At 38.9% G+C, this 49195-nt stretch carries 40 protein-coding genes (1 of these 40 running past the window's edge); 26 read left to right on the forward strand and 14 right to left on the reverse strand.

The window, feature by feature from the left end:
• The 3 genes from V7K76_RS18630 to V7K76_RS18640 form a co-directional block, all read left to right on the forward strand.
• On the forward strand, nucleotides 1-617 hold the 3' portion of the coding sequence (locus V7K76_RS18630; protein WP_334779914.1) for a CDP-alcohol phosphatidyltransferase family protein. 10 nt of this gene lie to the left of the window's left edge; only the last 617 of its 627 coding nucleotides appear in the window; its start codon lies beyond the left edge, outside the window; it ends in the stop codon at nucleotides 615-617.
• Nucleotides 618-739: 122 nt separating this feature from the next.
• Nucleotides 740-1837 (forward strand): sensor histidine kinase, encoded by a 1098-nt coding sequence (locus V7K76_RS18635; RefSeq protein WP_334779913.1) that lies wholly within the window; start codon nucleotides 740-742, stop codon nucleotides 1835-1837.
• Nucleotides 1838-2051: 214 nt separating this feature from the next.
• Nucleotides 2052-2726, forward strand: coding sequence for a response regulator transcription factor (locus V7K76_RS18640; protein WP_334779912.1), 675 nt, complete (start codon nucleotides 2052-2054; stop codon nucleotides 2724-2726).
• 291 nt (nucleotides 2727-3017) lie between these two features.
• On the opposite strand, the gene V7K76_RS18645 is transcribed toward V7K76_RS18640, so the two are convergent.
• From V7K76_RS18645 to V7K76_RS18655, 3 genes are all read right to left on the reverse strand, one after another.
• Nucleotides 3018-4334 carry a hybrid sensor histidine kinase/response regulator gene (locus V7K76_RS18645; RefSeq protein WP_334779911.1) on the reverse strand — a complete coding sequence of 439 codons (1317 nt, stop codon included), beginning with the start codon at nucleotides 4332-4334 and terminating at the stop codon, nucleotides 3018-3020.
• Between the two features lie 305 nt (nucleotides 4335-4639).
• Nucleotides 4640-6475, reverse strand: coding sequence for a two-component system response regulator (locus tag V7K76_RS18650; RefSeq protein ID WP_334779910.1), 1836 nt, complete (start codon nucleotides 6473-6475; stop codon nucleotides 4640-4642).
• The gene (locus tag V7K76_RS18655) at nucleotides 6472-10188 is read right to left on the reverse strand and encodes an ATP-binding protein (RefSeq protein ID WP_334779908.1); all 3717 of its coding nucleotides are present in this window, start codon (nucleotides 10186-10188) and stop codon (nucleotides 6472-6474) included. The genes V7K76_RS18650 and V7K76_RS18655 overlap by 4 nt, the downstream gene beginning before the upstream one ends.
• 473 nt (nucleotides 10189-10661) lie before the next feature.
• Between V7K76_RS18655 and V7K76_RS18660 the strand changes: the two genes are divergently transcribed.
• Nucleotides 10662-10874 (forward strand): hypothetical protein, encoded by a 213-nt coding sequence (locus V7K76_RS18660; protein ID WP_334779907.1) that lies wholly within the window; start codon nucleotides 10662-10664, stop codon nucleotides 10872-10874.
• A gap of 348 nt (nucleotides 10875-11222) precedes the next feature.
• Here V7K76_RS18660 and V7K76_RS18665 read toward each other — a convergent pair whose 3' ends face one another.
• The gene (locus V7K76_RS18665; RefSeq protein WP_334779905.1) at nucleotides 11223-12017 is read right to left on the reverse strand and encodes an MOSC domain-containing protein; all 795 of its coding nucleotides are present in this window, start codon (nucleotides 12015-12017) and stop codon (nucleotides 11223-11225) included.
• Nucleotides 12018-12131: 114 nt separating this feature from the next.
• Nucleotides 12132-12773, reverse strand: coding sequence for a signal peptidase I (gene lepB / locus V7K76_RS18670; RefSeq protein ID WP_334779904.1), 642 nt, complete (start codon nucleotides 12771-12773; stop codon nucleotides 12132-12134).
• 402 nt (nucleotides 12774-13175) lie between these two features.
• On the opposite strand from lepB, the gene V7K76_RS18675 reads away from it, so the two are divergent.
• Nucleotides 13176-14495, forward strand: coding sequence for a dihydroorotase (locus V7K76_RS18675; protein ID WP_334779903.1), 1320 nt, complete (start codon nucleotides 13176-13178; stop codon nucleotides 14493-14495).
• Between the two features lie 483 nt (nucleotides 14496-14978).
• Nucleotides 14979-16154, forward strand: a complete 1176-nt coding sequence (locus tag V7K76_RS18680) for a patatin-like phospholipase family protein (protein WP_334779902.1) — start codon at nucleotides 14979-14981, stop codon at nucleotides 16152-16154.
• Nucleotides 16155-17321: 1167 nt separating this feature from the next.
• Here V7K76_RS18680 and tsaE read toward each other — a convergent pair.
• Together tsaE and V7K76_RS18690 are read right to left on the reverse strand one after the other, a co-directional pair.
• Entirely contained in the window at nucleotides 17322-17777 is a 456-nt protein-coding gene (gene tsaE, locus V7K76_RS18685; protein WP_334779901.1) for a tRNA (adenosine(37)-N6)-threonylcarbamoyltransferase complex ATPase subunit type 1 TsaE, read from the reverse strand.
• 14 nt (nucleotides 17778-17791) lie between these two features.
• On the reverse strand, nucleotides 17792-19204 hold the full coding sequence (locus V7K76_RS18690; protein WP_334951950.1) for a gluconeogenesis factor YvcK family protein: 1413 nt from the start codon (nucleotides 19202-19204) through the stop codon (nucleotides 17792-17794).
• Nucleotides 19205-19619: 415 nt separating this feature from the next.
• Between V7K76_RS18690 and ruvC the strand changes: the two genes are divergently transcribed.
• From ruvC to V7K76_RS18705, 3 genes are all read left to right on the forward strand, one after another.
• Nucleotides 19620-20111, forward strand: coding sequence for a crossover junction endodeoxyribonuclease RuvC (gene ruvC / locus V7K76_RS18695; protein ID WP_292852093.1), 492 nt, complete (start codon nucleotides 19620-19622; stop codon nucleotides 20109-20111).
• A 124-nt stretch (nucleotides 20112-20235) separates the two neighbouring features.
• Entirely contained in the window at nucleotides 20236-20460 is a 225-nt protein-coding gene (locus V7K76_RS18700) for a hypothetical protein (protein WP_334779899.1), read from the forward strand.
• Nucleotides 20461-20774: 314 nt separating this feature from the next.
• Nucleotides 20775-21380, forward strand: coding sequence for a hypothetical protein (locus V7K76_RS18705; protein WP_334779898.1), 606 nt, complete (start codon nucleotides 20775-20777; stop codon nucleotides 21378-21380).
• A 136-nt stretch (nucleotides 21381-21516) separates the two neighbouring features.
• Here the strand turns inward: V7K76_RS18705 and V7K76_RS18710 are convergent, their stop codons facing one another.
• On the reverse strand, nucleotides 21517-21783 hold the full coding sequence (locus tag V7K76_RS18710) for a hypothetical protein (RefSeq protein WP_334779897.1): 267 nt from the start codon (nucleotides 21781-21783) through the stop codon (nucleotides 21517-21519).
• A 449-nt stretch (nucleotides 21784-22232) separates the two neighbouring features.
• Here V7K76_RS18710 and gvpA point away from each other — a divergent pair, with 449 nt between their 5' ends.
• Together gvpA and V7K76_RS18720 are read left to right on the forward strand one after the other, a co-directional pair.
• A complete protein-coding gene (gvpA, locus tag V7K76_RS18715) occupies nucleotides 22233-22448 on the forward strand; it encodes a gas vesicle structural protein GvpA (protein WP_015080752.1) in 216 nt (71 codons plus the stop codon).
• A 1133-nt stretch (nucleotides 22449-23581) separates the two neighbouring features.
• Nucleotides 23582-23827, forward strand: coding sequence for a hypothetical protein (locus tag V7K76_RS18720; protein ID WP_334779896.1), 246 nt, complete (start codon nucleotides 23582-23584; stop codon nucleotides 23825-23827).
• 567 nt (nucleotides 23828-24394) lie between these two features.
• Here V7K76_RS18720 and V7K76_RS18725 read toward each other — a convergent pair.
• Entirely contained in the window at nucleotides 24395-25645 is a 1251-nt protein-coding gene (locus V7K76_RS18725; protein ID WP_334779895.1) for an RNA-guided endonuclease InsQ/TnpB family protein, read from the reverse strand.
• A gap of 786 nt (nucleotides 25646-26431) precedes the next feature.
• Between V7K76_RS18725 and V7K76_RS18730 the strand changes: the two genes are divergently transcribed.
• Nucleotides 26432-26569, forward strand: a complete 138-nt coding sequence (locus V7K76_RS18730; protein ID WP_442936205.1) for a hypothetical protein — start codon at nucleotides 26432-26434, stop codon at nucleotides 26567-26569.
• A 45-nt stretch (nucleotides 26570-26614) separates the two neighbouring features.
• On the opposite strand, the gene galE is transcribed toward V7K76_RS18730, so the two are convergent.
• Together galE and V7K76_RS18740 are read right to left on the reverse strand one after the other, a co-directional pair.
• Nucleotides 26615-27625 (reverse strand): UDP-glucose 4-epimerase GalE, encoded by a 1011-nt coding sequence (galE, locus tag V7K76_RS18735; protein WP_334779894.1) that lies wholly within the window; start codon nucleotides 27623-27625, stop codon nucleotides 26615-26617.
• On the reverse strand, nucleotides 27622-29028 hold the full coding sequence (locus V7K76_RS18740) for a sugar transferase (RefSeq protein WP_335029924.1): 1407 nt from the start codon (nucleotides 29026-29028) through the stop codon (nucleotides 27622-27624). The genes galE and V7K76_RS18740 overlap by 4 nt, the downstream gene beginning before the upstream one ends.
• A gap of 1543 nt (nucleotides 29029-30571) precedes the next feature.
• Here V7K76_RS18740 and V7K76_RS18745 point away from each other — a divergent pair.
• The 13 genes from V7K76_RS18745 to V7K76_RS18810 all read left to right on the forward strand — a co-directional run bounded on the left by V7K76_RS18745 (nucleotide 30572) and on the right by V7K76_RS18810 (nucleotide 46471).
• Nucleotides 30572-32767, forward strand: a complete 2196-nt coding sequence (locus V7K76_RS18745) for a GumC family protein (protein WP_335029926.1) — start codon at nucleotides 30572-30574, stop codon at nucleotides 32765-32767.
• A gap of 1018 nt (nucleotides 32768-33785) precedes the next feature.
• The gene (locus V7K76_RS18750) at nucleotides 33786-35111 is read left to right on the forward strand and encodes a flippase (protein ID WP_335029927.1); all 1326 of its coding nucleotides are present in this window, start codon (nucleotides 33786-33788) and stop codon (nucleotides 35109-35111) included.
• A 36-nt stretch (nucleotides 35112-35147) separates the two neighbouring features.
• Nucleotides 35148-35846, forward strand: coding sequence for a class I SAM-dependent methyltransferase (locus V7K76_RS18755; protein ID WP_335029928.1), 699 nt, complete (start codon nucleotides 35148-35150; stop codon nucleotides 35844-35846).
• A 223-nt stretch (nucleotides 35847-36069) separates the two neighbouring features.
• Nucleotides 36070-37401, forward strand: a complete 1332-nt coding sequence (locus V7K76_RS18765; protein WP_335029929.1) for a hypothetical protein — start codon at nucleotides 36070-36072, stop codon at nucleotides 37399-37401.
• A gap of 51 nt (nucleotides 37402-37452) precedes the next feature.
• Complete coding sequence (locus V7K76_RS18770) at nucleotides 37453-38400, forward strand: glycosyltransferase family 2 protein (protein ID WP_335029946.1); 948 nt, start codon at nucleotides 37453-37455, stop codon at nucleotides 38398-38400.
• The gene (locus V7K76_RS18775; RefSeq protein WP_335029931.1) at nucleotides 38397-38984 is read left to right on the forward strand and encodes an acyltransferase; all 588 of its coding nucleotides are present in this window, start codon (nucleotides 38397-38399) and stop codon (nucleotides 38982-38984) included. The genes V7K76_RS18770 and V7K76_RS18775 overlap by 4 nt, the downstream gene beginning before the upstream one ends.
• Before the next feature lie 40 nt (nucleotides 38985-39024).
• The gene (locus V7K76_RS18780) at nucleotides 39025-39852 is read left to right on the forward strand and encodes a methyltransferase domain-containing protein (protein ID WP_335029932.1); all 828 of its coding nucleotides are present in this window, start codon (nucleotides 39025-39027) and stop codon (nucleotides 39850-39852) included.
• Entirely contained in the window at nucleotides 39849-41099 is a 1251-nt protein-coding gene (locus V7K76_RS18785) for a glycosyltransferase family 4 protein (protein ID WP_335029933.1), read from the forward strand. Before V7K76_RS18780 ends, V7K76_RS18785 begins: the two co-directional genes overlap by 4 nt.
• Nucleotides 41084-42256 carry a hypothetical protein gene (locus V7K76_RS18790; protein ID WP_335029935.1) on the forward strand — a complete coding sequence of 391 codons (1173 nt, stop codon included), beginning with the start codon at nucleotides 41084-41086 and terminating at the stop codon, nucleotides 42254-42256. The genes V7K76_RS18785 and V7K76_RS18790 overlap by 16 nt, the downstream gene beginning before the upstream one ends.
• Nucleotides 42253-42975, forward strand: coding sequence for an FkbM family methyltransferase (locus tag V7K76_RS18795; RefSeq protein WP_335029936.1), 723 nt, complete (start codon nucleotides 42253-42255; stop codon nucleotides 42973-42975). Before V7K76_RS18790 ends, V7K76_RS18795 begins: the two co-directional genes overlap by 4 nt.
• A gap of 7 nt (nucleotides 42976-42982) precedes the next feature.
• The gene (locus V7K76_RS18800; protein ID WP_335029937.1) at nucleotides 42983-43825 is read left to right on the forward strand and encodes a glycosyltransferase; all 843 of its coding nucleotides are present in this window, start codon (nucleotides 42983-42985) and stop codon (nucleotides 43823-43825) included.
• Between the two features lie 347 nt (nucleotides 43826-44172).
• The gene (locus V7K76_RS18805) at nucleotides 44173-45141 is read left to right on the forward strand and encodes an NAD-dependent epimerase/dehydratase family protein (protein ID WP_335029938.1); all 969 of its coding nucleotides are present in this window, start codon (nucleotides 44173-44175) and stop codon (nucleotides 45139-45141) included.
• A gap of 103 nt (nucleotides 45142-45244) precedes the next feature.
• On the forward strand, nucleotides 45245-46471 hold the full coding sequence (locus V7K76_RS18810; protein WP_335029939.1) for a glycosyltransferase family 4 protein: 1227 nt from the start codon (nucleotides 45245-45247) through the stop codon (nucleotides 46469-46471).
• On the opposite strand, the gene V7K76_RS18815 is transcribed toward V7K76_RS18810, so the two are convergent.
• Entirely contained in the window at nucleotides 46452-46646 is a 195-nt protein-coding gene (locus V7K76_RS18815; RefSeq protein ID WP_335029940.1) for a hypothetical protein, read from the reverse strand. The genes V7K76_RS18810 and V7K76_RS18815 overlap by 20 nt on opposite strands.
• Before the next feature lie 10 nt (nucleotides 46647-46656).
• Here V7K76_RS18815 and V7K76_RS18820 point away from each other — a divergent pair, with 10 nt between their 5' ends.
• Nucleotides 46657-47406, forward strand: coding sequence for a class I SAM-dependent methyltransferase (locus V7K76_RS18820; protein ID WP_335029942.1), 750 nt, complete (start codon nucleotides 46657-46659; stop codon nucleotides 47404-47406).
• A 77-nt stretch (nucleotides 47407-47483) separates the two neighbouring features.
• On the opposite strand, the gene V7K76_RS18825 is transcribed toward V7K76_RS18820, so the two are convergent.
• Nucleotides 47484-48101 (reverse strand): YdcF family protein, encoded by a 618-nt coding sequence (locus V7K76_RS18825; protein ID WP_335029943.1) that lies wholly within the window; start codon nucleotides 48099-48101, stop codon nucleotides 47484-47486.
• A 343-nt stretch (nucleotides 48102-48444) separates the two neighbouring features.
• Nucleotides 48445-48999: a Uma2 family endonuclease gene (locus tag V7K76_RS18830; protein ID WP_335029945.1), complete on the reverse strand. Its 555-nt coding sequence runs from the start codon at nucleotides 48997-48999 to the stop codon at nucleotides 48445-48447.
• Nucleotides 49000-49195: the final 196 nt, after the last annotated feature.

Raw genomic sequence — 49195 nt, forward strand, 5'->3', positions numbered from 1 at the left:
AGCCTTGGGATGCTCAACTTGCTTACAGGCTAGTTAAACCTTTAAAAGATAGTTGGGTAAACCCTAATCATCTCACCACAGTCAGACTTGTAACTGGGTTAGCGGCTGCCATCGCGATGTCTACAACCGGCTACACCTACGCAGTTAGCAATGTCATCTGGGCTAACATTGGAGCAGCACTGTTTGCCTTATCCAACTTTCTAGATCATACAGACGGTGAATTAGCCCGTTTGAGTGGAAAAAGCAGCAAATGGGGACATCAGTATGACCTTGCTAGTGATGCCATCATCCATATTCTTTTATTTGTGTGTATTGGATATGGTCTTAGGGAAGGAAGATTTGGTTGGTGGGCATTGCTGATGGGGATAGTCTCTGGCGTGTCTGTTGCCTGTATCTTTCATTTGCGAAACCAAATTGAACAGCGTTCAGGTAAAGAGGCTAACCGTCAACCAAATTTCGCCGGGTTTGATATTGAAGATGTGCTATATTTGTTTCCCATCGTTACCTTACTAAATGGACTAGAGCCGTTATTAATAGCAGCGACAATTGGCGCACCAACTTTTGCAGTATGGGTAATTTGGCAATTTCTGACACTCCCGCAGCCTGAATCAAACTAGTACAAAAAGGCAAAAGTTAGAGAGACGCGATAAATCGCCGTCTCTACAAACAATTTATCCATCAATTATTTATTGACAGACTACTATTACCACCAATCGGACTTAAAATTAAAAATTAATCAATGTTAAGTCGATTATTGACTATAAAAAAAGCTATCAATGAACGTGGTGAGACTTATGGCCTAATAGCGATCGCCTTTGCGATTGTTATAGTACTGGAATATTTGACACCCCCTGAGTATGTATTTGGCTATCTCTACACAGGGACGATTTTGTTAGCAGATTCCCGCTTGAATCGGAGAGCAGTTTTAGGGATCACTCTTGCCGCTACAGGATTAACACTGTTGAATTTGTTTATCCCAGGAGGAGAAATAATTGCCCTGCCAACGGTGGCAAATAGGTTGATTGCAGTATTGGCGTTGGTGGTAACAGGTTGGTTAAGCGATCGCAACCACCGCAATGAAGAAGCGATCGCTTATACTCAAGCACAACTACGCTCTCAAGAACAACTAGCGATTATGCGTGAAGATTTTATTTCTACCCTAACGCATGATTTGAAAACACCCCTATTAGGAGCAATTGAAACGCTGAAATATTTTCAAAATGAGCAATTTGGTGAAATCACGCCCATGCAAGCAAAAGTCTTGCAAACAATGGCTCGTAGTCATCGGAGTACACTGCAATTAGTCCAAACTCTTTTAGATGTCTACCGGAATGATGCCGAAGGGCTAAAACTCCAGATGTCACCCGTTAATTTAGTGACAATAGCAGAGGAGATCATTGCTACCCTGAGCGAACTAGCGAGAACACGTCAGGTTTATATTTCTCTGCACTATGGTGAATCAGATTTTCGGAGTTTTCTCTGGGTAAATGGCGATTCTTTGCAACTTGGGCGAGTCTTCACCAATCTCCTGAGTAATGGCATTAACCATACCCCTCGTGGCGGTAAAGTAGAAGTAGTATTTGAAGGTTATTCTAGCGATCAAGTGGTAAAAATACTCGATACTGGTTCCGGCATTACCGAAAAAGAATTACCCCACTTATTTGAGAGATTTTATCAAGGAAATAGCGATCGCCACGTCTCCGGTTCTGGGCTAGGACTTTATTTGACCAGGCAAATTATTACTGCTCATGGGGGTACAATTTGGGCAGAGAATCGCTCACCACGCGGCGCACTTTTTGGTTTCCGACTCCCTGCTTGTCCACCACCGGGGAGTTGAGAGGGATTGGGGATTGGGGACTGGGGACTGGGGACTGGGGACAAGGGGACTGGGGATTGGGAACAAGGAGAATAACCTAATCCCAATCCCTAATCCTAATCCTAATCCAATCCCTAATCCAATCCCTAATCCCAATCCCAATCCCAATCCCTAATCCTAATCCCAATCCCCAATCCCCAATCCCCAGTCCCCAATGCCCAATGCCCAATTACTAATGACAAAAATCTTACTCGTTGAAGATGATGAATTATTTCGGCTTGGTTTGCGGATGCGGTTGCAACAAGAAACCAGTTTGGAGATTGTCGCAGAAGCAGAAGATGGGGAACAAGCTGTAGAATTAGCAAATCGCTATCCTCTGGATTTGGTCTTGTTGGATATAGGTTTACCGGGAATTGGCGGGATTGAGGCTTGTCGCCAAATCAAGCAGAAGCACCCAAATTTACCAATTCTCGTTTTAACATCTCGTTCTGAAAAGCCCCTGATTTCGCGGTTAATTGCCGCTGGGGCCCAAGGTTATTGTTTAAAAGGTATTCCTGCTGAGTCTCTGATATTGGCGGTGCGATCGGTTGCAGCAGGCGCTTCTTGGTGGGATCAAACGGCAACAACAGAAATTAGAGCCGCTTTTGAGGGCAATTCGATGGCGATGCAGTCCGCAAAAACTGAGGAATCCTTAGAAAATCCCTTAACGAAGCGCGAACAAGAAATTTTGGCACTAGTAGCAGCTGGCAAAAGTAATCAAGAAATTGCTGAAACTCTCTATATTGCCCCTGGTACAGTAAGGGTTCACGTTCATGCTATTTTACAGAAACTAGAAGTACGCGATCGCACTCAAGCCGCAGTTTTAGCTATCCAAAAAGGATTAGTAGCACCAGAATTGTTGATTAATTAGATTTTATTGGGCATTGGGCATTGGGCATTGGGCATTGGGCATTGGTTATTCTCCTGGGAGCATCCCAAATGTGTAAAAACATATTTTGTCATTGCGAGCGTAATGAAATGGAGCGTTCGCGTAGCGTCTCGAAGAGAAGCAATCGCAACACCTAGACCTTGCTTGCGATTGCTTCATTCCGCTTCGCTTCATTCGCAATGACAATCTGTTATCCTAGTCAATTTGCAAAATTGGGATGCTCCCATTCTCCTTGTCCCCCTTGTCTCCTTGTCCCCCTTGTCTCCAATCCCTTTAATGTAATGAAACCTCAGGTTGCTCTATGGGAATTTCGATCGCAAATTCTGCTCCTTTGCCAACAGATGAGTTACAGGTAATATTTCCTCGGTGTTTTTGGACGATAATCTGATAGCTAATGGATAATCCTAGCCCACTACCTTTACCCACAGGTTTTGTGGTAAAAAATGGATCAAATAAACGCGATCGCAATGATTCTTCAATACCAAGACCATTATCTGCGATCGCAATTTTGACCATATTTAAGTCTGTCACCTCTGTATGAATCCGAATTTGGGGAGTAGAAAGTAGGGAGTAGGGAATAGAAGATTTATTTTCCACTCCCTCTTCTATTGCATCAATAGCATTATTCAACAAATGCATAAATACTTGATTTAGTTCACTCGCATAACAAGTTACTAGGGGCAAATTACCATAATCTTTGACTATAATAATTGCCGAACGATCGGCTGTTTCTCTGAGCCGATGTTGTAACATCACCAAAGTATTTTCAATATCTTCATGGATATTTACCCGCTTCATCTCTGCTTCATCGTGCCGAGAGAAGTGTTGTAGCGCTAGTACAATTTCCCGAATCCGATCGGAGCCTCTATACATTGCACCTATCAGGTTTTGTAGATCCTTAATCATAAAATTCAGGTCTATATCTTTGGCTATTTCCTGAACTTTTGGTGTAGGTTTGGGATATTCCTGTTGATAGACCTCGATCATATTTACTAGGTCTTCTACATATTGACCAGCATATTGGAGATTTCCATAAATGAAACTGATTGGATTATTAATCTCATGAGCCAGCCCAGCTACTAACTGTCCCAACGCCACCATCTTTTCGTTCTGAATTTGTTGAACTTGAGAGGATTGCAAATTATCTAAAGCCTGTTGGAGTAAAAAGTTTTTTTCTTGTAGTTTAACTTGGAGCAAACGTAAATTAATCTGGTTTTCAATTCGCAACACCACCTCTGCCCCATGAAATGGTTTGGCAATATAATCTACACCACCAACATCAAAAGCTTTTACCTTATCTACAACATCATCCAGGGCGCTAATAAAAATTACTGGAACTTCGCAAGTTTTCTCGTCAGCTTTCAGTTGTTGACAAACTTCATAGCCATCCATACCTGGCATGTTGATATCCAGCAAAATTACATCAGGCAAAACCATTTGACAGGCAGTCAGTGCCATTTTACCGTTTAAGGCTTTGCGAACTTCAAAACCTTGTGCAGTCAACATCGCCGATAAAAGCCGTAAATTATCTGGCGTATCATCTACCACCAAAATATTTCTTTTGTAATTGTTAGTTTGATTAAAATGCATTATTATCAGAAGTTATGCGTATAATTATTGAGGATAGTAAATGCTTATTTGAAATCACCCTAAAATTTGCTGACCAACTTCACCAAAATACTTATGTTTATAGTTTAACTCCCACGGTGGCTAGAGAGTTTTGCCGAATATAATAGCTATTAACCTGTTATGAGCTTTATCTAAGGGGAGCAACTTTTTAAGACAATTTAATTTTGAATTTTGTTAGCGCAGCGTTAGCGAGTCAGCGAGCGTCATTTTGAATTTTGAATTGATTCATGGAGTTTGCCTCCTACTTATCCTCGGTCATTTAATATCTACCATTGAGGCGCTGCGGCGAGCAACTTCAGAACTAATTGTTGTTCTATGGGTTTAGAAAATAGATATCCTTGAGCAAAATTACAATTTAAACTTCTCAATTGTGCTAACTGTTCTTCTGTTTCGACACCTTCTGCGATCGCACTCATCCCCATTGAGTTAGCAATACCAATCATTGCTGGTACTAAACCCATATTTTCTTTATTCTCCTGCATACGTTTGACGAAAGATTGATCGATTTTAAGTGCATTAAAAGGAAAGCTGTGCAGGTAACTTAGAGATGAATATCCTGTACCAAAGTCATCCATAATTAACTTAATTTTTCGCTGCTTGAGTTGTTGCAGAATTATTTTAATTGCCTGACTGTTTTCCATAATTACACTTTCGGTAATTTCTAATTCCAAATATGCCGGATCTATTTTATTTTCATAAATTATTCGGTCAATCTGTTGTACAAAATTCGGCTGTAAAAATAATCTAGCACTCAAATTGACACTCATAGTTAGAGGTTCTGGTGTCACTGGGAAATGTTGCCAGATGCTTAATTGATGACAAGCTGACTGTAATACCCAAGTATTGATGGCATTAATCAAACCCGTTTCTTCAGCCACAGGAATAAATTCTGTGGGAGAAACTAAACCACGAATCGGATGTCGCCAGCGCACCAAGGCTTCAAATCCAGAAATCATACCTGTATTCAGAGAAACAATTGGCTGATAATAAACGAGGAATTCTTGCCTTTCCACAGCCCTTCGTAGGTCATTTTCTAACTCTAAAAGCTGAATAGCTTCCTGATGCATGGCTGGATTGAAGACGTGATATTTACCTCTTCCTTGAGCCTTAGCCCGATACATTGCCGTATCAGCATCTCGCAATAAATACTCTGGGCGATCGTAATCTTTATTACCCCAACTAATGCCAATACTGGCATTCATAAATACTTCATATCTTGACAGTTTAAAAGCAAGGGATAGCTGTTGCAAAATCTGTTCGGCAACTTGGATTGCTATATTGATATCTGTGATATTTTCTAGGAGGATGCCAAATTCGTCACCACCCAATCGTGCTAGAGCATCAATAGGAATCAAACATGCTTGCAGGCGGCGGGCGATGCCTATCAGCAATTCATCTCCCACCAAATGACCGAGAGAATCATTGACAACTTTGAAGCGATCGCAGTCTAAAAAAAGGACTGCAAACTGATAACTAGATTCTTGCTTCGCCCGATTTAGAGCATTTTCTAGTCGCCTAATAAATAAAACTCGGTTTGGTAATCCAGTCAGTGAATCATGCAATGCTATATCTAGCAATTGGCTTTGCAATTTCTGACGGGAATGGATTTCTTGTTGAAGTTTTTGGAGAGTTGTTTCTAGCTCACTAGTCCGCTCTTTTACCCGATCTTCTAGTTCGACATTTAGTTTCAATATTTCTAATCGCGCCGATCTCAATGCTAGTTGATTTTGCACGCGTACTAAAACTTCTTGAAACTCAAAAGGTTTGGTAATGTAGTCTACACCACCCACCCTAAAGGCTTTAACTTTATCAAAAACATCATCTAAAGCACTAATAAAAATCACCGGAATATCGGCTGTTAGTTCCCAAGCTTTAAAGGTCTGACAAATTTCATAGCCATCTACTTCTGGCATCATAATATCGAGTAGAATCAAATCCGGTAATACTGTTTGAGTTGCTGTCAGTGCCATTTGCCAGTTTAAGGCTTTACGAACGTTATACCCTTCCCTTGTCAATATGGAGGATAAAACTCGGAGGTTATCCGCCATATCATCAATGATCAAGATATCTTTTTTCTCAGGGTCTAAATGCTCGTAATTCATTCTACGTTGGTTCTAGTCAATTCCATGATTTTCTCAAACTGGTAGTTATTTGCTAAATCCCTAAGAACTTGGAAAACTTGACCATTATCTGATGGAATTTGCTTGAGTAACTCTAAAATCAGTTCATCGCTACAGCTGGCTGCGGCGTAGTGGATCTGTTGGAGCAACTCAGGTGACATTTGTGATAAATGTCTCAGGAGTTCGGCAGTACTGACAAACATCTGTGTAGATTGATCCACAAACAGTGTGTTTGTGGTTTCTACTTGGTTGGTATATTTTAAACCTAGATGTTGGCTCAGTTTTTCCAATAATACTTCCTGTGTGAATGGCTTGCGAATAAAATCGTCGCAGCCAATGGATAAAATTTTCTGGCGTTCTTCTTCAAAGGCGCTAGCAGTTAGGGCAATAACGATCGTGTGTGTATTGGGGCGATTTGGCGTTGCTTCAGAGAAGTTGTAAGGAGAAGCCAAGGTTGTTGGCATCAACTTTGCAAACGTGGATACACCAGTTGCTTCGCCTACGGGAGAAGCTTTGCGTACAACTTTGACTGTCTCGGAGTTAGCTGAATCGGTTAACCCTCCCGTTAGGTAATGGCTTCCCGATGATGCGAGTTGTTTGAATTTTGGGAACCTCCGCAACGTATTGGCTGCCCCATGCCCGATTTCTCTAGCTTTAATTATTCTTGTGGCTTCATAACCGTCCATAACCGGCATTCGCATATCCATAAAAATTAAGTGTGGTTGCCAAGATTCCCAATTTGCGATCGCTTCACGACCATCTGTAGCTTCCCGGACTTCAAAGCCTACAGATGTGAGAATTTTAACTAGCAGCAGACGACTTTCTTTGGAGTCATCAACTACTAAGATACGGTATGCTTTCTCACTAAGGGTTAAAGCTATAATTTTAGATTTAATTTGATTTGCCGGGATTTCTCTGGGGCAAGTGAGAGCAATCTGAATATTAAAGGCAAATGTACTACCGACACCAGGTATACTGCTGACCGTAATATCTCCCCCCATCAGTTGTACATATTTGCGGCTAATCGCCAAACCTAATCCCGTCCCTTGTTGCGATTTTCTGCCGATTTCAGTTTGCTCGAAAGCCTCAAACAACAAGTCAATTTCTTGGGGTGCAATGCCACAGCCAGTATCTTGGATCTCGAAGATTAGGGAGTGGGGATTGGGGATTGGGGACTGGGGATTGGGGACTAGGGACTGGGGATTGGGGATTAGGGATTGGGGATTAGGGATTGGGAATTGGGGATTGGTTATTAATTCTTCTACCCCTGCTTCCTGCTTCCTACTCCCCATTCCCCGCTCCCCAGTCCCCGATCCCCGCTCCCTGATCCCCGCTCCCCAGTCCCCAGCCCCCAGTCTCACACTTAATGTCACGCTCCCCGAATCAGTAAATTTGATGGCATTTCCTAAGAGATTGATCAAGACTTGACACAGTTTGTTTTCATCTGTTTCTATGTACTTAGGAATATCTTGTGTATATTTAAACAGTAATTCTAAATTTTTAGATGCAGCAGGCAAGTGCAACATTTCTTCTAAGTTCTTCAACAGATGAATTAAGTCAAAGCTGCTGCGATTTAATGTGATTCTGCCAGCTTCGATTTTGGACATTTCTAGAATGTCGTTAATTAAGTTGAGTAGATGTTCGCCAGCCCGATTAATAATTGCTAAGTTTTCTTGATGTTCGTCAGATAGTGAATAATCTCGGCTCATAACTTGGGTAAAACCCAGAATGGCGTTGAGTGGGGTACGCAGTTCGTGGCTCATGTTAGCCAGGAATTCACTTTTGGCAAGGTTGGCGGCGGCGCTTCGCGCGGCTTCTCTAACAGCAGCTTGTTGCTCTTGTGCAGCGATTTTTTGCGATTCAATCAGTTCTTCTTGGGTGGTTTGTAGTTGCTCAATCACTTGTTGAAACTCTTCAGTACGTTTTTTGACTTGAGCCTCTAAGTTGCGATTGTATTCTGCTAATAACTTTTCTGTTTGCTTGCGTTGGGTGATATCAAAAAATGTAGCGATCGCAAAAACCAGATTCCCCGATTCATCATAAATTGGCTTTCCTAAAACCTCAATGGGAATAATCTTGCCACTATGGCGAATTTCCATATCGTCAATCCTGGTGCTTTCCCCAAGCAATGCTCTCGAAATTGGCAGGCGATCGCTGGGGTAAAGTTGATCTGTCCCGGCAAGGTAAATTTGATATACCTCTGATAATTGTTCGGTATTAACTTCTGCGATCGCTCCTTGACCAAGAATTTGCTGCCCAATTTGATTTGTATAATAAGGTTCACCTTCAGCATCAATAATAAATACACCTACCGGCATGGCTTCTAAAAATTGAGTTAGCCGACTCTGACTGTGAGACAGTGCCTCATTTAAACCCTGCATCTCGGCATTCTTTGCTGACAAAGCACTGAAGGATGCTTGGAGTTGCTTTGCCATAGTTTCAAATGACTTTGCTAGTTCCCCCAGTTCATCGGAACGCTGAATTTCTGGTGTTTGCTCCCATTCACCTTGAGCAATTTTCTTCGCTGATGCGTTTAATTGTAAAATCGGCTTAATTACCCAGCGAGCAGTCAAAATCCCAATTCTTGTCGCTACTAAAAAAGCAACTATGGACAGCAAAATAGTAATGCGGGTGTTAGCGTTAATTTCCTCCATAAATTCGCCTTCGGGAATCACCGCCACAATTAGCCAATCTAAACCTAGTTCATCCTTCAAGCTTTTTACCTGCACAAAATAACGCATTCCATCGGCGGTAAAACTTAGCTGGTGCTTCCCCCCAATAAACCCCAGATTGCCAAAACGTTTGATTAAAGACTGTGTTGTAAGTCTAATTAAAGAATTTTGACTATTTAATGCCGATAGTCGTTTTCCTTTACCATTAATGATGGTATATGGTGGTTCGCTTGTAGAAGAAGCCACTATTAACCCAGAACGCTCTAAAATAAAAGTTTTACTCGACTCTTTGATTTTTAAGTTAGCTAAAAATTTGCCGATTTGTGACAAGAGTAAATCAACACTAATCACCCCAACAAATTTGCGATTTTTATCGTAAACAGGATAGCTGGAAGATATGGATAAAATTTCTGGTTTATCTTCCCATTGATAAATTTGACTCCAAACTCGGTTGCCGATATTGACTGGATCTGTATACCAAGCTTCTAGGCGAGGATCGTAATTTTTGACTTGCTGCAAATGGCGACGATTTCCTTGCTTGTCTGTAGGATAAATATAAAGTTTGCCTATGCCACCCTTTTGACTAACTTCATTAATTAGGAGCTTGCCATTATCTAGACGTTCAACACCGATAAATTCACCTTTAGGATTGGCAAAACTGTTGTAGCCAACATTGAAAACCTGCATTTGTTTCCAAAAGTAATTGCCGGTGGTTTTAAAGTCCGAAAGGTTGAGCAAACCTAGCTCAACTGCATCTAAGTTGATTTGATTGATTTGCTTCGGGGTTGTTAAATAGCTATCAAGATGCTGTTCAACGCGATCGCAGATTTCATTTTCTAATTGAGTAGCAAGCTCATTTACGGCTTTTTGGCCGTTTTGATATGAAAGATAGCCTACAAGTCCCACCGCCCCACAAATTTGTAGTATAAAGGGCACAATCAGAACATATCGCAGGGGCATTTTGGCATAAACTTTGCCAACTAAACAATTAATAGATTTGACGGGCTGAAGTTTGGATAACATTGTTGTTTAATTCTTCCCTAGCATATTTAGGGGTGTTTTGCCATATCAGCTACATCGTGTATCACCATAATTACGGCGTACTATCACTTTAACCACAGTATATTCCAAAACCATAAGTACAAAAAAGCACATTTTTATACTTATTTAACTAGCTGAGTTCCTCCAACGCCTAATTTTCAAACTTTGCGACTGCCAAGGTTGTTCGGGTACGCGATCAAATTAGCCCCGTTCGCGTAGCGTCTCCCTTTGGGAGAAGTTGAGGTTTAAAGCCTTGCCCGCAAGTGGCGCGTTCGCGGTAGCGTTCGCACGAGAAAAATCCTTGTGTTGAAAGGTAGGTTGAAACCCCGACGCCACTTGCTTTATGCCGGGAAACCCGTCCACCGCAGTGGCTCCCCGATGAAAAGCCTGCTTAGTTTCCCTACTCCCCACTCCCCACTCCCTACTCCCTACTCCCTTTCATTGGCAATGTGTGAATGGCACTAAGAAAAGCTATAAGCTTTGCTCTAACTGGTTCCCAGCCTCCAGGCTGGGAACCCATTCTCGGAGGCTCCGCCTCCAGTGGGCTGACCAGAGGCAGCAGCCTCTTGGAATACATTCCCAGTCTTCAGACTGGGAACGAGGTGACACAAGCCTTTCGCCTTTTCTTAGTGCCATTCGGCAATGTGTCAACAGATGTTCTCAGATGAACTGAGATTTAACCGATTCCAGTATGCCATTCTAAAATTCAGGTCGCCATTAGCACGCAATCCTAAATTGAATTTTTAATTGCTGATGTCTTGATTTTCCGGTATCAAAACCTCTGGGCTTGTGCAAAAACTTATCTTTTACTACAACAATTTTAAAATTGTCATGCAAATACACAGTAAAAACAAAAAAATCCAAAAAAATTTACTAAACCTCGTCTAACTTGAGAACTGTAGTTTTTTACCAAAATTTTGCGATTGCTTCCTACGTTGCAATGACACAACAAAATAATTCAAAACTCCAGGTTTCAACATGGACGAGGTTTATGTATTTTCTATTTTTAAGAGATGTTAACTTTGTTGTGGAAGTATGTCAACCTCATCGCCAATTTGTAAAATTTTTCCGGCTGACGACGGGGGTAATTGGGTGTTGACACTCAAGCTGTAAAAGTGCTTAAAAGGCGTTGGAGAAACCCAATTTGGCAGAGTTGCTTGTCGTTGGGTTGCAAAGATTTTTTGAAAGTTTGGGTAAGCTTCCCCTAAGAACGAATCGCGTGTTGGGACTATACAACGCTGACATGGGTTAACCCCAAAAAAGTGTACATCTCCCACTCGAAAGGAGACTAAATCACCTGGTTCACGAAATAGCTGATCTTCCCAAAATGCTGGTACACCACTAATTTCGATATTGACACGCATCCGACGGCGCATTTCATCTACACTTAAACCGGGAAACCAAGAAGCGACTTCTGTCAACGTTGCCGTACTAATTACCGTTGGCCCAAGTGAGTTTTTATCATCAGGAAAACCCATCAGAGAGTTTTGTCCCAATGTGACAGAAAACTCAAAAAAATCACTCAAAGTTGCTTCTAATGCTTGCCGTTCTTCATCCAGATGAAAAGTTTGTTGCGAGTCGCCACCTGGAATTTGCAACGAGATAGTTCTATCTAATAGTGCAAATTGTGCCCTTAGTAAAAGAATTTTAGGATGACGCTTACCATTGACAAATCTACCCTGTTCGTCAAGAATGGCAAACTCTCGGTCATACTGTAGTGCCCCACTAGCAAGAACTCTAGCGTTCTCAACTTCAACACCATCTAATGACTTAACTGGGTATAATAAAACTTTTGCTAGGTAAGGTGTCATAGCAATTTTGGATTTTAGGTCACATTTTTGTTAAGCTTCCAGCGCAATTTTGATTTTGGATTATAGATTGGTGTCAGAATTCTGAATTCTGACTTCTGAATTCTGACTTCTGAATTATGGATAGATTGGCGATTTATCGATTCCACCAATATGATTTAGAGGCCAGAAACGAACTACAGCACGTCCAATAATATTCTGGCGGGGGACAAGACCCCAACAACGGCCGTCGTAACTACTGTTACGATTATCACCTAGTACTAAATATGAATCAGCTGGTATGGTCTGGGGTTTTGCTAAAAAAGGCGGCTGTTGCCCTGATTGGCAAACATCAATAACTGTAGTCTGCCCAGCACTGAGGTAATTGCCTTCTGGGAGGGGTTTGTTGTTGATATAAACTTTGCCATCCTTAAGTTGTATTTTTTCTCCAGGTAGGCCAATTATACGTTTAATAAAAGCATCTTGATATTGTTCTTTTTGTAGCTCTTTTGTGGGTGAAAATACTACTATGTCGCCCCGTTGCGGGTCAGAAAATTTATACTTCAACTTATCGACAATAATTTTGTCTGCTTCCCACTGGTTTGGTGTACCATGCAGAGTCGGTTCCATTGATCCAGAAGGAATCCAGCGTGCTTCCGCAACAAAGGTACGAATTCCCAGAGCTAGAACAATGCTCAATACAATTGTTCTACCTAGCTCTGCGATCCAGGAATTATCAGGTTGTTGACTAGAGTTGTTATCAGACACTTGATTATGCATGAAATTACTTAATTTAACGAAAGATGTAGGTAATTAACTCGCCTAGTGAGACTTTATCTGTTAATCTTAACGGGAAATTTTTAATTTCCTAGTCATATTTGCATCTTGACTACCAATTTTAGATTCTGAAGGAGGCAGGGGGCAGGGAGCGGGGGGCAGGAGATTTGAATTTAGATGAGGCTTCTAGATGAGACGCTCTCGTGTTCAACCCTATCTAAATCTAATTCCAGCCTACTAAATGGCAGATTTTGTGGTGGAATTAAACCCTTGATGCCTCTCTTGTTAAAAATAAACTTTTTTTTAAAGCGCGGCAAAAATTTGTTATTGCGATCGCGAATAAGTTTAACCTAAAAGCATAGTTCTCTGTAATACGTAGCCTCCTGTCTAAACTTGGTTAACACTATGTCATCTCCAAAAAGTTTACTAATTCGCCGCGCTCGCATCATCTTACCTAATGGTGAACTGATGGTTGGGGATGTGTTGACGCGCGATCGCCAAATAGTCGAAGTTGCGCCAGAAATATCCCAAACAGCACTAGTCACTGAAGTTGACGCAGAAGGCTTAACTTTGTTGCCAGGAGTTATCGATCCGCAGGTACATTTCCGGGAACCTGGACTAGAACACAAGGAAGATTTATTCACTGCCAGTTGTGCCTGTGCGAAAGGGGGAGTTACAACATTTTTGGAAATGCCCAATACGCGCCCTCTAACAACCACACAGCAGGCTTTAGACGACAAGCTAGAACGTGCCTCACAGAAGTCTTTAGTTAATTATGGCTTTTTTATTGGGGCAACAGCAGAGAATCTACCAGATTTGCTTTTAGCAAAGCCAACACCGGGAATTAAGATTTTCATGGGGTCGATGCATGGTCAGTTGCTAATTGATGGTGAAACAACATTAGAGGCAATATTTGCGAAAGGCGATCGCTTGATTGCTGTTCATGCCGAAGACCAAGCTAGAATTAACCAACGCCGCCAAGAATTTGCCAACATTCACGATCCAGCCGTTCACTCGCAAATTCAAGACGATCAAGCGGCGTTGCTGGCAACCCAACTCGCATTAAAACTTTCTCAAAAATATCAACGTCGGCTGCATATTCTCCATCTGTCAACGGCGCTGGAAGCAGATTTGCTGCGTCAGGAGAAACCAAGCTGGGTGACAGCAGAGGTAACACCACAACATTTGTTGTTGAATACTAGCGCTTATGAGGAGATTGGTACATTAGCACAAATGAATCCACCTTTGCGATCGCCCCACGATAACGAAGTTCTCTGGCAAGCTTTGCGCGATGGCGTGATTGATTTCATCGCCACAGATCACGCACCGCACACCTTAGAAGAAAAAGCTCAAGAATACCCTAATAGTCCTTCAGGAATGCCTGGGGTAGAAACTTCCCTCGCTTTGATGTTAACTGCGGCGATGCAAGGAAAGTGTACTGTAGCCCAAGTTGTGAACTGGATGTCTAAAGCTGTAGCTGTGGCTTATGGTATTCCTAATAAGGGAGCGATCGCACCTGGTTATGATGCCGATTTAGTACTTGTAGATTTAAACACATATCGTCCAGTGCGGCGCGAAGAACTTTTAACCAAATGCCATTGGAGTCCTTTTGAAGGTTGGAACCTTACCGGCTGGGCTAAAACCACCATTGTCGGCGGTGAAATAGTTTATGACAAAGGCCAGGTAAATACGCAAGTGCGGGGTCAAGCTTTAACTTTCTTATAGCAAATATTTATTTAAGCTTACGTAGTACACAAATAATTTTACATCAAAGTCATACTTAAACTGGCAAGATTTTCATCTATCCAGAGTCAAGACTAAACCAATGCGGTTTGGTTAAAACCAAAAGGCGAAAATCCTTGTTTTTCCTCCTTTACCCTTTTAACCAAAGGGTATTGACTTGTCCCTGTATCAAAAATTGCAACTTGAAACCCTGAATTTATTTATAAGTGTTTCAAGTCAAATCTTCAATAATTACTCTCTTTCCACTATTTTAAGATTACCTATTTTTCTTTCCCCTGCTTGGCGTCCAACTCTTACGAGACGCTGCGCGTTGGCGGTTCGTAAAAAAGCTTAGGTATTTTTTCAGTCGGATAGAAGTAAACAAAATGAGATTGTCTTGCAATTAATCTCATTTAATCCAGGTAATGTATCCCCTAGAAACTATGCCCGGAAACATAACCATAGAAATAATCAAGGAGAATTGCTATGTCCTTCAGAATTTTGACTTTAGACGGCGGTGGTGTTCGTGGAATCGTTGCAGCACGAATTCTTCAACAAGTAGAACAAGAAATTAGAAATCAGGGTAAAGGAGAGTTTTTACACGAATATTTTGACCTGATTGCTGGCACTTCTACTGGTTCAATACTAACAGGAGGAATTGCTGTCGGTAAGACGAGTGATGAACTAATTCAAATCTATAGAGATCGGAGTAAAGATATATTTCCACCGGATAGAAAAGAGCGCTATAAAAACTTTCCGTCTATCATCAGATCAATTCTTGAGGTCTTTTCAGCATCGAAATATTCTCATGATGGAATTACTAACGTCCTCAAAGATGCATATAATTATAAAAGAATCAAGGATATTGAAAAACCCATCATTTTGATTCTTGCTTACGATACCCTATATCGCAACACAACCTTTTTTACAAATTGTCATCCCGACTTAGGAGATCGATGGTACGATGACTGTTATTTATGGGAAATATGTACCGCTTCTGCATCAGCACCCACTTTTTTTCCACCATATAAATTAGAACCTGTAGATAAACAAAAATTTGGTGATTGGGAATTCCCACACATTGACGGAGGAGTTTCTGCTAATAACCCTTCTCTGGCCGCTTTGAGTCTAGTTATGAGGGTAAGTCAGTCTTCAGTCCCTCGAAGAATCAAGGAACAATATAAACTGGATAATCTGCGATTGGAAGATATTTCTATCCTTTCTATTGGCACTGGTCAAACTGGTGAACCATATCAATATGAGCAAATAAAAAACTGGAGAGGTTTAGACTGGGTAAAAAATCTTACTAACATCTTTATGGAACCTACATCTGAGATTGGTAGTACGATTTGCCGACAAATTATGGGTGGATATGATTCTAAACGTTACTTACGTCTTCAGTTTGATTTAAATGAGACATTTAAACCTAAGCCAGAAGAGACTTATAGAGATCCTCGCATTGTATTACCTCCAGAAGATCGAACAAACCGATTTACAGGAGAAAAAGTAACTGAAGAAATAGATAATACTAATTCCGAGATTCTTCAGCAGTTAATAGATACTACCTCTGCATTCATTGATCGAGGTCTTACGTATTATACCAGAGATGACTCTGGTTCTCCGGTCAAAAAGGCGATCGCCTCTTTCATTAGAGATAACTAGTACTTTGTCAAGCTGGTTTTGAGGTTTCGTAGTAAAGTCATTACTACAAACTTGTTGAGCATCAATAATTTCAACTTGACAGACTACAGTGCATCCACGTAGGTATATTAATCTCAACTAATTTAGGAAAAAACATCTCGTATTTATACATAAATTATCGTATAAATACGAGATGTTTTAGTTAATATTTTCTTGATATCAGTGCTAATTACAGATGTGAAGATAAGAATTTATTGCTAGTTATAAGTATTATAAATAATTTAAAAAATTAAAAATTAGTCTCTTTTATGTATAGATTGTGAACTTAACTTGGGAATACTAAGTATAAGGAAATTTAAGCGATGTATACAGAACTTGATTATTGTTTAATTTTTCTCTACTAGATTTCGTTACTAAATGAATTCAGATTGCTTCTTTGAATGACAGTCAGGAACTAATCTGGTTCAACAAAACTGACTAAATTCTGTAAAAACTCTCATTTACCCCAACAACAGTTTATTTACGCTTGCTTGATTCATACACCCATCTAAATCAGTTTTTAACTGCTTATTACAGCAATAAAGCTATTAGATGCCAAATCCTGAATATATATTCCGTTCAGTTAAGAATCCTGTAGGTTCAATACTATTCGGATAAGATACTTCAGCCTAGATTGACTCCCTTTTTAAGGTTATGAAGGGAAAAGTAGTCTCCCTTTTAAAAGAGAGCTAGTGCGTTACAAACTTTTCCAAACTTATAGTTACTGGCGTCAGTTTTGCTGACTGCCAATTTTCGATTGAAGAAAAGTCAATTTGAGATTTTTTAGTTGAGATAACAATGTTAGTAACTTACAGTGGTGAACGTGGTAGTGGCAGATAGGAGGAGTGTAAATTTCACTCTCGACTATTTGCAGAAATTTTTTATAAGAAGAATTGAGAATTCAGGAGTCAGAATTCAGAATGTGCTATGCCCCACTGCGCTAACAGAATTCAGTATTAATTCTGTACGAGTGGGTAATGAATATTGGTTCAAAGCGAGTGGAATGGTCGGCAAAACTAGTATTAAATATTCTCGCCTTAAAACTCTATCCCTTTATGGGTAGAGTATTCTGAATTCTGTATTCTGACTCCTGGCTTATTTTGCGATCAAAAAAAGTGAAATTCCTCATATTGGAGTCGGGAGATAAGCTTAAATCACAGTAATGACTTTGCTAATATCATAATTGAATGGTACGAGTTCGACTTGACGAGTACCCCCATCTCCATAGGTCAAACTCACACTCAGATAACTATCTGGCTTGTAGGGTAATCGTTCAGCCCATTCAATTGCCACAATTCCTGGTATAAATTCAACACCTTCCCAGTAACTTTCTAAATTCAGGGCTGCAACTTCTTGTGGTTCTAAGCGATATAAATCCAGGTGGTAAAGGGGGAGGCGTCCTTCTGTGTACTCATTAATCAGCGTGAAAGTGGGACTGACAATAGGTTCAACAATTCCCAAACCTTTGCCAATACCTTGAACTAGGGTAGTTTTGCCAGCCCCTAAATCACCTTCTAGTAAAATTACACTGCCAGGGGTTAGGGATTCACCAAGAGTAATACCTAAGCGTAGCGTCGCTTCTGCATCTGCAAGAAAAATTTTCATAATTTAGTCATTAGTCATTGGTCATCTTCCTTAATTTTGAATTTTGAATTTTGAATTCCCCGAACGGGCTGACCTCTACCGTACCACCGCAATAACACTCGTGCTAGTTTCTGTGGATTGTGACGTACAAAACCTGTTTCATCTTCATATAAAACATTAGCTGGAACAATTCTTCGCCCTAGCTGAGTTACAGCTTCTCTATCCAGAAAAACGGGATGGGAGTTTTGTTGGGCGTAACGAATGAGTGATTGCTCTGAGGGGGATTTTTTGTGTATTAGGACAGCATCGAATAGCCGTCTTTCCCCACAAGCAGCATCAATTGCTCTGATATGGTCAGCAACAGTGTAACCTTCAGTTTCTCCTGGTTGAGTCATTATATTGCAGATATAAATACGGGGGGCATCTGTTTGAGCGATCGCATCGGCAATTTCTGGTACTAATAAATTAGGAATCAAACTTGTATAAAGGCTACCTGGGCCAATAATAATGTAATCAGCTTCTTTAAGTGCCTTAATTGCTGCTGGTACCGCCGGAGGATTAGCTGGAATACAGCCAATTTTGACAATTTTACCGCCTGCTTTGGGAATGCTAGACTCCCCATCAATACGGCGGCCATCGGCTAATTCTGCCCAGAGGCGAACATCACTGAGAGTTGCTGGTAGTACTTGTCCTCGCACTGCTAGCACTTTAGAACTAGCTGCAACTGCTTGTTCTAAATCTCCAGTAATATCACTCATAGCCGTTAAAAACAAATTGCCAAAACTGTGACCCGTTAACCCATCTCCAGCCCGAAAACGGTATTGAAACAATTCTGTTAATAACTTCTCTTCATCGGCTAGTGCAGCCAAACAATTGCGAATATCCCCCGGTGGTAGCACTCCAAATTCTTGGCGCAACCGCCCAGAAGATCCGCCATCATCGGCGACAGTGACAATTGCAGTAATATTAGCGCTGTAGGTTTTCAACCCTCTCAACAATGTAGAAAGTCCCGTACCACCACCAATTACCACTATTTTTGGGCCTCGGTACAATCGACGATGAGCCATCAAAACATCAATGAGTTCTTCTCCGCCTTCTGCTCTCAGTACCTTAGTAATTGAGCTTACGGTGCGAGTTTGTCCCCAAAGTACTAACAGCAAGCCACCAAGCAGCACCAAAGGGCCACTGATATAGTTGGGTAAGATGTTAGTGATTACTCCCAAGAAATCCTTAATCAACTCAATCATCAAAAAAATTGGAGTCAGCTTAATCCAGATAGCTAACCCCAAACTTGCCAGCAGTACACCCCCAACACTAATCAACAACCAACGTTTTATCGATAGTCCAGGGGATAACCATTTGAACCACTGGTTAACCCGATAGGAAGTACGAGAGCGCGACTGCTTTTGCAGGGCGTTGAGGGCTTGTCTCAGAAAACCAATTGACATACCTGATTCGGAGCAGTGCTACAAACAATAATTAACAGAAAACGTACACCACTTGGTTTAAAACCATAGGCGTGAAACTATTATATTTGTCAATCCCATTAGACTAAGAATAAGTGGTCAAATAATTTTGGATTTTAGATTTGCAATTTTGGATTGACCCTGACCACAAGGGTACAGGGCTTGGTGATTTGAGATTGACAATTTTGGATTTGTTCCGCTTGACTTCGGGCGGGGCATGAACCGAAATCATCTAAAATCTAAAATCTAAAATAGGTACATCAAGATTGCCAGTATTCCTAGTGAGAGCATTTTTCGGATATTTAGACCACATCTGAGAGACTGAGCAAGAAGTGGTGTAGTTTAATTACTTGAAAAGTACTGTAAAAAATATCCTGGCTTGGTAAAAGTGAATTTAATGGAAAAACGAATTTTAGGATTAGATCCAGGATTGGCAATTTTAGGATTTGGAGCAATTAGCTGCACACAAAATCCCAATAAAATACCAGAGACTACAGTAAATATGCTGGATTTTGGAGTAATTAAAACGTCAGCAGATGTAGAAATGGGACAGCGCCTATGTACCTTATTCGATGACTTACACACCGTAATGGAGGAATTTCAACCAGACTTGGTTGCGATCGAGAAACTATTCTTTTATCGGATGTCAAGTACAATCCTGGTTGCACAAGCGCGGGGTATAGTTATTTTAGTGTTGGGGCAGCGTCGTCTTCCCTACGTAGAGTTTACTCCTGCTCAAATTAAACAAGCTTTAACAGGCTATGGCAATGCCGATAAGTCGGAAGTGCAAGAAGCGGTGGCACGGGAGTTAGATTTAGACGAGATTCCTAAGCCAGATGATGCTGCGGATGCGTTGGCGGTGGCTTTGACGGCTTCGTATCAGTTGTAAGCTAATGTACTTTTAATTTACATAACTAGGGCGGGCAAGATGCCCACCCCACAAGAGTTTTAATTCCAGGTAATATGCGTAGTATCCTGTTGACATTATGTAAGCTTTGTGTTACAAATGTAGTATGAACAGAAAAGCCTCCTCAAAGGCAAAACAAATTCGATTTGAAGGACGTTCTGTTGATCTCCCAGAGACACAACTAGGAATTGCAGCAGGGATGAATGATGTAGCAGTGAAAGAGCGGGTTGCTCGCCATTTAGATGTGAATAGCGATCGCCTTTCTGCTTATATAATCGATCGCCGCCCCAGTGGTGATTTGATTATCCGCCCTGAAGCTGTCTATGGTTAAAGTATTTAGTCTTAAAAAGCTTCTTGAACTTGTACGGAATGATTTAAGACTTAATTCCGCGCCCTAACTTGTAAAGCCTACACACTATCCGGCAACGGATCGCAGGTTCGATTCCTGCCGCTCCCTTTGATGGGAGCGTAGCCAAATTGGTATAGGCAATTGTGAAAACTGCTTTGCTAACTTGTGCGGAATTTCAATTATTTGAATTGTATTTATATATACTTTACTCAATAAAGAGGTGAGTTCAATGATGTTATCTAACTCATGTTTAATCACAACTCAATTAGTACAACTGCATTTAAATAACGTGAGATATGAGCGAACATCGTTTGAGCGAGATAGTGATTGAGCGTCCTCGCGGTGGGATGAGAATTAGCCTCAAAAAGGTGACAGGCTTTAAGAAGCGATTATACAAAATCACCCAGGATGCAATTCAGGATGGATTATTGAATCCCTACCTGATTAAACCAATAAATAAATCCAAGCATCTTTCAGATCATCTTGGCCCCCTGCGTCGGTTTTTGCGATCGCAAGTTGGACAGCTTTGGAATGACGTTTACAGCCAACTGTGTCAACGATTAGACCCCAACACTATGGCCGGACGGCATGTTATCGATCATGTGTGGGACTATGTGGAACGGTATGTAGAAATAATTGATGGTGGTTTTTATAGCAAGCCTTATCGAGGATATCGAAGTCAGCTAGATACAAACCATCGCGATCGCTTCTATATCCATCCTGAAACGGGAATTCTTTGTGCAGCCGAGAAAGTACCTGGAAAGCAGAAGCCAAAGCCGGAACAAACCGATATTGTCATCATTGATAATTATCATCAATACCAGAAGCTAAACGAGATAGTTCAGAATGAGCAACAAAATGCTGATGTAGAGACGCGAGAAATCGCGTCTCTACATCAATAACCCTTAAGTGAACCGTATTGCCTTATCAATGAGGTGGCGTAGAGGGCATTTTATTACTGGTAAGTGCCTTATAAGCCTGCTATTGACTTAATACTTATTATGTATAGCTTAGAGCCTTACAAGCGTGCCATTCGACTCAACCCTTTTGAACTCGGTGTTCAAACTCCTCACGGGTTCCTTCAACTATAACCAGAGAAGATGCATAGATATCTTCATGTTCCTGTTTCAACCAATTTAAAAGACGAGCCATCTGAGCATTTCTTAAATCTAGGTCTGTCTGAAAAATAATTGAAGTTGCCATCACTTGAGCATATTGAAGTGGATGACCTTGATTTACTAAACTAGCAGTTAAGCCTGCTAATGCTTCCTGCCGTATTAGATCAGAAGTAGCTTCTATAGACATGATTTTTGTTCCAAGATAATTGTTGAAAATATCCTATATTATTTACCCAAGGTTTTAGTAACTGTAATCTCACTTAATTTGAAAACGATGGATAAAAATAGCGGTGTATTTACTTAAAATAGGATTTTAAAGTATAGTTATGCATCAAAAAAATATATTTTTTAAATAATTTCAACTCTGACAAAAATCAAAAAAATATACATTAAATATTACAAAACAAACAGAGCTTAATATTAAAACTTACCGTTTAATTTAAGTCCGATATAAAATCAACATAAATTCAACATTAAAGCTCTCAATTGCTGTTGAATAGTCATCTTTCTTAGATTTTTTGTACAAGTAAACTCTTTACATTCCTGAAAACGTATGTTTAATTTGATTCAGTAGAGAGCAAAGGCAAATGCCTAGCTAAATACTAAAAATCAACAATGAGTTAAGGGTCTAAAATCATGGCAGTCGAAAAAACCAATTCTTCTTCAAGCTTGGCAGAAGTTATTGACCGTATCTTGGACAAAGGTATCGTTATAGATGCTTGGGTACGTGTTTCTCTAGTTGGTATTGAATTACTTGCAATCGAAGCTCGGATCGTTATTGCTTCTGTTGAAACCTACTTGAAGTATGCAGAAGCTGTAGGCTTAACACAGTCAGCTGCTGTACCTGCTTAATTATTAAGTAGATACAATCAAATTAGAATTACTCAAACCATTTCTTTGTGAAGTCCTCTGTGGCAAATTTTCTGGATAACTCATATCTCTGTGTTTTTCTTTGCGGTCTTTGCAGTTTTTTTGCAGTTTTTTAGGGACTTGCACCTCAGCATGTCTTCATGGAGACTTGGTAGAAGTGATTTTGATTAGTCTTCTGTTTTTCATCGATTATCTTGATACTTCTCAATCAAGATTAATCAAAAGACATCTCCGAAAAATAATGTAGAGACGTAGCACTGCTACGTCTCTACAAGGGTTCTGGGTAACGCATATTTAATTTCTGGAGATGTCTAAAGGATAAAATGCCAAGAGCAGATATTGTTTGAGCTACATTAGCTGGATATTAATTGTCCAGTTAATGTAGTTTATTTATGATTTTAATAATATTGCGGAGAATCTCAGGCTATATCTGCATCAATTTTGTCAGGATTTGTTTGTGAGCATTTTTGGCACGCACATTTATTTGTTAGTCAACGCTCTGACCAAGGGAGTTAATACCCTTTCTCTAAATTACAGTTCATTCTCCCTTATCCTTGCTGTAGATTTGTAGATTTATCAAACAGAATTCAGGAGTCAGGAGTCAGAATTCAGTATTCTGACTTCTGAATTCTTCTTCAATTTAGAGAATTGGTAATATGTTGGCGAACTAGATTAAATAGTAAAACCCCCTAATCTTGCAGTTAAATAACTGGTCAGAAAAGGGGGCAAATTCAACAATAAGTTTTAGTGTAAAAGTTTAGATATTCTATTCTCTCTATTGATTTAGTGTTACTGAGTTATCAAGTTTTAAAGTTTTTCTTTGATATTGCTTTTTGAAGTTAACAAGCATTAACTTGTGGTTTGGTAATCTATGTAATTAGAATAGCATATCAATTTACCAATTGCAACTTTCTGAGTTTTTTGTCTCGAAAAGCTATTTTTCATCATCGTAATCTATGACTATCGCTACAAATAACAGCAAAAAAGCTGTTTTTTGTTTAATTGCGAATAACTAATGAATCCTAGCCCAACCTCGTAGTTATCTATTTTCGTTGTGAATCTCATTCGTTAGCTCAAAGGTTGTCCATTTACTGAAATTTTAGTTACAAGTTAAAATGAAAAGTCAAATGTGCTGGCATTTGCCACATCCATTTAACCAGAAAATCCTTCACCTGCGTTTGTCTCCTCTAGACCCTTGGCAACCATATACAAGTTTTCCCCAATATTGCTTACCAGATTATGAAATTAAAGGTGGCTCAAAGGGGTATCACACTATGCAAGTTCTTTTAGCTCAAGGTTGGGAGTTAGTACCATCAAACTTTGGTACTTCCTTGTCTGATGACTGGCCGCTTGAAGCCTAGCAATTAAAAGTAAGGCACAGAAAAAGATCCAGAAGCTTTAGCACAAGCAATCTTGACTTTATTATCTAATCCCATCAAAGCCTAAAAAATGGGTCAAGCAGGTTTAGCAGATATACAAATGGGAGCATCCCAAATGTGCAAGTTATATCGAACTCAGGTTACAAATTGTCATTGCGAGCGCAACATAGTGGAGAGAAGCAATCCCATCTCTTGTGATTGCAACTCTTGGAGACGCACTCGCGTTCACTACGCTGTCGCTTCATACCCAACTCTTGGAGAGGCTACGCCAACGGGTTCTCCGAAGGAGTACGCAATGACAAATATGTTCTTGCAAAATTGGGATGCTCCCTATACAAATTCGCTTTCACTAGACATCTCCAGAAATTAAAGATGCGTTACCCAGAACCCTTGTAGAGACGTAGCCCTGCTACGTCTCTACATTCTTTTTCGGAGATGTCTACTGGTGTCACATGACATCTAAGTGGCAGCAAGTATTTGCACACGGCTTGGATAGTGCTGTAACTGTAAAAGCTACTGAAACTCTTGCCTATTGACATCCTCCCACCACTAATTCGGAGTACCGAATATAGTGGGGGATTCCAAAGATCGCTCTTTGGGTTTCCTCTTTCCACGACCCGACTTACTTGGAGGAGTTTCCCCATCCACGCAGAGGTCGATGTCTCCAGAGGCGTTAGTTCCGACGTGACCCGCCGTACTCAATCCTTTTTCTAATATGTTCCGCGCTGCGTTCCAATCCCGATCTTGAATATGCCCACAACGAGGACAAGAATGAGTTCTAGTGCTAAGAGATTTTTTGACAACCTCGCCACAATTAGAGCAATTCTGCGAAGTGTACTGGGGTGGAACGGCAACCGTGACAACACCAAACACTTTACCAAAATACTCAACCCATTCACGAAACAGCGACCACGAAGCATCACTAATCGACTTAGCCAAGCGGTGATTTTTCACCATATTCCGCACCATCAAATCTTCATACGCCACGAGGTCGTTAGACCTCACCACGCACCTTGCCGTCTTAACAGCAAAGTCTTTACGCTGGCGACTTACTTTGAGGTGTTTCCGCGCAAGTTTATTTCTAAACTTAATTCTGTTTTGAGAACCTTTTTTAGTCTTAGACATCCGTCGTTGCAAACGTCTCAAAGACTTTTCGCTTTTGCGAAGATGCCGGGGATTTGCAACTGTCTCCCCATTACTATCGGTGTAGAAGTGGCTCAAGCCAACATCGATACCAATAGTTTTACCAGTTGGTTCTCGTCTTTCAACTCGTTCATGGTCAATACAAAACTGGCAATAATAGCCATCAGCACGACGTACAACCCGCACTCTTTTAAACTGTTTAAGTTGGTAGAAATGCAGGTCACTGGTTCCCCACAGTTTAAATGTTCCTGCTTTAAACCCATCCGAGAAAGTGATATACCTACGGTCGTCAGAAAGTTTCCACCCACTGGTTTTGTACTCAACAGAACCATGCGTCTGGTGCTTCTTAAACTTTGGAAATCCCTTTTTCCCAGGTTTATTTTTTTTGCAGTTATCAAAGAACCGAGCGATTGCAGCCCAAGCTCTTTCAGCGCTCGCTTGCCTTGCCATCGAGTTCAGCTTGGCAGCATAAGGAAAATCAGCTTCCTTGGCAGCAAGCACAGCACAATAAGCGCTCAACTCGTATTTACCAATGCCTTTATTGTCCATCCAGTATCGGACGCAACTGTTACGAACAAAACGAGCGGTACGGATAGCTTCATCCAGCTTTCCGTACTGCTCGTTCGTTCCTTCCAGTTTTGCTTCAAATACCAGCATTTTTACGCTCAACTTAATAGCGTAATCATAACATGGATTTGCGAAAAACTCAACTATTCCCCTTCCCTCACTGACTTTCAGTCAGTTATGGTTGTGGAATGTTGAGTTTAACGCAAACACGATTCATCTCGCCGCCAAATCACAGATTATGGCGGGAGCCTTCTCTCCGATTTAGGTAAAATTTTTCGCTTAATAGAATTAAGTTTTGATAGAACTTGTTTTGCGGCTGTGATGACTACTAGACATCTCCAGAAATTAAATATGTGTTATCCAGAATCCTTGTAGAGACGTAGCAGTGCTACGTCTCTACATTCATTTTCACCAGATGACTACTGAACATTATCTCTGCATTGGCGATCGCCTGACTCATAAGTAAGCGTACAGAATTAATTACAGTCATTGCGACATTGTGTAATTAATTTTTTTATCGAACAGAATTCAGGAGTCAGGAGTCAGAATTCAGCAATGTTTTCTGTGCGACTGGCGGATAGCGCAGCGTAAAGCCTTCTCTACGAGAGGCTCCGCCAACGGCATGGCTTCGCTTAGAGCGAGTCATCGAGCGTCACGAGCGTCGCGTCTGAATAATCGGTGTTTTTGCACCCCCACCAAATTTTCAATTTGGTGGGGCAACAATTCCTGCGCCGGTCTGAATCCCCGACTGATAGCGAAGCGTTAGCGAGTCTTCGAGCGTCTTGATTCTGACTCCTGTTAGCGGTAGCGGGGCGTTTAGCCCATTCTGACTTCTGAATTCTTCTTCAACTACTTACCATGACTGCGGGAGTGAGCATGAAGGCTGTAGCTCTTATTCTGCATAGCTTAGAGCTTTACAAGCGTGCCATTCGGACATGGCGCAAGTTGCATTTAGGCTGTGATGAGGGAAGTGGGGAAATTTTGGCGGCGTTAGTAAGTGTAACAATGATGTAGCTGATTGCGAGGTGCTGCCCGATTTATTGGAACAGATTGATCAGTTTACGCAACCGCAGCTAGTGATTTTAAGATCAAATCTTTCTTCTGCATTTCCCAGGCTAGGGTAGTGTAGACAATTTGATCTAAGTCATTATATTTTGGTTGCCAGCCCAGTAATTTACGGATTTTATCAGCACTAGCTATCACACAAGCAGGATCGCCAGGGCGACGTTCTGTTTCAATGACCGGAAAATCTATCCCAGAAATAGCCTTAACCCGTTCGATAACTTGACGGACACTGTAACCTTGCCCATAACCACAATTGAGAATTTGGCTTTCGTTACCTTGCTGTAGATAAGCCAAAGCATCCAGATGTGCTGTTGCTAGATCTTCAACATGTATATAGTCTCTAATTGCCGTTCCATCGGGTGTTGCAAAATCCGTACCAAAAATTTGTACTCCTATTCTGCGTTTGAGTGCAGCATCACAGGTAGCTCCAATTAAATGAGATACTTTTTTTGACACCTGCCCCAATCGCCCACCAGGTTCGGCTCCGGCAACATTAAAGTATCGTAAAATTACGTAACGGAAATCAGAAGCGTTTGCATAGTCACGAATCAGCCATTCACAAGAAAGTTTTGATCGCCCATAGGGGTTAATCGGTTCAGTTGGTGTAGATTCATTGACAGGACTGGTTTCTGGTTGTCCATAGACAGCTGCTGTACTGGAAAAGATAATTTGCTTCACACCCATGTTGTTGCAACAACGGAGTAAATTCAGGGTGTTGCGAGTATTGTTAGCGTAATAGTCTAAGGGATGAGAAACAGATTCGGGTACATTCAAACTGGCAGCAAAGTGTAACACTGCCGTAAATTGATGCTGACAAAATACCTGGTAGAGAGATTCTGAATCTTTTAAATCACCAATAATTAACTCACCATGCAATACTGCTTGGGGTGAACCTGTAGAACAGTTGTCATACACCACAACATCGTAACCAGCCTCGCCCAATTGACGAACTACATGGGAGCCAATGTATCCTGCTCCACCAGTGACTAAGACTTTTTTATTCATCTGCCTTTACCTAGTAATACTACTCGAATGGTTTTAAAGACGATCGCTAAATCCAAAGCTAGGGAATAATTTTTGATGTAGTAGAGGTCGTAAGCTAATTTCTCGTAAGCATCCTCTACTGATGCACCGTAGGGATACATAACCTGTGCCCAGCCTGTGATTCCGGGTTTGACGACATAACGTAAGTCATAGTAGGGAATTTGTTGTCGCAGCTTGATATCAAATTCTGGCCGTTCTGGACGGGGGCCAATGAGGCTCATTTCTCCCCAGAGAACGTTTAAAAGCTGTGGTAGTTCATCGATTCTAGTCAGGCGTAACCAGCGTCCTACTTTGGTAATCCGAGAGTCTCGTTCGTTCGCCCACTGCGCTCCCCGTTTTTCGGCATCCTGATACATGGAACGGAATTTATAAACTCTAAAGGGCTTTCCTTCCAAACCAGTCCGCATCTGTGTGTACAACACTGGGCCTGAACTATCCAACTTAATTGCTAGTACTGTTAGCAACATTAGTGGAGATAAAAACAGAAATAATGACCATGCCAGAATAATGTCTAATAACCGTTTGAGCTTTTGACTAACGCTGTCAGCCGCTAAATTAAAACCAGCACCAAAAGCCAGCCAGTTATCCTGAAGCAGGAATGAGGGAAGTTTATACCACAAGATTTCACAAATATCAGGAATCCCGTAGATGGGGACACCAGATAAACGTAACTGCATCAGCTGCTGTATTTGTGCATCAGATAATTCCATTGGGGTTGTTACTACTACCCCTGACCAAGATTGTTGACTCCATTGGGATAAGTCATTGAGGCTCCCCACAGAAACTCGATTACTTTTTACTAACTCATTAATGTTCTGCTCTGCTGTTACTAGAACAACTAAGCGCCCTAATGAACTGCGTTCTAGAAAAGTTTTGCCAAATAGAATGGCTTTTTTCCCTGCACCCAAAATGAGCCAACGGCTTTGTTGAGCTTGCGATCGCGCCCAGTTTGCTACCCATATTCTTGATACCATAGTCCAGGTGGTAAATATGCCTAAGCAGGGAAGCAGAATTCCTCGTTTCAAGACCGATTCTTTCCCCCAAGCACCAGTAAGGTAAATGAGAGACGCAATAATGAGGCCAACAACAACATTACTAATCAAAATGCGAGATGGAGCGCGCAATCCTGCTATTTGACTATCTGGATGATAAGTATCTGCTAAATACAGCCCGGCCAGAACGAGGAAAATAAATAAATAAATAAAATGGTCAAAACCATTCAGATATTGACGCGATCGCAACCATAAACAGAGAGACAAAGCCAACAATAAACCTACAATATCGCCTAATAACAGTAATAGAGGGAGGATATTGTGTAACTTCTTGTTTTTTTTGCCAATAGCAATAGCAAGATTAGTAGTCATTTACGTACATTACTAAACATTAGAAAGATTACAGTAGAGCTGACTTTTCACGATATCTGGAAAACCTCACTTCTATTTCTCTCTCCTACAAGGAGCTACCGTGTACATACAAATCAGAGTTACTTTGAGATCCGGGTTTTATCCCCCTTAATCCCCCGATGTATTGGGGAAAAAAGAAATCTAGTTCCCTCCCCTTATAAAGGGGAGGGTTAGGGTGGGGTAATACGATAACTTGTGTGTACACCGTAGCCTACAAGGAGGAGCCACTGCGTTGGGCGGCTATGCCGACTTGAAGCACGTGGCGTCAGAGACTTTTAATTTCCCCCTTCCCGTTTCGGGAAGGGGGCTAGGGGGTTAGGTCAATCGTTAGCTTTTCCACATGACGTGAAAAGTCAGTACAGTAGAGACATAAAAAAATTGGATGCAAGCAATAATTATCCTGAAAGTTTTAGTATCAGATTTCAATAGTTCAAGATAATTTGAAACTCATCAGCAAACTCCAAGACCAGTAATCGAAAATAAAACCCTGGTTTCAACACCTAAAAAAACAAACTTTTGTGAGATTAATCAAAAAAATAGTCTTGTTTGTTTGATTAAGTATTTATGAACCTTTTCCCTTTATTAATAACCCTGATTTTAGCTATCAGCTACGTGGAAATTACCTAACCATTACAATTAATATATTTATTTTGGGATGATAATTAAATTATTTAAACCTATGATTTAAAAGGTTTAAGGGAACTCCAAGAAATAAATTATCCAATATTGTGGGGTGGGCATCTTGCCCGCCCAGTCCATAAGGCGGGCAAGATGCCCACCCCACAAGAGTTAATTGAATATTTTTTTATTTGTCAGTCCCTAAATAATTTTTTCATTCATAAATGTATATTTTGTATATTTTGTATATTTTGTATAGTTTATTGACTCACTTTTGCTGTAGTCAAACGATGCCTGGCTTGGGCTATGCCTACCCTAAGATATTTTTTAATTAAGTCCAAAATTTAGTAATGTTTATGGCAAGTAATCCGTCAAACATAACTAATTACATAAATCAAGTAAAAATACGTAGGTATTTATCAAGAAAGCTTGATAGTGTTTAACCAAAGCGTTATGAATTATCCAGACCCAGTTGCAATCAACGAGAAACAATTTCAGAGAATATTTGGACAAATTGATCCTTAGTTTTCTTCTACTTCCTCACTGTAATATCAGTAAATAATGAGTCAATCAATTTTGGATTTTAGATTTGCGATAGCGTAGCGTAAAGCCTTCGGCATGGCTTCGCTTAGAGCGAGTCCGCGTACTCTTACAGAGAAGCAAGCTACGCGCAGCGTCTCGTAGAGAGCGTCTTTTGGATTGACCCCGACCACGTTAGCGTAGCGGGACGAAGTACGGGTGCGGGGCTTGAAGATTTTAGATTTTTCCACCCACTAGGGGTGGGGCTTGTACCCCAAAAAATCCAAAATCTAAAATCTAAAATCTAAAATAGGTACGTCAACTAAATCCTTAGGAGTGTCTAAACATCTGGAGTATTAACTAAACTATGCCTTCCAATCAAGACGATCAAGACCAGATTAATTTTCAACAGTATTGGCTGACTGTAAAAAAACATTGGTTCCTGATAGCAATCATTGTGGGGTCTGTCTTTGGAGCCACAGTGTTGCTTACTTTTCTTCAAAAACCAATTTATGAAGCCGAGGCTGAACTCCTTTTTAATAAGGAAAGTGGCCTTTCTTCCCTTACAGGTGCAAGTGAACAACTAGGACAACTGGGACAACTCACTGGGCTGACAAATCTCTCTAACCCTTTGGAAACTGAAGCAGAAATCATTCGCTCCAACCCCCTGATTCAAAAAACTATTACTGGGTTGCAACTGAAGGATAAACTGGGACAACCTTTAGAAATAGAGGATTTTCTGCGTAAATTGAAAGTCAAAGCTATCCGAGGGACGGATATTTTACAACTTTCTTACCGTAGTACTAATCCTCAAGAAGCCACAGCTATCATCAATACATTGATGAGTGCTTATATAGCAAACAATGTTCAGGTTAACCGTTCTGAAGCTAGAGCAGCACGGGAATTTTTAAACAAACAATTACCCGTAGTTGAGGCAAAGGTTAAAGAAGGGGAAGCAGCACTGCGTCAGTTTAAAGAAAAATACAAGGTTGTTGCTTTACAAGTAGAAGCTGAAGAAGGCATTAGAAGTCTCAATGAATTATCCGGTCAAATAACCCAACTTCAGGCGCAGTTGGTAGATGCTAGGAGTAGTTCTGGTGCTTTGCAAAATAAATTGGCATTGAACACAAAGCAAGCTATGGCACTTAGCAGCTTAAGTCAATCGAGAGCAGTACAAGAAGTGCTATCAGAATATCAAAAGGTTCAAGACCAGTTAGCTGTGGAGAGGTCACGATTTACCGATGTACACCCAGTTATTACTAGTTTATTAAGTAAAGAACAAGCTCTTAAAAAGCAGCTAGAAGGAAGAGTAACCCAAACTCTGGGTAGTAAGCAGCCTATCCCAGACCAAGATTTACAAATAGGAGAACTCAAGCAGACCCTAACCGCTAATTTGGTGCAAGTGGAAGTACAACGGTTGGGATTGGAGAAGCAACTTGGTGTGTTAATGAAGGCATTTGCATTTTATCAAGCACGTCTGAGAACCTTACCCAAACTAGAACAACTGCAACGACAACGGCAACGACAGCTAGAGGTTGCTCAAATAACCTACGAACAAATGCTCAAACGATTGCAAGAAGTTCAAGTGCTGGAAAATCAGAATGTAGGTAATGCCAGGGTTATTTCTGAAGCTTTACTTCCGAAAAAACCAGTTTCTCCTCGCATAGCCTTAAATTTAGCACTAGGGGGATTTTTAGGATTTTTCTTAGCGATCGCAGCAGCTTTATTGCTAGAAGCTGGAGACAAGTCTGTGAAGACAACAGAAGAAGCTCAACAGTTGTTAGACTATCCTTTATTGGGTACAATTCCGGTTTTTGATCAAAAAGCTAAGTTGGCTCGTGGTGAGAGTTTAACGGAGTTGCCGGTACTGAATAACCCTTATTCATCAGTCAATGCTGCCTTTGAAATGCTCCAGATTAACTTGGGTTTCACTTTTTCTGATAAGCAACTGAAGGTAATTGTGGTTAGCAGTTCTGTGATGAATGAGGGTAAATCTTTTGTAGCAGCTAACTTGGCGATCGCAACTGCCCAAATGGGAAAACGAGTGCTATTGATTGATGCAGATATGCGTCGCCCCCATCAACACGAAATGTGGCAACAACCTAATTTGATGGGATTAAGTAATGTTTTAGTGGGGCAAGCTACCTTAGCAGAAGCTGCCAAGGAAGTGATGATCAATGTAGAATTGCTTAGTTCTGGCATGATACCGCCTAACCCAGCTGCACTATTAGACTCACAACGGATGAATGGGTTATTGCAACAAGCTGCCCAAGATTATGACTGCGTAATTATTGACACTCCACCTTTAAGTATTTTAGCTGATGCGTCGATAATAGGCAAAATGGCAGATGGAATGTTGTTAGTTGCACGTCCTGGTATAGTTAATTCCGCTGCGGCTAAGACTACAAAGGCACTTATTCAGCATTCGCGTGTGCCTGTGTTGGGAATGGTAGTGAATGGTTTAACTACTGGCGATAATTACTACAGTTATCATTACTACCATAGAGATCCTGGAGAGAATAATTCTGGTAGGAATAATAAGATTAAGTCTAACCTTAAGTAGAATCACTGGGTTAAGATTGCTGTAACTGGTTATTATTTTAGTAAGATAAGTGTTATTTCTGAGGTATTCAAGATTTAGGTTGTGTAAAGTTATAAGCGAGAGATGAAGCAATACGGTTCAGCTAAGAGAATATAGCAATCTGATTTTATTTTTGAAAAAATCTAAGTATATCTAAGGTGTATTTCAAAAATCAAATCCTGAACTCTATTAAAAGGTGAAGTTAATAAAGTTGATCTAGATATAGCAATCCTAAATCATTCGTGAAAAATGAGATCCCCGACTTCTCAAAGAAGTCGGGGATCTGGACACCAGTAAAAGATATCACAAGTTTATTAACTTCATGAAATTCTGCTTTATCCGAAAGTTCTAAGTTTACAAAATTAGATTGGGATAAGTCAATTTTTGCAAAAGTCTATAGTTTATGGTTTTTGATATCTGCCTTATGGCACTACTGTAAACAATAGCTACATTTTTACATTGACTCGTTTTATCTATCACCAAGGATATAAAAGTCTTTGATACATCACTAAGAGGATGTCTGAAAAGTTTTTTTGTATACATCTAACCCTTGGAGATCCTCCTAAATCCCCCTTAAAAAGGGGGACTTTAAGACTCTTGTTCCCCCTTTTTTAAGGCTACGGTGTACACACAAGTGGTATCTGAAAGGGTTTCAGGCGTTATAGACCCCTTAAATTGTCATTACGAGCGCAGTGGTAACGGAGCGAAGTAATCACATAATCCCGTGGTTAAAGCGATTGCTTGTCTACGACACGCTGCGCGAACGTCGTTCCTCCTCTCTACGAGACGCTACGCGAACGCAATGACAGGCTTCCAGAGCGATCGCACAATCCTATTGCTAGATGACGAAACCAAGTACTAGGGGGAATTTTAAGACTTGTGTATACACGGTAGCTTTTTTAAGGGGGGGTTAGGGGGGATCAAGAAATATTTGATACTTCTCAGACATCCTCTAAGGCATAGTGAGCTAAATTTAGTCCTATTTGGATAGTTGAGCCAAATGTTAGACAAATATAAAACCCACATTTTATCATCATTTAGTCACAAATTTGGCTCTGAAAAGTTAGCGGTTATTCACAATATAACTTGGCTATTTATTGATCGCATTCTTCGCATGGGTTTTGGGTTAGTTGTGGGTGTTTGGATTGCTCGTTATTTAGGAGTGCAGCAATTTGGTATTTTCAACTATGCCACTGCCTTTGTAGCGCTATTTAATCCCTTGACAAATCTAGGATTAGATAGCTTGGTTATTCGCTCTATCATGCGTAACCCTGAAGCTAAAGACCAAATTTTGGGGACGGCTTTTTGGCTCAAGTTAGGTGGTGGGATAGGATGCGTATTGTTAACAGTTAGCTCTATTTTTGTATTCCGTCAAAATGACCAGTTGACAGTTGGGCTAGTAGCAATTTTGGCAACAGCAGGGATTTTTTCTGCTTTTGACACAATTGATATTTGGTTTCAGTCTCAAGTGCAGTCTAAATATACTGTGGTTGCTAAAAATACCGCATTTATTATCATCGCATTTATGAAAATTGCTTTGATTAAAATGCACGCACCATTACTGGCTTTTGCCTGGGTAGCTTTAGTAGAAGTTGGATTGGGTGCAGCAGGTTTGATACTGGTTTACAAGATTAAAGGTTATTCACTATGGTTATGGCGTTGGAATTTTCCACTTGCTAAGACACTTCTTAAGGAAAGCTGGCCTTTAATGTTTTCTGGTTTGAGTATCATGATTTATATGAGAATCGACCAGATTATGTTGGGGGAAATGGTTGGTGCTAGCGCTGTAGGTCTTTATTCAGCAGCAAGCCGTATTTCTGAAGTTTGGTATTTTATACCAATGGCGATCGCTTCTTCGGTTACTCCATCCATTTTTGCTGCCAAAGAAGTAAGTGAAGAACTCTATTATCAACGAATAGAAAAACTACTTCGAGGGTTGGTATTGATTGCAATTGTAATTGCTTTACCAATGTCATTTATGTCTGAAAGAATAATTACTTTGTTATTTGGTAATGGCTATACCGCAGCAGGATCAATATTAGCAATTCATATCTGGGCTTCTTTATTTGTATTTATGGGGGTTGCTACATCCTCTTGGTTTGTTGCTGAAGGGTTAGCTCATCTTTCTTTACGCAGAACTCTAATCGGTGCAATTACCAATGTTTTGCTAAACCTATTGTTGATTCCTCACTATGCTGGAGTCGGTGCTGCGATCGCTACTGTAATTTCTTATGCATTTGGCTCATTTTTAGCTAATGGGTTCGATCAAAGAACAAGAAAAATATTCATTTTACAGATAACATCGCTTATAAGCTTTCATTCATAAATTACCTGAGTTACGGAGTTATTAAGGAAAAAATCTATGTATATAACCTCGACATCTGAAGCGTATAGTATTTTTAATGATAAATATCAAGTAACCTTAAAAGGTCTTTTACTGTTTGAAATTAAAAGCTTATATGGAAGAAAATTTCTTAATTACAAGCCCAAACTAAAACAGGATGATAAAAATTTATTACATTTAGGCTGTGGTAAAAATAAATTTGATAATTGGGTAAATGCGGATTTTTTTAGTTTATCTATACCAGTTATAAAAAATATAAAAAATAAAATTCCAGATTGGATGCTTGATTTAAGGTTTCCTTTGAACTGTGATGCTAATGTATGGGATGGTGTTTTCACAGAACATACTCTTGAACACTTGTACCCATATCAAAGCATTAAATTACTCGAAGAGTTGAATAGAACAATGAAGCCAGGTGCTTGGCTTAGAGTGACTGTTCCTGATTTGAAAAAATATATCAGCTACTATTGTGGCCAAGAATTACACGAGGAATTTAAACGCTGGGGAACAGGATGTGAGGCAATTAGAACTTTGGCACAAGATTATTTTCATGTGTCTTTATGGGATAGTGGATTACTAAGTAAATGCTTGAATAAATCGGGTTTCATCAATATTCAAGAAGTTTCTTTTATGAAAGGAAATGATATTTCACTTCTCAAAGATAAAGAAGAAAGAAGTTGGGAAACTTTGTATATGGAAGCTCAAAAGCGTATTTAATTTAAGTCGCGTTATCTATCAAGAAAAATATAATTAAGCAGCATGAAAACTCCAGTAGCATTTTTAATATTTAATCGCCCTGATACAACAGCAAAAGTATTTGCAGCTATCCGTCAGGCTAAACCTCCTAAGCTATATCTTATTTGATGTTAATATTATTTGACAATAATTCAAAACTTCAAAAAACTCAACTTAAAAAATAAAAAATAAGTGATCTTAAAAAATGTTTTCAACAGTAGAAATAATTGGCTGTATCAATACTGTAGTTTCTTTGTTATATTGTTACTATTGCTTATTGAGAATTAGAAAAAGTAAAAAAATTCAATTATCTCCTGTTTCAAGTATTTTTATAGTTATTAGTAACGGATTGGCAATACCATTTATACAATATGCAAACCCAGAATATAAATTACCGTATGGAGATGATCTCACCATTACATCATTTATTTCTATGATGATTTTTATAATCATATCTTTTGGTTTTCAAATCATAAGTGACAAATTCAATAAAACTAAAAAAAATAATCAATTTCAGAAATATGAAAAACGAAAATCCATCTTTTATTTTTATTTTGTCTTTATATTAGTTATTTTTGGTTTTTTCAGATTTGTATTTCTGTCAGGTGGAATTTCATTTTTGGGAGTGATTTTAGCAAATTTGAATTCGTCTTCAGCCTACTATTCTAGTCGTCTGGAAACTGGCTCCTTAATTGGCTCTACTACAGGGATGGGTTTAGCCTTTATGGCAAATTCTTTTTTGATTCCTTCTCTACTAGCTGCTATCGTTTATCTAAAAAAGACTACATCTTTAAAAGAAAGTTTGGCTGACTGGGGTTTCATAATTGTTTTAATGACGTTAAATATTGTTTTATCTGCTATTTTTGCTAAAAGGCTGACATTGTTAATATCTTTTTTTCTTCCATTAGCAATACTTTACATTAACAAGAACAAAAAGAATTATGAAAATATTACTAATAAAAATAGCAAAATGAGTTTATTTAAATCATTCAACAAGAATTTTTCTACGCTATTTTTTGTGGTTTTATTACTTGGATTAGCGATTGGAATATTCTCGATAACTAGTGGAGATAGCTTTGCACTATCTTTCTTATCTTTACTTGACAGGATATTTATTATTCCTTGTGGAACGAGCAATTATTACTACGAAATTTTTCCTGCTCGCATACCATTTCAAGGTATTCAAAATATATTAGATTTACCATCTGATATTTCATATTCTGATATTGCAAAACTTAGTACAGGGGACTCTTTTACAGCAAACGCCTGCTTTTTAGCTATTGCATACTCAGGTGCGGGTTTTTTTGGAATTGCTGCTATTTCTATTATATATTCTGTTCTTGTTACATTTCATGATTGGTGGTTAAATCGTGTAGACAAATTACTCGGCATGATTGTTCTAGCAGTCAATATTTATGGAGTATCAGCTTTAGCTAATGTACCATTACTTCCAGCTATAGTAAGCTATGGTTTTTTGAGTTCGACATTAGTTATTAGTCTCATGATCAAGCGAAGTACTTTTTTAAAAATATTTTGATAGGATATCTTTAACCTTTTTATATAGTTAGAATTGTGGAAGAATTTTATGATGAAGACACCTATTGTATTTATAATTTTTAATCGTCCTGATCCAACAACTAAAGTATTTGAAGCAATTCGTAATGCTAAACCACCCAAATTATTCGTAATTGCTGATGGTCATCGTGCTGAACGTTCTGGTGAATCTGAAAAGTGTCAAGCTACCCGTGAGATTATCAAGCGAGTTGATTGGGATTGTGAGGTATTAACCAATTACTCTGATGTTAATTTAGGTTGTAAGCAGCGCGTTTCCAGTGGATTAGATTGGGTATTTGATCAGGTTGAAGAAGCAATAATCCTCGAAGATGATTGTTTGCCACATCCCACTTTCTTTCAATTTTGTGAAGAATTACTAGATAAATATCGAGATGATCGGCGAATTATGGCTATAACAGGTTGTAATTTTCAGTTTGGTAGGGTTCGCAATCAAGATAGTTACTATTTTTCACGCTATAACCATTGCTGGGGTTGGGCATCTTGGCGACGAGCATGGCAATACTCCGATATCGAAATGAAGCTTTGGTCAAAAGTTAATAACGAGGGCTGGTTAAAAGACTTACTATCAGACGATTCTACAGTAAAATATTGGACAAATATTTTCCAATCGACCTATGAAGAGAAAATAAATAGCTGGGCTTATGCTTGGACTTTTAGCTGTTGGATTCAAAATGGCTTAACGATTATTCCTAACGTAAATTTAGTGTCTAACATTGGATTTTCTCCAGCAGCTACTCATACTATTAACAAAAATAGTAGATTTGATAATATGCCAATAACACGTATAGATTTTCCTCTTCAACATCCTACTTTTCTGATTCGCAATGAGATAGCAGATGTATATACTCAAACTAATAATTTCTATGACAATAGGATTTTGGTTAAAATCTTCAAAAAAATAAAGTATTCCTTACAAGTATTCAAAAAATTACTAATTGATTTTCAAAATAGAGGATTATGATAATACTCCAATTATTAAAATATTTAATTCAATTACCTAAAAGTTATATAAGTCGGACACTCAAAAATCTATATATCCAGTGCAGAAACCCAAATGTTGTAATAGATTTTCCAGTAATATGGCGCTATGATAATTACAATGTAATCAAAATTGCTTCAGGAGTTTATATAGGAGCGTTTTCACAAATTATTGTATTAGAGAAAACACCTTACAGTAAAGTTTCAGGAAGCTTGACTATTGAAGAACATTCAATAATTGGTGCATGGGCTAATATCCGTGCTGGTGGTGGTGAAATATTTATTGGACGTAATTCTATGCTTGCCCAGCATGTATCACTGATTGCAGCTAATCATATTATTTCAAATCAAAAGCCGTATCGAGATTTATCTTGGGATGAATCTAAAACAGGTATTTACATAGATGAGAATGTATGGATTGGTTCCGGTGTCACAATTCTTCCTGGATGTAAAATTGGTAAAAATTCAATTATTGGAGCAGGAAGCGTAATTACAAAAAATGTTCCCGCAAATGAAGTATGGGCTGGTATTCCAGGGAAAAAGCTCAGAAGTCTTGATATTCAATAACCTTACGAAGAAAACCTTTTAAACAATTAGAGGAATTACGATGATGAGATTGAGCAGTAATGGACTTATATATAATCCTTCACATAAAATTGAAGAAATTATTTCAAATTATCCACAATCATCAATATCACTTGAAGAACTTTGGCAACTGATGGATGAAGTTTGGGATTATTTAGAATGCGATGCTATTAATATTAATATAGAAAAAATAAACTTATTTTATAGTCACCCAATTTGGTTATTGAATGGTTTATTCATTGAAAAAGATGAGATTTCCATACAACAAAAAAGTGCAATTGCTAATTGGATTTATGCAAGAAATAATGAAATTATTTCGATTGTTGATTACGGGGGTGGTTTTGGTACACTTGCGCGTTTAATCGCAGAGAAACACACAGATTTAGTTATTGATATTTATGAACCGCATCCCAGTCAAATTGCTATTAATGAAACCAACACATATACTAACGTCAACTTTATTAATTCATTAAATCGGCAGTATAATTGCTTAGTTAGCACCGATGTGCTAGAGCATGTCGTTGACCCTTTAAGTTTATTAGCAGAAATGATTAAAAGTGTTGAATTAGGTGGGTATTTAATAATTTCTCACTGTTTTTACCCAGTAATAAAATGTCATTTACCTGCAACTTTTCATCTACGCTATACGTTTACTCAATTCGCAAAAGTTATGGGACTAGATGTTATTGGACCTTGTACAGGTAGTTTTGCAACTGTATACAAAAAGTCTAAAGAACAGTCAATTGAATGGAATAAAATCCGCGCATTTGAAAAATTTTCAAAAGCTTTGTTCCCATTTTTTTGGATTGCTGCTGTTAGTTCTAGAGGTTTGAGGAAGAGAATAAAATGAAGCCCTTACTCCTCAGTACTTATGATATTTTTGGAGGTGCCGCTCGTGCAACTTACCGCTTACACAAAGGCTTACAAAATATCGGTGTATCCTCACAAATGCTGGTACAAACTAAGCATGGTGATGATGAAACGGTTATTTCTCCGACAACAAAACTAAGTCAAGGCATTGGCAAATTAAGACCGACTTTGGATACACTGCCATTACAATATTATCCCCATCGTCAGCGCTCTTTTTACTCTATTCAGTGGCTTCCAGATACTCTTGCTACCAGAGTAAGGCAACTACAACCAGATATTATTAATCTTCATTGGGTTGGCTTTGGTTATTTACAAATAGAAAGTTTTGCTAGATTTGCAAAGCCTATAGTTTGGACACTTCACGATATGTGGGCATTTACTGGTGGATGCCACTACAGCGGAGATTGCAATAAATATACAGAATCCTGTGGTAAATGCCCTCAGCTTAATAGTAATCTAGAAAAAGACTTGTCACGTTGGGTGTGGCAACGCAAGCTTAAAGCATGGAAAAACTTAGATCTTACTATCGTAACGCCTAGTTATTGGCTAGCAAAGTGTTCTGGTGCTAGCTCTTTACTTCAAAACGCGAGAATAGAAGTTATTCCTAATGGAATTGATACTGAGATTTTCAAACCAGTGCAGCGTTTCATCGCACGCACTATCCTTGGGTTACCTCAAAATAAGCGACTGATTTTATTTGGTGCGATTGAGCCGACCAGCAATATCAGAAAAGGCTTTCATTTACTACAGCCAGCCCTAAAGAAGCTTAGTCAGAGTGATTGGGTAGATCAAGTCGAATTAGTTGTGTTTGGAGCATCTAAACCCAAGAATGTGCCGGATTTTGGGTTTAAATCAAACTATTTAGGTAAATTAAATGACGATATCTCTTTAGCATTAGTTTATGCAGCAGTAGACTTATTTGTAGCTCCTTCACTAGAGGATAACTTACCTAATACCATTATTGAATCCTTAGCTTGTGCTACTCCTTGTGTCGCTTTTAATATTGGGGGAATGCCTGATATGATTGAGCATCAGCAAAATGGCTACTTAGCTCAACCGTTTGATGTAGAAGATTTAGCTAGAGGAATTACTTGGGTATTAGAGGATGTGGAGAGATGGCAGAAATTATGCGATCGGTCAAGACAAAAAGTTGAGCAACAATTTACTCTGCAAATACAAGCTATGAACTATCTATCTTTATATAAAAATATATGTCAGAGAAGTTAACAATAAAGTATTTACTGTTACAACCTTGGTTTTCCGCACCTGGACACCCAGCTCAAAGCTTGATTAGGACTTATCGTGCTATTTATGATTATATTCAGCCTGAAGTTATTGTTTATAAATCACATACAGACCATCACACACAGATACTTGAGGAATATATTTATGAATCTAATGCTTCTACTATTACTGATTGGAGATTGCAAAAAGTATTTAAAGATCTATTAGCTGCGGGTACAGTTGCACTCGTTATATATATATCGAAACATTACAATAACCCCCAAAATTTATCTATTTTCTTTCTTGATTCTAACTTATATATTCTTTCTTTTATTCTTCGTTTATATCCAATCAAACCCCAAAGGCTTAATGTTCTATGCATGGTTGCACCAGATTTCTATCAAAGAAATAAGTTTTCATCACTAACCAAGTGGTTTCTCGTCAAGAAGTTGTTTTCACTTCCTTTTTTTTACTTATATTTACGTACTCCAGAACTTGCCAAAGCGTGGCAGGAAGAATTGCCAGAATATGCTGATAAAATTCAATACTTGCCATCACTTGAGTTGTATGGCAGCAAATTTCATCATACATCCAAAATTTCAAATGCTTGCCAGATTAAAAAGTTTGTGGTGGCAGGTCAAATAAGACCTCAAAAATCGGTAGATATTCTTTTTACATTGTTTGATAATTGTCAACTAAATATAGGGTATTTGAAGATTGCAGGAAAAATAGTTGGCTCGGATTTATCTCATAAATTATCTCAAAAAAAATCACATAATGTTACTATTATCGATCAGTTTTTATCTGAAGATCAGATGAAAGATATTTTAAGCGATTGTCATTACAACTTAATTTTGTATACTGATGACTGGGATAATCGAATGGAGTCTTCAATGTTATTTGAATCAATGAAATATGGATGTCCAATTATAGCTTTTGAAAGAGGATGGCTAGGGAATACAGTTCAAAAGGAAAAAATTGGATGGACTATTAGGCGAGAGCAAATTGGTGAGTTATCAAATATACTAGCGAATCTACCTCATCCCGCTACAGATGAGTACCAAGCTATTCTTGATAATTTAAATAGAAGTCACAATATTTGGTCGTCAGCAGAAATAGTTCATATCTTTCTAAATAAACTAGGTTGGGACAAAATATGAAAATTTATTCAACTGTAAAGAATTTACTTGACGGTTTCTCTGATGTTCCTACCTTTTGGGAAAAGATTCTTCATCCAAATATGGTTTCATTCACTCTTTGCAAAAACCTGCGAGCCTTCGCAAAGAGTGAAGAAGGATCAAAAATTGACACTATATTTGATGTAGGAGCAAATGAGGGACAGTTCGCTTTTATGGCTAGATACTGCTGGTCTTTAGCAAACATCTATTGCTTTGAACCAGATGCTAGAGCTTATGAGCGTTTAACTGTTAATCACAACCATGATACTAAAATAGTATGTCATAATTTTGCGCTTGGTGAGGTGGCAAAGAATGTGGCACTTAACCTTGGGAGTGATAGTGCTCAAAACTCAATTTTAACAGATAGTACATGTGAATCTATAGGGCAAATAGAAATTCCCCTTAAAACGCTGGATGAACTATATTCTAATTCTGATTTATCCAACTCTCTTTTGAAAATAGATGTTCAAGGGTATGAGTTACAGGTTTTAAAAGGAGGTATTTATTGTCTTAATTACTTTAGCTACATTCTTGTTGAAATATCTTTTGCGCCAATATTTAAGAATGGACCAGATTTAGATGAAATATGGTCTTTTTTTAAAAATCATAATTACTTATACGACAGAGTTATGGATCAATACAAATGCCCAAAAACTCAGAAAATAGTTCAAATGGATGTCCTTTTCAGAAAACAATTATAATAAACTTATGAAAGTATCAATTATTGTTCCAAATCGGAATTATGCAAATTTTTTGCCTGTTTGTCTTGACAGTATTGCTAGCCAGACTTATCAAAATATAGAAGTTCTTTTAGCAGATGGTAGTTCAGAGGATGGTAGTTTAGGTATATTAGAAGACTATTCTAGACGTTATGACTGGAAAATTTTTAGCCTAAGTGATAAGGGTCAAGCCGATGCTATTAACAAGGGTTTATCCATCGCTACAGGGGATATACAGTGTTGGCTCAACTCTGATGATTATTTCTTATCTAACAAAGCTTTGGAAAAGGTAGTAGAAATATATCAAGAATTCTCTGATCTAGATGTTGTAAGTTTAGGAGGTTATTATACAAATGAAAATGGTTACTGGTTAAGACCAGTTCTTTTAAATACCCACCCATTACAACGCCAAACTGATATTGCATTTAGAGGTGCATTTCTTCAGCCTGCGACATTTTGGAAACGCCATGTTTTTGAGGAGCTAAATGGATTAGATTCAACATACAGGTTTTCATTTGATTCACACTTTTTAATTCGAGCAGGGCAAAGATTTAATATGCTTCTAGACCAAAATATTAAAATTTCTGGTTATAGATTACATGGTAGTAATTTATCAGTAGGTGTTAAGCCGGAGAGAATTAAAGAGCTAGCCGAATTTAATCGTTACTTTTTTGGTTTCGGGTTTCGCTATTTATATCTAAACTTTATAGCAGCAATTGTAAGTTTTATTTGTTTATTCCCTAATGCAATTAGTAAAAAAATCAATTATGTAATATACTTGATTAGCAATTTAGCAAGTTTTTTGTCTTTATATAGGATTCCATCCATATAACATCTCAAGTTCCACATCTATAAATTTAGTGAGATAAGAAAAACAACTAAAAACTTAAATGTAAGCTTGTAATTGACTAAAGTCAACTATACAACCAATCACCATCCTCACCCAATACTTCCAACCCCACTTAGTAACCACCTCCCAACTAATCACCGACCTAGCCAAAGGACTCTTCCATCTTGGCTACACCGTCAACATCTTCACCGAAACCCAATCCCAACAAACCACCCCAAAATCATTAAACCAAATCAACATTAACCGATCCTTTTCCCCGTCAGATCCAGCATCAGCATTCTCTCACCCTAATTTTTTAGTTCTGTAACCAATTGTTTATACAAAATATTATGTCTAAAATACTTATTACTGGAAGCTCTGGTTTTATTGGTACAAGTTTGACTTCATATCTTATTAATAATAAATATGAAGTGTTGGGAATTGATAAACAATTACCAACGGATAAAAGTCATGAACCATATTTTTTGAGATGCGATATTTTAGATGCCGAAAATTTAGAAAAAGTCATTCAAGAATTTTCACCAAATGTTATACTGCATCTTGCAGCTCGTATAGATTTAGATGAGAAATATGACATTAAAGGTTATGAAGCAAATATTCAAGGAGTCGAGAATCTAATTAATACTATTCGTCGAACCTCTAGTGTTAAGCGATGTATTTTTACCTCTTCTCAACTTGTATGTAAAGTAGGGTACATTCCTAAAGACGAATTTGATTATGCTCCACATACACTTTATGGAGAGAGTAAGGTTTTAACAGAAAAGATTGTTCGAGAACAAGATGGAGGAGGTGCTGAATGGAGTCTTGTACGTCCTACTACTGTGTGGGGTCCGGGGATGAGTCCTCATTATCAAAATTTTTTAAAAATGATTGAAACAGGACGATATTTCCATGTCGGTAAAAGACCACTTTATAAATCCTATAGCTACGTAGGCAACATTGTATATCAGTACCATAAGCTTATGGAAGCTACTACCAGTCAAATTCATCGCCAAACTTTCTATTTAGCTGATTATGAACCAATTTCTCTTCGAGAATGGGTAAATGCTTTTCAGATCGAATTTGGAGCCGATCCCATCCGAAGTTATCCTGAAGGGATTGTTAATTTTCTCGCTCACATTGGTAATTTAATTAACAACTTTGGATTTAAAAGTTTTCCTTTTAATACGTTCCGCCAAAATAATATTTTGACTGAGTATGTTTTCGACCTTTCAAAGACAAAAGAAGTTTGTGGACAGCTTCCATATACAACTGAACAAGGTATTAAAGAGACCGTAAAATGGCTACTTTCAAAGTAATCTATTTTTGTGAGATATTTCAGAGCAAGTTTAAATCAAAAGGTTTGATTAGGTGGAAAATAAAGTTTACTCATTAATACAAGTGAATCGATTAAATACTAAAATGAAAGAAGTTACCATTATCTCTGAATATTTCTTTCCTAGTCAATCTGCCACCTCCCAACTAATCACCGACCTAGCCAAAGGACTCTCCCATCTTGGCTACACCGTCAACATCTTCACAGGAACCCAAACCCAACAAACCACCTCAAAAACACTAAACCAAATCATTGTCCAACGTTCCTTCTCCCCCATCAAATCCAACACCAGCATCCTCAGCAAAATTAGCAGTTCCTTCTTCTTCCTCACCAGTGCTTTCACCTACATCACTCTCCACCAACCAGCAAAACTCCCCCTCCTCATTGCCTCTAACCCCCCCTACGCAGGCATACTAGGCATATACTTCAAACTCCTCAAAAGCGGCAAATATCACTTCCTCCTCCAAGACATCTTCCCCGAATCAGCCGTCATGTCAGGAATCATGCAACCCAACAGCATCTTATTTAAACTCTTTAACAAACTAATTTATCTTACCTGCAAAAACTCAGAAAACACCATAGTTCTCAGTAGCTCCATGCAAGCTTACCTAGAACAAAAATATCCAGATATCAAAACCAAAATTAAAATCATCGAAAACTGGGCAATTGAAGATATTCCTGTTGTCAGCAAACAAGAAAATGATTTTGCTAAACAGCATAAACTTGATGAAATATTCACAGTTTTATATTCAGGTAATCTGGGGAGACTTCATGATATTGAAACAATTACTGAAGCAGCTAAAATACTGAAAGATGAGCCTATTAAATTTGTCTTTATTGGTGACGGGGCAAAAACTAAAATAGTCAAACAAGCAATTGAGAATTATCAGCTAAAAAACATTCTCCTATTACCCTACCAATCTAGAGAATTACTTCCCCTATCCCTGACCGCCTGTGATCTCTCCCTTGTCAGTCTTGTTCGTGGTGTAGAGTCGATTATTGCGCCCTCTAAACTTTACGGAATGCTAGCAGCAGGACGGGGAATTATTGCTGTGTCTACACCAAATTCATATATTGATAAACTTTTAACAACTTCTGGTTGTGGTATTAACACCCCTCCCAATAATCCAGAAAACCTTGCTAAGTTAATTAGTGAATTAGCTAATGACAAAGTAAAAGTTAAGATAATGGGTGAAAAAGCATGTCAACTTTATAAAAATAGATATACATTCCAGCGTGCTTTGGAGGAATATCAACAAATTTTATTTGAAGATGATATTGACAAAAAAATGATTATTTCAAATGTGGATTAAAATTTGCTTCTGTTCGCCCAACGAAAACCCACAAAAACGATCGCCCACAATCACGCAACACCCGCACCAATGATTCTGATGGTTGATTTTGAGAAACTACAGCCACAGGTGTAACCACAATCCCCTGGCTACCCAAAACAATAGTTGCTAGCCCTATTCCAAGTAAATTACTCACAAAAAAATATATGAATAATGAAGAAATTCGGCAATTAAACAATCAACAGTTGCAAGAATTTGATCAGGAATATGTTGGAGATTTAGAATGGAAAACAATTCAAACTTTAATAGAACATAATTTTAACGGGCAACGATTTTCTTTCCTCGATATTGGTGGTGGCAATGGAATATTTACCGATAGAATATTGCAAAAATATCCTGAATCAGTTGGTACTATCATTGACAACGCTAATGTTCTCTTAGAATTAAATAAACCTCACATAAGAAAAACATTGTTGTTAGCTTCTGTAGAAGAATTAAATAATATTTTTCAAGAACAGACAAAATTTGATTTGATATTTTTTAATTGGTCACTTCACCATTTTGTAAAAAGCTCTTATTCTGAAACGCGAAGAATCCAATATGAAGCACTAATTTACGCTCGTAATTTATTATCTGAAAATGGTTATATTTCTATTTTTGAAAATATATACGATGGTATAGTTTTTACAAAATTACCGAGTTACCTTATATTTTATTTAACATCTAGTAAAATTCTAGCTTCTACTATGAAAAAAATGGGTGCGAATACAGCAGGTTGTGGGGTTTGTTTTTTATCAAAAGCACAATGGGAAGACACAATAACCAATGCTGGATTAATTGTTTCCCAATATACAGATTATGAAAAATGGAAAGATATCAATATTATGCGGAGGATTTTCCTACATATTGGACCAGTTCGTCATGGACATTTTTTATTAACCAAGAAAGAGAACTAGTAACTGATTTAATTTCTCTAGTCAAATTAATCGCCAGATTGTTTAATTATGAAAGCTTTAACATTTTTTCCTCAATTTTATTTGGATGGTTGAGTCTCAGTTTTAGAATAAAATTGCTCAAAAGGAAATAATTTTAAACGTGGATTCAAACTAGCTCCAGTTCTTCCAACAAAAATCCACAAAAACGATCGCCCACAATCTCGCAACACTCGTACCAATGATTCTGATGGCTGATTTTGAGAAACTACAGCCACAGGTGTAACCACAATCCCCTGGCTACCCAAAACAATAGTTGCGATCGCACTTGCCCGCCTCATGTGATAATCTGACGTAATCAAATAAATATGCTGTAACCTCTGGTGAGCAAAATCTCCCGCCAAAGTCGTGAAATTAGTTACAGTATCCGTTGCTCTACCATCCAAATGCAACTTTGCATCAGGAACACGATACTGTAAAAACATCCGGCGATTAGCATCTAAATTCCAACCAAAATCAGAAACCCAAATATCTAAATTCTGGTGAGACTGCCAAAATTGCGCCGCAAACCTCATCCGCTCAGAAGCACCCCCCAACACAAAAATAGCCTGTGGTACTGGGGTTTGATGAAAAGCGATCGCAATCCTCACAGGTATAATGCTAGTTAACAGAAGTGCGATCGCTAAAACCCACTTTACCAATTTCAACTTGCGTTTCATTTCATATATAGCAAGGGACTGGGGACTGGGTGAAAAGTCTTTTTGTGTCTAAGTTTTAGAGACCTCCACAAAAAGAAATGCCCAATTGTCATTGCGTTCGCCCCTGGCGTTCCCGAAGGGTATGGAGCGTTCGCGGTAGCGTCTCGTAGAGAAGCGAAATGAAGCAACCGCAAAATCTTGGGATTGCTTTGCTACACTCCGTTTCGTACCCTGCGGGAACGCCAAGGGCGAACGCAATGACAGCTTTTGGATCAATCATTCTGTGGAGTTCTCTTATCATCTGTTGATGTCCTAATCACCTTGGCTGTTGCTATAATCTTAAAAACCCAAGCGAAAATAAAAATCAGCCTACTTTCAACCAGCCAAAAACCTGCTCGACGGTCAAATCAAGCGTTAAAAATTCAGGAATCGGAAGAGTATCGTTACCAGTCAACTCCACAGGTTCTCGTCCAGGAATAAATACTAAAATTATTCGGTCTTCAGGGTCAATTAACCATCCCAACTTAGTACCATGTTTGAGACAGTGCAAAATATTACTAATAACTTTAGTAGCTTTCTGGTCGGGTGAAAGAATTTCTACTGTCCAATCAGGATAAATTTTAAAGGCATTGGGTACTTCACCATCTGCATCAAAAGGAATTCGCTGCCAAAGAAACACGCTAGCGTCTGGAACAATCGAGCGTCCAGCAAAAGTGCAACGCAATTCTGGGAAAGCTAGGGCAATTTTCGCTGTTTCTGCAACATTATTAACTACATCACAAAACTTCAGTTGCAAGCGCGAATGTTTACCTTGAGGCATAAGTTTTTGGGAAACACAACCATTTATAAATTCACTGGCTGGCTTAGTTTCCGGCAGTTTGAGAAATTCTTCGAGAGTCAAAGAGGTTGCTGTTGTCATCGCTTTGATGAAACGAAAAATCTCCAGTCTTTTAATATTTTATCCTTTGTAGGCACTTAGGAAACACCAAAAATAATTTATTTGTTTGAGTCGATGGGGGATAGTCGGGTAAGGTTTGAGCGTCACCGCTCTCCCCTCCCCTAAGAACCGTGCATAAGACTTTCGCACTTACACGGCTCAAGCCTTACTTCAAGCG

The sequence above is a fragment of the Nostoc sp. genome (assembly GCF_036917975.1).
Taxonomy (GTDB): Bacteria; Cyanobacteriota; Cyanobacteriia; order Cyanobacteriales; family Nostocaceae; genus Nostoc.

Bases quoted from the DNA above. Each gene is read 5' to 3' on its own strand.
- V7K76_RS18675 (WP_334779903.1), top strand. From the start codon at position 13,176: ATGTCATCTCCAAAAAGTTTACTAATTCGCCGCGCTCGCATCATCTTA.
- V7K76_RS18810 (WP_335029939.1), top strand. From the start codon at position 45,245: ATGAAAGAAGTTACCATTATCTCTGAATATTTCTTTCCTAGTCAATCT.
- V7K76_RS18740 (WP_335029924.1), bottom strand. From the start codon at position 29,028: ATGACTACTAATCTTGCTATTGCTATTGGCAAAAAAAACAAGAAGTTA.
- V7K76_RS18795 (WP_335029936.1), top strand. From the start codon at position 42,253: ATGAAAATTTATTCAACTGTAAAGAATTTACTTGACGGTTTCTCTGAT.
- V7K76_RS18705 (WP_334779898.1), top strand. From the start codon at position 20,775: ATGAGCGAACATCGTTTGAGCGAGATAGTGATTGAGCGTCCTCGCGGT.
- galE (WP_334779894.1), bottom strand. From the start codon at position 27,625: ATGAATAAAAAAGTCTTAGTCACTGGTGGAGCAGGATACATTGGCTCC.
- V7K76_RS18770 (WP_335029946.1), top strand. From the start codon at position 37,453: ATGAAGACACCTATTGTATTTATAATTTTTAATCGTCCTGATCCAACA.
- V7K76_RS18700 (WP_334779899.1), top strand. From the start codon at position 20,236: ATGAACAGAAAAGCCTCCTCAAAGGCAAAACAAATTCGATTTGAAGGA.
- V7K76_RS18640 (WP_334779912.1), top strand. From the start codon at position 2,052: ATGACAAAAATCTTACTCGTTGAAGATGATGAATTATTTCGGCTTGGT.
- V7K76_RS18830 (WP_335029945.1), bottom strand. From the start codon at position 48,999: ATGACAACAGCAACCTCTTTGACTCTCGAAGAATTTCTCAAACTGCCG.
- V7K76_RS18775 (WP_335029931.1), top strand. From the start codon at position 38,397: ATGATAATACTCCAATTATTAAAATATTTAATTCAATTACCTAAAAGT.
- V7K76_RS18660 (WP_334779907.1), top strand. From the start codon at position 10,662: ATGGCACTAAGAAAAGCTATAAGCTTTGCTCTAACTGGTTCCCAGCCT.
- V7K76_RS18710 (WP_334779897.1), bottom strand. From the start codon at position 21,783: ATGTCTATAGAAGCTACTTCTGATCTAATACGGCAGGAAGCATTAGCA.
- V7K76_RS18790 (WP_335029935.1), top strand. From the start codon at position 41,084: ATGTCAGAGAAGTTAACAATAAAGTATTTACTGTTACAACCTTGGTTT.
- V7K76_RS18720 (WP_334779896.1), top strand. From the start codon at position 23,582: ATGAAAAGTCAAATGTGCTGGCATTTGCCACATCCATTTAACCAGAAA.
- V7K76_RS18690 (WP_334951950.1), bottom strand. From the start codon at position 19,204: ATGTCAATTGGTTTTCTGAGACAAGCCCTCAACGCCCTGCAAAAGCAG.
- V7K76_RS18765 (WP_335029929.1), top strand. From the start codon at position 36,070: ATGTTTTCAACAGTAGAAATAATTGGCTGTATCAATACTGTAGTTTCT.
- V7K76_RS18820 (WP_335029942.1), top strand. From the start codon at position 46,657: ATGAATAATGAAGAAATTCGGCAATTAAACAATCAACAGTTGCAAGAA.
- V7K76_RS18780 (WP_335029932.1), top strand. From the start codon at position 39,025: ATGATGAGATTGAGCAGTAATGGACTTATATATAATCCTTCACATAAA.
- V7K76_RS18825 (WP_335029943.1), bottom strand. From the start codon at position 48,101: ATGAAACGCAAGTTGAAATTGGTAAAGTGGGTTTTAGCGATCGCACTT.
- V7K76_RS18730 (WP_442936205.1), top strand. From the start codon at position 26,432: ATGAAGGCTGTAGCTCTTATTCTGCATAGCTTAGAGCTTTACAAGCGT.
- V7K76_RS18750 (WP_335029927.1), top strand. From the start codon at position 33,786: ATGTTAGACAAATATAAAACCCACATTTTATCATCATTTAGTCACAAA.
- V7K76_RS18805 (WP_335029938.1), top strand. From the start codon at position 44,173: ATGTCTAAAATACTTATTACTGGAAGCTCTGGTTTTATTGGTACAAGT.
- V7K76_RS18665 (WP_334779905.1), bottom strand. From the start codon at position 12,017: ATGACACCTTACCTAGCAAAAGTTTTATTATACCCAGTTAAGTCATTA.
- V7K76_RS18725 (WP_334779895.1), bottom strand. From the start codon at position 25,645: ATGCTGGTATTTGAAGCAAAACTGGAAGGAACGAACGAGCAGTACGGA.
- gvpA (WP_015080752.1), top strand. From the start codon at position 22,233: ATGGCAGTCGAAAAAACCAATTCTTCTTCAAGCTTGGCAGAAGTTATT.
- ruvC (WP_292852093.1), top strand. From the start codon at position 19,620: ATGGAAAAACGAATTTTAGGATTAGATCCAGGATTGGCAATTTTAGGA.
- tsaE (WP_334779901.1), bottom strand. From the start codon at position 17,777: ATGAAAATTTTTCTTGCAGATGCAGAAGCGACGCTACGCTTAGGTATT.
- V7K76_RS18800 (WP_335029937.1), top strand. From the start codon at position 42,983: ATGAAAGTATCAATTATTGTTCCAAATCGGAATTATGCAAATTTTTTG.
- V7K76_RS18650 (WP_334779910.1), bottom strand. From the start codon at position 6,475: ATGAATTACGAGCATTTAGACCCTGAGAAAAAAGATATCTTGATCATT.
- V7K76_RS18755 (WP_335029928.1), top strand. From the start codon at position 35,148: ATGTATATAACCTCGACATCTGAAGCGTATAGTATTTTTAATGATAAA.
- V7K76_RS18645 (WP_334779911.1), bottom strand. From the start codon at position 4,334: ATGCATTTTAATCAAACTAACAATTACAAAAGAAATATTTTGGTGGTA.
- V7K76_RS18745 (WP_335029926.1), top strand. From the start codon at position 30,572: ATGCCTTCCAATCAAGACGATCAAGACCAGATTAATTTTCAACAGTAT.
- V7K76_RS18655 (WP_334779908.1), bottom strand. From the start codon at position 10,188: ATGTTATCCAAACTTCAGCCCGTCAAATCTATTAATTGTTTAGTTGGC.
- V7K76_RS18635 (WP_334779913.1), top strand. From the start codon at position 740: ATGTTAAGTCGATTATTGACTATAAAAAAAGCTATCAATGAACGTGGT.
- V7K76_RS18785 (WP_335029933.1), top strand. From the start codon at position 39,849: ATGAAGCCCTTACTCCTCAGTACTTATGATATTTTTGGAGGTGCCGCT.
- lepB (WP_334779904.1), bottom strand. From the start codon at position 12,773: ATGCATAATCAAGTGTCTGATAACAACTCTAGTCAACAACCTGATAAT.
- V7K76_RS18680 (WP_334779902.1), top strand. From the start codon at position 14,979: ATGTCCTTCAGAATTTTGACTTTAGACGGCGGTGGTGTTCGTGGAATC.